Annotated in this window: 55 protein-coding genes and 1 pseudogene (1 of these 56 cut by a window edge); 32 read left to right on the forward strand and 24 right to left on the reverse strand. The window is 66.4% G+C overall.

The window, feature by feature from the left end; translation table 11 throughout:
• Nucleotides 1-78 precede the first annotated feature (78 nt).
• Nucleotides 79-426 carry a DUF1508 domain-containing protein gene (locus CXQ91_RS19450; RefSeq protein WP_104175537.1) on the reverse strand — a complete coding sequence of 116 codons (348 nt, stop codon included), beginning with the start codon at nt 424-426 and terminating at the stop codon, nt 79-81.
• A gap of 239 nt (nt 427-665) precedes the next feature.
• On the opposite strand from CXQ91_RS19450, the gene CXQ91_RS19455 reads away from it, so the two are divergent.
• From CXQ91_RS19455 to CXQ91_RS19470, 3 genes are all read left to right on the forward strand, one after another.
• Nucleotides 666-1,112: an isochorismatase family protein gene (locus CXQ91_RS19455; RefSeq protein WP_104175538.1), complete on the forward strand. Its 447-nt coding sequence runs from the start codon at nt 666-668 to the stop codon at nt 1,110-1,112.
• Nucleotides 1,113-1,220: 108 nt separating this feature from the next.
• Nucleotides 1,221-2,324, forward strand: a complete 1,104-nt coding sequence (locus CXQ91_RS19460) for an FAD-dependent oxidoreductase (RefSeq protein WP_104175620.1) — start codon at nt 1,221-1,223, stop codon at nt 2,322-2,324.
• Nucleotides 2,325-2,894: 570 nt separating this feature from the next.
• The gene (locus CXQ91_RS19470) at nt 2,895-3,059 is read left to right on the forward strand and encodes a hypothetical protein (RefSeq protein ID WP_181038960.1); all 165 of its coding nucleotides are present in this window, start codon (nt 2,895-2,897) and stop codon (nt 3,057-3,059) included.
• On the opposite strand, the gene CXQ91_RS19475 is transcribed toward CXQ91_RS19470, so the two are convergent.
• On the reverse strand, nt 3,056-4,033 hold the full coding sequence (locus tag CXQ91_RS19475) for a LacI family DNA-binding transcriptional regulator (RefSeq protein WP_104175540.1): 978 nt from the start codon (nt 4,031-4,033) through the stop codon (nt 3,056-3,058). The genes CXQ91_RS19470 and CXQ91_RS19475 overlap by 4 nt on opposite strands.
• A gap of 247 nt (nt 4,034-4,280) precedes the next feature.
• Between CXQ91_RS19475 and CXQ91_RS19480 the strand changes: the two genes are divergently transcribed.
• The 3 genes from CXQ91_RS19480 to CXQ91_RS19490 are packed head-to-tail and all read left to right on the forward strand — an operon-like array spanning nt 4,281 to nt 7,726.
• The gene (locus CXQ91_RS19480) at nt 4,281-5,324 is read left to right on the forward strand and encodes a nucleoside hydrolase (protein WP_104175541.1); all 1,044 of its coding nucleotides are present in this window, start codon (nt 4,281-4,283) and stop codon (nt 5,322-5,324) included.
• Nucleotides 5,325-6,749 carry an MFS transporter gene (locus CXQ91_RS19485; protein WP_104175542.1) on the forward strand — a complete coding sequence of 475 codons (1,425 nt, stop codon included), beginning with the start codon at nt 5,325-5,327 and terminating at the stop codon, nt 6,747-6,749.
• On the forward strand, nt 6,746-7,726 hold the full coding sequence (locus tag CXQ91_RS19490; protein ID WP_104175543.1) for a ribokinase: 981 nt from the start codon (nt 6,746-6,748) through the stop codon (nt 7,724-7,726). Before CXQ91_RS19485 ends, CXQ91_RS19490 begins: the two co-directional genes overlap by 4 nt.
• Nucleotides 7,727-8,247: 521 nt before the next feature.
• Here the strand turns inward: CXQ91_RS19490 and CXQ91_RS19495 are convergent.
• Nucleotides 8,248-8,937, reverse strand: a complete 690-nt coding sequence (locus CXQ91_RS19495; protein ID WP_104175544.1) for a GntR family transcriptional regulator — start codon at nt 8,935-8,937, stop codon at nt 8,248-8,250.
• A 106-nt stretch (nt 8,938-9,043) separates the two neighbouring features.
• Between CXQ91_RS19495 and CXQ91_RS19500 the strand changes: the two genes are divergently transcribed.
• From CXQ91_RS19500 to CXQ91_RS19520, 5 genes are all read left to right on the forward strand, one after another.
• Nucleotides 9,044-9,802 (forward strand): LamB/YcsF family protein, encoded by a 759-nt coding sequence (locus CXQ91_RS19500; RefSeq protein WP_104175545.1) that lies wholly within the window; start codon nt 9,044-9,046, stop codon nt 9,800-9,802.
• 135 nt (nt 9,803-9,937) lie between these two features.
• Entirely contained in the window at nt 9,938-11,269 is a 1,332-nt protein-coding gene (locus tag CXQ91_RS19505) for an MFS transporter (RefSeq protein ID WP_104175546.1), read from the forward strand.
• Between the two features lie 49 nt (nt 11,270-11,318).
• The gene (locus CXQ91_RS19510; RefSeq protein ID WP_104175547.1) at nt 11,319-13,004 is read left to right on the forward strand and encodes a 5-oxoprolinase/urea amidolyase family protein; all 1,686 of its coding nucleotides are present in this window, start codon (nt 11,319-11,321) and stop codon (nt 13,002-13,004) included.
• A gap of 7 nt (nt 13,005-13,011) precedes the next feature.
• Nucleotides 13,012-14,760, forward strand: coding sequence for a biotin carboxylase N-terminal domain-containing protein (locus tag CXQ91_RS19515; protein ID WP_104175548.1), 1,749 nt, complete (start codon nt 13,012-13,014; stop codon nt 14,758-14,760).
• 100 nt (nt 14,761-14,860) lie between these two features.
• Nucleotides 14,861-15,241 carry a nuclear transport factor 2 family protein gene (locus CXQ91_RS19520; protein WP_104175549.1) on the forward strand — a complete coding sequence of 127 codons (381 nt, stop codon included), beginning with the start codon at nt 14,861-14,863 and terminating at the stop codon, nt 15,239-15,241.
• A 60-nt stretch (nt 15,242-15,301) separates the two neighbouring features.
• Here CXQ91_RS19520 and CXQ91_RS19525 read toward each other — a convergent pair whose 3' ends face one another.
• The 5 genes from CXQ91_RS19525 to CXQ91_RS19545 all read right to left on the reverse strand — a co-directional run bounded on the left by CXQ91_RS19525 (nt 15,302) and on the right by CXQ91_RS19545 (nt 20,145).
• Complete coding sequence (locus tag CXQ91_RS19525; RefSeq protein ID WP_104175550.1) at nt 15,302-15,805, reverse strand: hypothetical protein; 504 nt, start codon at nt 15,803-15,805, stop codon at nt 15,302-15,304.
• On the reverse strand, nt 15,805-16,821 hold the full coding sequence (locus CXQ91_RS19530; RefSeq protein ID WP_104175551.1) for a LacI family DNA-binding transcriptional regulator: 1,017 nt from the start codon (nt 16,819-16,821) through the stop codon (nt 15,805-15,807). Before CXQ91_RS19530 ends, CXQ91_RS19525 begins: the two co-directional genes overlap by 1 nt.
• A 19-nt stretch (nt 16,822-16,840) precedes the next feature.
• Nucleotides 16,841-17,719, reverse strand: a complete 879-nt coding sequence (locus tag CXQ91_RS19535; protein ID WP_104175621.1) for a carbohydrate ABC transporter permease — start codon at nt 17,717-17,719, stop codon at nt 16,841-16,843.
• A 17-nt stretch (nt 17,720-17,736) separates the two neighbouring features.
• Entirely contained in the window at nt 17,737-18,705 is a 969-nt protein-coding gene (locus CXQ91_RS19540; protein WP_104175552.1) for a carbohydrate ABC transporter permease, read from the reverse strand.
• 111 nt (nt 18,706-18,816) lie between these two features.
• Nucleotides 18,817-20,145, reverse strand: a complete 1,329-nt coding sequence (locus tag CXQ91_RS19545) for an ABC transporter substrate-binding protein (protein ID WP_104175553.1) — start codon at nt 20,143-20,145, stop codon at nt 18,817-18,819.
• 194 nt (nt 20,146-20,339) lie between these two features.
• Here CXQ91_RS19545 and CXQ91_RS19550 point away from each other — a divergent pair, with 194 nt between their 5' ends.
• Both CXQ91_RS19550 and CXQ91_RS19555 read left to right on the forward strand, forming a co-directional pair.
• Nucleotides 20,340-22,388, forward strand: coding sequence for a beta-galactosidase (locus CXQ91_RS19550; RefSeq protein ID WP_104175554.1), 2,049 nt, complete (start codon nt 20,340-20,342; stop codon nt 22,386-22,388).
• A complete protein-coding gene (locus CXQ91_RS19555; RefSeq protein WP_104175555.1) occupies nt 22,385-22,597 on the forward strand; it encodes a hypothetical protein in 213 nt (70 codons plus the stop codon). Before CXQ91_RS19550 ends, CXQ91_RS19555 begins: the two co-directional genes overlap by 4 nt.
• Before the next feature lie 65 nt (nt 22,598-22,662).
• Here CXQ91_RS19555 and CXQ91_RS19560 read toward each other — a convergent pair whose 3' ends face one another.
• Complete coding sequence (locus CXQ91_RS19560; protein ID WP_104175556.1) at nt 22,663-23,028, reverse strand: helix-turn-helix transcriptional regulator; 366 nt, start codon at nt 23,026-23,028, stop codon at nt 22,663-22,665.
• A 330-nt stretch (nt 23,029-23,358) separates the two neighbouring features.
• Between CXQ91_RS19560 and CXQ91_RS25645 the strand changes: the two genes are divergently transcribed.
• The 3 genes from CXQ91_RS25645 to CXQ91_RS19575 all read left to right on the forward strand — a co-directional run bounded on the left by CXQ91_RS25645 (nt 23,359) and on the right by CXQ91_RS19575 (nt 25,225).
• Nucleotides 23,359-23,805 (forward strand): DUF1508 domain-containing protein, encoded by a 447-nt coding sequence (locus CXQ91_RS25645; protein WP_308471421.1) that lies wholly within the window; start codon nt 23,359-23,361, stop codon nt 23,803-23,805.
• A 5-nt stretch (nt 23,806-23,810) separates the two neighbouring features.
• A complete protein-coding gene (locus tag CXQ91_RS19570; protein WP_104175622.1) occupies nt 23,811-24,518 on the forward strand; it encodes a PAS and ANTAR domain-containing protein in 708 nt (235 codons plus the stop codon).
• Nucleotides 24,519-24,610: 92 nt separating this feature from the next.
• Nucleotides 24,611-25,225 carry a TetR/AcrR family transcriptional regulator gene (locus CXQ91_RS19575; RefSeq protein WP_374953683.1) on the forward strand — a complete coding sequence of 205 codons (615 nt, stop codon included), beginning with the start codon at nt 24,611-24,613 and terminating at the stop codon, nt 25,223-25,225.
• Nucleotides 25,226-25,318: 93 nt separating this feature from the next.
• Here the strand turns inward: CXQ91_RS19575 and CXQ91_RS19580 are convergent, their stop codons facing one another.
• From CXQ91_RS19580 to CXQ91_RS19595, 4 genes are all read right to left on the reverse strand, one after another.
• A complete protein-coding gene (locus CXQ91_RS19580) occupies nt 25,319-26,359 on the reverse strand; it encodes a bile acid:sodium symporter family protein (protein WP_104175558.1) in 1,041 nt (346 codons plus the stop codon).
• A 103-nt stretch (nt 26,360-26,462) separates the two neighbouring features.
• Complete coding sequence (locus tag CXQ91_RS19585; protein WP_104175559.1) at nt 26,463-26,657, reverse strand: YegP family protein; 195 nt, start codon at nt 26,655-26,657, stop codon at nt 26,463-26,465.
• Nucleotides 26,658-26,806: 149 nt separating this feature from the next.
• The gene (locus CXQ91_RS19590; protein ID WP_104175560.1) at nt 26,807-28,309 is read right to left on the reverse strand and encodes a SulP family inorganic anion transporter; all 1,503 of its coding nucleotides are present in this window, start codon (nt 28,307-28,309) and stop codon (nt 26,807-26,809) included.
• 6 nt (nt 28,310-28,315) lie between these two features.
• The gene (locus tag CXQ91_RS19595; RefSeq protein ID WP_104175561.1) at nt 28,316-29,422 is read right to left on the reverse strand and encodes a GTP pyrophosphokinase family protein; all 1,107 of its coding nucleotides are present in this window, start codon (nt 29,420-29,422) and stop codon (nt 28,316-28,318) included.
• A 258-nt stretch (nt 29,423-29,680) separates the two neighbouring features.
• Here CXQ91_RS19595 and CXQ91_RS19600 point away from each other — a divergent pair, with 258 nt between their 5' ends.
• From CXQ91_RS19600 to CXQ91_RS19630, 7 genes are all read left to right on the forward strand, one after another.
• Complete coding sequence (locus CXQ91_RS19600) at nt 29,681-30,478, forward strand: alpha/beta hydrolase (protein ID WP_104175562.1); 798 nt, start codon at nt 29,681-29,683, stop codon at nt 30,476-30,478.
• Between the two features lie 82 nt (nt 30,479-30,560).
• Nucleotides 30,561-31,913 (forward strand): Na+/H+ antiporter NhaA, encoded by a 1,353-nt coding sequence (gene nhaA / locus CXQ91_RS19605; RefSeq protein ID WP_104175563.1) that lies wholly within the window; start codon nt 30,561-30,563, stop codon nt 31,911-31,913.
• Nucleotides 31,914-32,003: 90 nt separating this feature from the next.
• Nucleotides 32,004-33,428 (forward strand): rhodanese-like domain-containing protein, encoded by a 1,425-nt coding sequence (locus tag CXQ91_RS19610; RefSeq protein ID WP_104175623.1) that lies wholly within the window; start codon nt 32,004-32,006, stop codon nt 33,426-33,428.
• 2 nt (nt 33,429-33,430) lie between these two features.
• A complete protein-coding gene (locus tag CXQ91_RS19615; protein ID WP_258074141.1) occupies nt 33,431-34,450 on the forward strand; it encodes a carbohydrate kinase in 1,020 nt (339 codons plus the stop codon).
• Between the two features lie 10 nt (nt 34,451-34,460).
• Nucleotides 34,461-34,970 (forward strand): YbhB/YbcL family Raf kinase inhibitor-like protein, encoded by a 510-nt coding sequence (locus tag CXQ91_RS19620; RefSeq protein ID WP_104175565.1) that lies wholly within the window; start codon nt 34,461-34,463, stop codon nt 34,968-34,970.
• 73 nt (nt 34,971-35,043) lie between these two features.
• Nucleotides 35,044-35,862 (forward strand): HAD family hydrolase, encoded by an 819-nt coding sequence (locus tag CXQ91_RS19625; protein WP_104175566.1) that lies wholly within the window; start codon nt 35,044-35,046, stop codon nt 35,860-35,862.
• A 68-nt stretch (nt 35,863-35,930) separates the two neighbouring features.
• Nucleotides 35,931-36,659: a glycerophosphodiester phosphodiesterase gene (locus tag CXQ91_RS19630; RefSeq protein ID WP_104175567.1), complete on the forward strand. Its 729-nt coding sequence runs from the start codon at nt 35,931-35,933 to the stop codon at nt 36,657-36,659.
• Here CXQ91_RS19630 and CXQ91_RS19635 read toward each other — a convergent pair.
• The 5 genes from CXQ91_RS19635 to CXQ91_RS19655 all read right to left on the reverse strand — a co-directional run bounded on the left by CXQ91_RS19635 (nt 36,656) and on the right by CXQ91_RS19655 (nt 41,682).
• Complete coding sequence (locus CXQ91_RS19635) at nt 36,656-38,203, reverse strand: bifunctional diguanylate cyclase/phosphodiesterase (RefSeq protein WP_104175568.1); 1,548 nt, start codon at nt 38,201-38,203, stop codon at nt 36,656-36,658. The genes CXQ91_RS19630 and CXQ91_RS19635 overlap by 4 nt on opposite strands.
• Nucleotides 38,193-38,531, reverse strand: coding sequence for an STAS/SEC14 domain-containing protein (locus CXQ91_RS19640; protein ID WP_104175569.1), 339 nt, complete (start codon nt 38,529-38,531; stop codon nt 38,193-38,195). Before CXQ91_RS19640 ends, CXQ91_RS19635 begins: the two co-directional genes overlap by 11 nt.
• 128 nt (nt 38,532-38,659) lie before the next feature.
• Nucleotides 38,660-39,688: a hypothetical protein gene (locus CXQ91_RS19645; protein ID WP_104175570.1), complete on the reverse strand. Its 1,029-nt coding sequence runs from the start codon at nt 39,686-39,688 to the stop codon at nt 38,660-38,662.
• Nucleotides 39,689-39,749: 61 nt separating this feature from the next.
• Nucleotides 39,750-39,971: a hypothetical protein gene (locus tag CXQ91_RS25040; protein ID WP_104175571.1), complete on the reverse strand. Its 222-nt coding sequence runs from the start codon at nt 39,969-39,971 to the stop codon at nt 39,750-39,752.
• Between the two features lie 67 nt (nt 39,972-40,038).
• A complete protein-coding gene (locus CXQ91_RS19655; RefSeq protein WP_258074143.1) occupies nt 40,039-41,682 on the reverse strand; it encodes an ATP-binding protein in 1,644 nt (547 codons plus the stop codon).
• Nucleotides 41,683-41,775: 93 nt separating this feature from the next.
• Between CXQ91_RS19655 and CXQ91_RS19660 the strand changes: the two genes are divergently transcribed.
• Together CXQ91_RS19660 and CXQ91_RS19665 are read left to right on the forward strand one after the other, a co-directional pair.
• A complete protein-coding gene (locus tag CXQ91_RS19660) occupies nt 41,776-42,147 on the forward strand; it encodes an STAS/SEC14 domain-containing protein (RefSeq protein ID WP_104175573.1) in 372 nt (123 codons plus the stop codon).
• Between the two features lie 70 nt (nt 42,148-42,217).
• The gene (locus CXQ91_RS19665; RefSeq protein ID WP_104175574.1) at nt 42,218-43,027 is read left to right on the forward strand and encodes a class I SAM-dependent methyltransferase; all 810 of its coding nucleotides are present in this window, start codon (nt 42,218-42,220) and stop codon (nt 43,025-43,027) included.
• Between the two features lie 254 nt (nt 43,028-43,281).
• Here the strand turns inward: CXQ91_RS19665 and CXQ91_RS19670 are convergent, their stop codons facing one another.
• Nucleotides 43,282-44,259 (reverse strand): ADP/ATP-dependent (S)-NAD(P)H-hydrate dehydratase, encoded by a 978-nt coding sequence (locus CXQ91_RS19670; protein ID WP_104175575.1) that lies wholly within the window; start codon nt 44,257-44,259, stop codon nt 43,282-43,284.
• Nucleotides 44,243-45,016 carry a histidine phosphatase family protein gene (locus CXQ91_RS19675; RefSeq protein WP_104175576.1) on the reverse strand — a complete coding sequence of 258 codons (774 nt, stop codon included), beginning with the start codon at nt 45,014-45,016 and terminating at the stop codon, nt 44,243-44,245. Before CXQ91_RS19675 ends, CXQ91_RS19670 begins: the two co-directional genes overlap by 17 nt.
• Nucleotides 45,017-45,161: 145 nt before the next feature.
• Between CXQ91_RS19675 and CXQ91_RS25045 the strand changes: the two are divergent.
• From CXQ91_RS25045 to CXQ91_RS19685, 3 genes and pseudogenes are all read left to right on the forward strand, one after another.
• Nucleotides 45,162-45,275: pseudogene (locus tag CXQ91_RS25045) on the forward strand (DUF6480 family protein); the annotation flags it as partial.
• A 28-nt stretch (nt 45,276-45,303) separates the two neighbouring features.
• Entirely contained in the window at nt 45,304-46,116 is an 813-nt protein-coding gene (locus CXQ91_RS19680; RefSeq protein ID WP_104175577.1) for an alpha/beta fold hydrolase, read from the forward strand.
• A gap of 80 nt (nt 46,117-46,196) precedes the next feature.
• A complete protein-coding gene (locus CXQ91_RS19685; protein ID WP_104175578.1) occupies nt 46,197-47,321 on the forward strand; it encodes a glycerate kinase in 1,125 nt (374 codons plus the stop codon).
• A gap of 13 nt (nt 47,322-47,334) precedes the next feature.
• Here CXQ91_RS19685 and CXQ91_RS19690 read toward each other — a convergent pair whose 3' ends face one another.
• Both CXQ91_RS19690 and CXQ91_RS19695 read right to left on the reverse strand, forming a co-directional pair.
• Nucleotides 47,335-47,997, reverse strand: coding sequence for a DUF6766 family protein (locus tag CXQ91_RS19690; protein ID WP_104175579.1), 663 nt, complete (start codon nt 47,995-47,997; stop codon nt 47,335-47,337).
• 55 nt (nt 47,998-48,052) lie between these two features.
• Nucleotides 48,053-48,544 (reverse strand): DUF6328 family protein, encoded by a 492-nt coding sequence (locus CXQ91_RS19695; protein WP_104175580.1) that lies wholly within the window; start codon nt 48,542-48,544, stop codon nt 48,053-48,055.
• A gap of 200 nt (nt 48,545-48,744) precedes the next feature.
• Here CXQ91_RS19695 and CXQ91_RS19700 point away from each other — a divergent pair, with 200 nt between their 5' ends.
• Both CXQ91_RS19700 and CXQ91_RS19705 read left to right on the forward strand, forming a co-directional pair.
• Complete coding sequence (locus CXQ91_RS19700; protein WP_104175581.1) at nt 48,745-49,644, forward strand: SDR family oxidoreductase; 900 nt, start codon at nt 48,745-48,747, stop codon at nt 49,642-49,644.
• An 80-nt stretch (nt 49,645-49,724) separates the two neighbouring features.
• A complete protein-coding gene (locus tag CXQ91_RS19705; protein ID WP_104175582.1) occupies nt 49,725-50,240 on the forward strand; it encodes a hypothetical protein in 516 nt (171 codons plus the stop codon).
• Between the two features lie 189 nt (nt 50,241-50,429).
• Here the strand turns inward: CXQ91_RS19705 and CXQ91_RS19710 are convergent, their stop codons facing one another.
• Nucleotides 50,430-51,785: a uracil-xanthine permease family protein gene (locus CXQ91_RS19710; protein WP_104175583.1), complete on the reverse strand. Its 1,356-nt coding sequence runs from the start codon at nt 51,783-51,785 to the stop codon at nt 50,430-50,432.
• A gap of 204 nt (nt 51,786-51,989) precedes the next feature.
• Between CXQ91_RS19710 and CXQ91_RS19715 the strand changes: the two genes are divergently transcribed.
• Together CXQ91_RS19715 and CXQ91_RS19720 are read left to right on the forward strand one after the other, a co-directional pair.
• Nucleotides 51,990-52,595, forward strand: coding sequence for a malonic semialdehyde reductase (locus CXQ91_RS19715; RefSeq protein WP_104175624.1), 606 nt, complete (start codon nt 51,990-51,992; stop codon nt 52,593-52,595).
• A 199-nt stretch (nt 52,596-52,794) separates the two neighbouring features.
• Nucleotides 52,795-53,370 (forward strand): hypothetical protein, encoded by a 576-nt coding sequence (locus CXQ91_RS19720; RefSeq protein WP_104175584.1) that lies wholly within the window; start codon nt 52,795-52,797, stop codon nt 53,368-53,370.
• Here the strand turns inward: CXQ91_RS19720 and pgm are convergent.
• Nucleotides 53,360-54,913: the 3' portion of a phosphoglucomutase (alpha-D-glucose-1,6-bisphosphate-dependent) gene (gene pgm / locus CXQ91_RS19725; RefSeq protein WP_104175585.1), read on the reverse strand. It continues 96 nt past the right edge of the window; the window shows 1,554 of its 1,650 coding nt (coding positions 97-1,650); the start codon falls outside the window, past its right edge — the gene reads right to left on this strand; the stop codon is at nt 53,360-53,362. The two genes, CXQ91_RS19720 and pgm, sit on opposite strands and share 11 nt — an antisense overlap.

Raw genomic sequence — 54,913 nt, forward strand, 5'->3', positions numbered from 1 at the left:
CAAGCCCCACTCCACTCGGAGGTCTTCTTTTTGTCACCTAACCACGCCGCACGTTCCTAACGTCCGTGGACAATACACCTAGGCTGCGCCGGACCAGTGCAGCGCAGCCGCGGCCCGCCGTGCCGTCGCATGGATGCGGAAGGCATCCACTGTTGTCCGCTGCGGTTCGCAGGCCGGAAGGACAGGGACTGCCAGCGCGGCAGCTGGTACCGGTACCGGAATGCCGGCCGGAGCCGACCCGCCGGCCGGGCAAAGGTCGCTGATCAGCCCCATGCCCGCACATTCGCGGACCGCCTCGATGCCCGCCACTGCCGCCGCTTTGTCGCTGAACGCAGCCGACACAGCCAGTTCTGTTCCGTCAGGGGCGGTGAGCCTGAACCGGTACTGGGCCTCTGCGTCAACGAAAACTTCAAATTTGCCGGCCATAACTAATCCTTCCGGTGGGCGGAGCCTGTCCCCCAGCGGCTTCGCCGCGCACAGGCCGAACGCATCTCTGCGAACAAATCCGCTGGTCTGGTCGAACGATCAGAATTGATCGGTTCATCAAGTGCTTCAAGTCTGTCGTGGTCCCTTGTACCCTCACAAGACCGATCGAGTTAAGCCCACGTAAAATGCATGCGACGGATGCCAAACCGGGATCCGTCCACTGCGCAGAGGAGCTCGTCATGACCAAACTGTCAGATCGACCCAACACCGCCTTGATGGTGATCGACGTGCAGAACGGCGTTGTGGCCGACGTGCACCAGCACGATGAGGTGGTGGCCAACATCGCCAGGCTCGTCGAAAAGGCCCGCGACGAAGGAGTGCCGATCGTCTGGGTCCAGCACTCGGACGAGCAGCTGAAGAAGGGGAGCGAAGCCTGGGCGTTCGTCCCGGAACTGAAACGCCGGGAACCGGAACCGCTGGTGCACAAGTCGTTCGCGGACTCCTTCGAGGACACCGACCTGGAAGAGGTGCTGGCCGGGGCCGGGATCGGACGCCTGGTTGTGGCCGGCGCGCAGACGGACGAATGCATCCGGGCCACGCATACGAACCTCTACTGGAAGTACCACACGGCTCCGGGGCGGACGGCTGCGGTTGAGGACACAAAGGATGTGACTTTCGCGGGCTGAGGCGGGCAACCTGGCCCCGCGGACCCGGACCACCGGCCGGATTGGCAGAATAGGAACCGGCAACAGGCCTCAAGAGGAGGCTTCGGGACTGGGTTGGGTGGAGCTGTGGTGGAAGTTGATGTCGTTGTGGTCGGCGGAGGGGCGATGGGATCTGCGGCCGCGTGGCAGCTTTCCCGCCGTGGCCGGTCTGTTGTCCTTCTGGAGCAGTTCGAGCAAGGGCACCACATCGGCGCTTCCCATGGTGCGACCCGCAATTTCAACATGGCGTACGCGGAGGCCGACTACCTCGACCTGGTTGCCGAGGCCAAGGATCTCTGGGACGAGCTCGCCGTCGAAGCGGGCGGGCAGCTCCTGGACCTCGTGGGCCTGGTGAATCACGGCAACGTCAGCCGGCTGCAGGCCGTCCGCTCGGCGCACGCCGAGCGGGGCATCGAAAGCCACTTCATTCCGGCGTCGGAGGCGGCCACCCGCTGGCAGGGCATGAACTTCCGGGGCGACGTCCTGGTGGTTCCCGGCTCGGGGCGTGTCCGCGCCGCCGAGGCCCTGGCGGCGCTGCGCCAGGCCGCGGAGGCAGACGGTGCGCGCTTCGAGTATTCGACGCCGGTCCGTGACATCCGCGTCGCCGGCGACGACCGTGCCGTCGTCGTGACGGACTCAGCCGAGATCACCGCGCGCCGCGTTGTGGTCACCGCCGGTGCCTGGACCGACAAGCTTGTAGGAAACCTGGTCAGTCTTCCAAGGCTCGTGGTGACCCAGGAGCAACCCGCGCATTTCACGCCGCTGGATGACTCGCTGGTCTGGCCCAGCTTCAACCACAACCCCGCCCCGGACGATCCCCGGGACTCCTACTGGTACAGCCCGGTTTACGGAATGCTCACTCCGGGTGAGGGGATCAAGGCCGGCTGGCACGGCGTGGGGCCGGTGACCGACCCCGACGCCCGCAGCTTTATCCCCGAACCAGTCCAGCTGGAGGCGCTGGCGCGGTACGTCCGTGAGTGGCTCCCGGGCCTTGATCCGGCATCGGCTGTTCCGATCAGCTGCACGTACACCAGCACCGCCAACGAGGACTTTGTGCTGGACCGCTTTGGCCCGGTCGTCGTCGGAGCCGGCTTCTCCGGGCACGGTTTCAAGTTCACTCCGGCAGTGGGCCGGGTGCTTGCGGACCTGGCCGACGGCGGTGCTGCACCGGCCCGCTTCACAGCCCGCCGTTAAGGCCTGGCCGGCGGTCAGCAGGCCGGAATCCGCTGTAGAGGGTACCGTTGGATGACATGTGCAACGGTCGACTGGTTCTCTGCGTCCTCGCGGTGCTGTCCGTCGTCGCCGCCGGTATTCTGGCCTTGGCGGTGCCCGCAAGCGCTGAGCCGTGTCCTGACAAACAGGTTCCGGCTGCCGCTGGAGGGTTCTGCGTGAAAGGCGGCCCGCCTTCCCCGGCTGAACCGGACAGCCCCGGACCCGGGCAGGGCGGAGCACGTCCCGCCGAAACTAGGCCCTTTGTCACCGGTTCCGACGTGGAAAGCGTGTCGTCCCAGGGAGCTGTGACCGGCCAGGGATCGTCGCCGACGCCAGCAACATCCGCCGGAGCGCAGCCAGCCGCAGCCTTGGCTACCCCTCCGGCGGTGACGCCTTCGCCGCTGTCCCGGTCCGCCCGGACGTTGGCCGCGGCACCGCCGGGTTCCAGCAGGGCTGAGCAGGGGACCGTCCCCGTGGCCGGATACCTGATTGCCGTCGGCGGCGGGATGCTGCTGCTCTCCTCAGTTTTCGGTTTCATGAGGATCCGCCCCGGTGCCCAGGCCCGGTCGTGATGTCCGCAAGTTCTTCCCGGGGGTTGAGGAGTACTCCAAATACCTCAACTACGCCGTCTATGCCGCGATTGCGGCCACCGTTGCGTGGTTGTCGGTCAGGGCGTACCGGCGGCAGCGGGAGCGCGTCGGCCAGAACGGGCGCTAGGCTGTGGAGCCGCGGACAACCAGCGAACTCTCCAGCGTCACCTGCGGCTGCTCCAAGGGGCGGCCCTCCATGAGGAAGCGCAGTTGCTCGCCGGCCTTCAGCCCCAGGGGAGTGGCCGGGAGGTGCACGCTGGTCAGGCTGGGATTGCTGGTCGCTGAATACGGCAGGTCGTCGAAGCCCGCCACCGCCAGTTCTTCGGGGATCCGGACTCCCGCGACTCGGGCTTCCTGAAGCACGCCATAGGCGTGCGTGTCGGTGCCGCACACGACGGCGGTGACACCGTGCCGCTGCCACTGCGGCCAGGCGAGGGCGAATGCCGCGGCGGCTGCCCCGACGTCGATCGTGGTGCTGATGATGCATCCGGGCGGTACTGAAATCCCGCGCACCGAGGCCTCCTCAAGGAACGCGCTGCGCCTCACCTCGAAGGTGGCCGTTCCGGTCACGCTGTCCACGTAGGCAACACGCTTGTGCCCCGATGCGGCCAGGTGCGCCGCCAGCTCCCGTGCGCCATGCGCCACATCGAGGTTCACTGACGGGGCGTAGCCCTCCAGCCCCGGGGCGTCGAGCAGCACCAGCGGCCCGGCCGCGGACAGCTCTTCCAGGAACTCGGCGTTGGGGGCGTCCACCAGCAGGCCGGCGGGCCGGAGAGCCATCAGCCTCCTGACGTCGTCGGCCTGGGGGAACTCGCCGGCGTCGGTGACGGACAGCAGCAGCTGATAGTCGGAACCAAGGGATTCCCGCACGCCGGCGATCACTTTGGCAAAGAACGGGTTGGAAATATCCGGCGCCACCAGGATGACAATCGAGCTCACGCCCTTGGCCAGGGAGCTGCCAATGCCGTCCACCACGTAGCCCAGCTCGGCGATGGCTTCGCGCACGCGCGAGATGTTGTCCTCGGACACGCGGCCGCGGGTCTTGCCGTTGGCCACCAGGGAAACGGTGGCCGTTGACACGCCGGCACGGGCGGCAACCATTGCCGCGGTAACCCTCGGCGCCGTAGCCCTCGGTCCGCCCGGTGGCTGCTGAACGTGTTGCGCGGATTCCATACCTCGATCGTAGTCGGCGCAAGTCGCCGTCGTGTCTGTCCATGCCCCGCTTGGCATCAAGCGCTTAACGTAAATCACGTTAAGCGCTTGACGTAAACCTTCGGAAGTGCCATGATCACCCTGATTGCTTTAGCGCCCTGCTGAACGCCCGGCCCTTCGGGCAAGCCCCAATGACGTGGAGATAGACGTGGACCCCAACCCCGTGAACCCTGACCGCAAGAAGATCATCCTGGACTGCGATCCCGGCCATGACGACGCCGTGGCGCTGCTGCTTGCGCACGGCAACCCTGACATCGAGCTGCTTGCCGTTACCACTGTCGTGGGCAACCAGACCCTCGAAAAGGTCACCCGAAACGCCCTCTCGGTAGGCACTATCGCCGGCATCACGGGCGTCCCGTTTGCCGCCGGCTGCGACCGTCCGCTGGTGCGCACCATCGAAACCGCGCCGGACATCCACGGCGAAACCGGCATGGACGGCCCCGCCCAGCCGGAGTCCGCCATCGAGCTGGACCCGCGCCACGCCGTCGACCTCATCATCGACACGATCATGGCGCACGAACCGGGCACCGTGACCCTGGTCCCCACCGCCGGACTCACCAACATCGCCATGGCCGCCCGCAAGGAGCCCCGGATTGTTGAACGCGTCAAGGAAGTCGTCCTTATGGGCGGCGGCTACCACGTGGGCAACTGGAGCGCCGTGGCCGAGTTCAACATCATCATCGACCCCGAAGCCGCGCACATCGTGTTCAACGAGAAGTGGCCCGTGGTGATGGTGGGCCTGGACCTCACGCACCAGGCCCTGGCCACCCCGGCGGTTGTCGAGAAGATCGCCGCTGTGGGTACCAAGCCGGCCAGGTTCGTGATGGAACTGATGGAGTTCTTCACCAAGACCTACAAGGACGCCCAGGGGTTCGACTACCCGCCCGTCCACGACCCGTGCGCCGTCGCCTATGTGATCGATCCGAACATCGTCACCACGCGGAAGGTCCCGGTGGACATCGAACTGCAGGGCAAGCTGACCCTCGGGATGACCGTGGCGGATTTCCGGGCCCCCGCGCCCGCTGACTGCCACACCTCGGTCGCCGTCGACCTGGACCACGGACGGTTCTGGGACCTCGTCACCGACGCGCTCATCCGGATCGGTGAACCGGATCTCCAACCTGCCGGCGGACCCCGGCAGTCCGAACGTGCCGGCGCAGCAGCCGGAGGGGTCAAGTAAATGGCCACCGTCACTGAAACCAAGACCACCCGCGGCAACGTGACCGCTTTGATGGTCGCCCTGCTGGCCGCCTGCGTGGCCTTCCAGCTCAACGCCTCCATGCTCAGCCCGGCCCTGGTGACCATGGGCAATGAACTCAACACCGACCAGGCCGTCATTGGCCTGTCCCAGACGTGGTTCTTCACCGCAGCCGCACTGTTCTCCCTTTTCCTGCCGCGCCTGAGCGACATCATCGGCCGGAAGAAGATCCTGATCGGCATGATGCTGCTGATGGCCGTCGGTTCGGTCATCGCCGCGCTGGCCCCGGACGTCACCTGGCTCTTTGTGGGCCGCATCATCCAGGGCGTCAGCGGGCCCACCGTGCCCCTGTGCCTGATCATGCTGCGCTCCGCCGTCAGCAACCCGCGAAAATACGGCACGCTCATGGGCCTCATCACGGCCGTCAACGGCGGCGTGGCCGGCGTGGACTCCTTCGTGGGCGGCTACTTCGCCGAGCACTTCGGCTTCCGCAGCATCTTCTGGCTCATGGTGGTCCTTGCGCTCGTGGCCACGGCCCTGGTGGCGCTCCTGGCCGGCGAAAGCAAGCCTGCGGCCGGCACCACCATGGACTGGCTCGGCGTGTTCTTCATCGTGGTCGCCGTCGGCGCACTGCTCACCGCCCTCAACGAGGGCTCCAAACTTGTCGGCGGCTTCTCCGCGGGCACCCTGATGCTGGCCGTCGCGCTGGTGGCGGTGGCCGCCGTGGCCTTCTTCGCTTTCTGGACCGTGGAGAAGCGCTCCAAGCAGCCCATGGTGGAAACAGTCCACCTGCGCCAGCGCTCCACCTGGGCTCCCTTGCTGACCACCACGCTGACCATGACCGGAATCTTCGCCGTCATCAACGGCATCGTTCCCGCCTACGTGCAGGCGGCCGCTCCCGGGTTCGGCGTAGGGCCCACCGAGATGTCGCTAATCATCCTGACCCCCTACGCGCTGCTCGGCTGGCTGGTTGGTCCCATCAGCGGAAAGCTGGCGCCGGTCCTGGGCTACACGAAGGTGCTGCGCATCGGACTGCTGGGCAGCATCGCCGCTCTAGCCCTGATCGCATTCTTCGGCCTGGGCAGCCTGCCGATGATGATTGCCGGAACGGTATTGCTGGGCATCATGTACGCCGGTACGGTCAACATCATGCTGAACGGACTCGGAGTTGTGCTCTCTCCCGCCGGAAACCCGGGATTCCTGCCCGGAATGAACGCGGGCGCCTTCAACCTCGGCGCCGGCCTGAGCTTCCTGGTGCTGCCCGCCGTGCTGGTGGCAACGTCGGCCCTCGGCGACGCGAAGGCGTCCTACCTGACCGTCGTGGTTGTCGGCCTGGTCATCACCGTTGCGGCTTTCGGTGCCTCGCTCCTGATCCCCAAGCCGGTTGAGGCTGAGGTGGCCGAGTGAGTGCCGGGACAGCCGGAACGCGCGGCCGGATCGTCGTCGTCGGGTCTCTCAACGCCGACCTGACCATCTACTGCGAACGCCTCCCGCTGCCGGGGGAGACGGTCCACGGCACCGGGTTCGCCGTCAACCCCGGCGGCAAGAGCGCCAACCAGGCCGTCGCGGCCAGCCTGCTGGGCGGGGCTGTCAGCCTTATCGGCGCAGTGGGGGACGACGCCAACGGCGAGATGCTCCAGGCCTCCACCGCAGGAGCCGGGGTGGACATCTCGCACGTGCGCACCTCCCAGTCCGCCGCCACGGGAGTCGCCGTGATCGCGGTGGACGCGCACGGCGAGAACAACATTATTATCTCGGCGGGAGCCAACGGAACCCTTGCTCCCGCCGACGTCGCGGCGTCGGCGGACGCGTTCGACGGCGCCTCCGTGGTGTGCCTCTGCCTGGAGGTCAGTCTCGAAACCGTGGAAGCCGCCGCACGGACGGGGCACGACGCCGGCGCAACAGTCCTGCTGAACCTCTCGCCGTTCGGCGAGATCCCGCAGAGTCTTGCGGACCTAACCGACGTCCTGCTGGTCAACGCCCATGAGGCGTCGCTGTTCCTCGGATCCGAGGGCGCGGGTTCAGGGGGGATGCCGGGCGCCGAAGCGGACGACGTCGACTGGGACCACGTGCGGCAGCGGTTCGCCGAGCGCGGGCTGCAGCGCGTCCTGGTCACCCTGGGGTCCAACGGGTCCGTTGTCCTGGATTCGCTGGCCGCCGGGGCTGAACGGGTCACCCGGATCGCGCCAGTCAGGGTCAACGCCATGGACACCACGGGAGCGGGCGACGCCTTCACCGGAGCCGTGGCCGCACGGATTGCCGCCGGTGATCCGCTGGCCGAGGCTGCAGCCTTTGCCTCCGTGGCGGCGGCAATCGCTGCCACCAGAAAGGGCACCCAGGCCGCCTACGCCGGAATCGTTGACGTGGAGCGGATGCGGGGTTAGGCAAGTCGCAGCATTGAGGGTTCCTGTGACCCCGGTGGCTGTGACCTGTGATGCCGGCGACGCACAGCCCAGCAGGGCTGGTCGACGCTGAACTGGAGCAGTTTAGGCCAAGCGGGGGTCTCAGGAGGGCTGTTCCGCCTGTCCTCCGGGGCGGATCCAGGGGCGAAATCGTCTTGCAAGCAGAGGGGCGAAACGCGTGTCGAGGGTTTCTCTCCTCTGTTTGAACCGCTCCTAGTTAAACGCCGATAGCCGACGTTACGTCAAGCTTTGGCGCTCAGAAGGGGCTGAACTTCCGTTGGAGGTGGCTACGTATCCATCACCCCTCCCTGTCGGGTCCGACGAAAGGATCTGTTATCGGCGTTCCCCATCCGGCAGATAGTCGGGCCCGCCCCATTCAAGCAACGGGCCATTGAGGCCAATTCCTTTAGTCACCAGTCTCGGGTACCCGCTAGCGTCATGAGAAGCCGCGTAACCCTGGACTAGGCCGCCGGCCATTTTCGCATGAATGAAACCGCGCCGCCCTACTCCCCGTGAACCTCCGCCTGCTTCTCCTCGGACCGGTCCAGGTACGCCAGCAGCAGCTCGGCGGCGCGCTCGAGTTCGCCTGCCTCCAACGCGGCGCAGATCTCCTCGTTGTCCTTGAGGTACCCGCTGTAGAAGTGCGCATCCATCGTGGCCTTGTGGAAGAACAGGCGCATCTCGGCCAGGACCTGGGCCATGATGGTGTTCAGCCGGCGGCTCCCCGCCAGGGCCACGATCGCCTTGTGGAAGTGCTGGTTTGCCGTGCCCAGCCCTTCGTCGTCGTTCGCGGCGGCCGCGAGCCTGCCTTCCTCCACCGCCGCCCGGACGGCGGCCACAGCCTCGGGGCTGCCCCCGCCGCGGATGGCGCTGACTTCGATCACCCGGCGAACAGTGTAGACATCGTGGATATCGCCGGGTTCCAGGCTCGCCACAAAAACACCGCGGTTGGGGTGCCGGACCACCAGGCGTTCACTGGCGAGCTCGGCAAAGGCCTCACGGACGGTGTTCCGTGAAACGCCAAGGTCCTCCGCAATCGTGGATTCGGTCAGCCTTGCTCTCGGGAGAAGGATCCCTTCAGCCAGTTGCAGCCGGAGCTCATCAGCCACCCGGTCGGCCACTGACGGCACGGCTACGCGCAGCCTCGCTGCTGCGGGGGAGGTGCCTCGGACTGCTGTTTCTGAAGTGGCCATACTCCAGAATTTACACGATCGTCACATCGTTGAATCGAAGGATTGTTGAACAATCGCTAAATTTGGTGCATCCTAGTAGGAGTACATCAATGAGACGAGGATCACAATGGTTAGCATGGACCTGAATAGCGACGTAGGAGAATCCTTCGGTCGCTGGAGTCTGGGCGACGACACGGCGATGTTCAAGTCCGTGTCCAGCGCCAACGTGGCCTGCGGTTTCCACGCCGGCGACCCCACGGTCATCCGCCGCACCTGCCGCGAAGCAGTGCAAGCCGGCGTGATGATCGGAGCCCACGTGGGCTACCGCGACCTCTCCGGCTTCGGCCGCCGTTTCGTGGACGTGGATCCGAACGAACTGGCGGACGAGGTGGTCTACCAGATCGGCGCCCTGCAGGCACTGGCCGCCGCCGAAGGCGGCCGCGTCCGCTACGTCAAGCCGCACGGCGGCCTGTACAACGCGATTGTTTCCCACACCGCCCAGGCGCGCGCCGTCGTCGACGCCGTCAGGTCGGTCGATCCCGGACTGCCCATCCTTGGCCTGCCCGGCTCTGAGGTGCTGCGCCTCGCTGAAGCCGCTGGACTCCGCGGCGTGTCAGAAGCCTTCGCGGACCGCGCCTACAACCCCGACGGCACCCTCGTCTCCCGCTCGCTCCCCGGAGCCGTCCTGCATGACCCGGCCGAAGTGGCCGAACACGTCCTGCGCATGGCCACCGACTCCGCCATCCGCGCCGTGGACGGTTCCATCCTGAGAATCAATGCAGACAGCATCTGCGTCCATGGCGATTCCCCCGGGGCCGTTGCCATGGCTGTGGCAGTCAACGCTGCGCTTTCCGACGCCGGCATCACTATCAAAGCGTTCGTTTAAACAGCGTCGTCTAAACCGCGTTCGTCCAACCCCGTTAGCGCTCCGCGGAGTAAACAGCTCCGCCGAATAGCCGCTCCAGCAACGGCACCCCCACTCAGCACGCAGGCAGCACCACCGCACACCTGAAGGAAGACCATGACTACACACCACACGGCCGCCCGCACCGGCCGGAAAATCCCACCCGGAGCCCTGAAGGCGTATGTCGCCAGCCTCACCGGCACCTCGCTGGAGTACTACGACTTCGCCATCTACTCCGTGGCTTCGGCCCTCGTCTTCCCCAAGATCTTCTTCCCGGGCAATGACGAATTCGTCGGCCTCCTGCTCTCCTTCTCCGCCTTCGCGGTGGGTTACCTCGCACGTCCCATCGGCGGCGTGATCTTCGGCCGCCTGGGCGACAAGATCGGCCGCAAGCACGTCCTGGTGGTTACGCTCTTGCTGATCGGCATCGCCACCGTGCTCATCGGCCTGCTGCCCGACTACTCCGTGATCGGCGTCGCGGCCCCCACCATCCTGGTGCTCCTGCGCCTGGCCCAGGGCATCGGCGTCGGCGGCGAATGGGGCGGTGCCGTCCTGCTTTCCAGCGAATTCGGTGACGCCAACAAGCGCGGCTTCTGGTCCTCCGCCGCCCAGATCGGCCCGCCCGCCGGCAACCTGATGGCCAACGGAGTCCTGGCCCTCCTGGCCGCAACGCTCAGCACCGAAGCCTTCCTCTCCTGGGGCTGGCGCGTGGCCTTCCTCGCCTCCGCGCTGCTGGTTGTCTTCGGCCTGATCATCCGCCTCAAGCTTGAGGAAACCCCGGTGTTCAAGGCGATCCAGGCCCACGGTGAACAGCCCAAGGCCCCCATCACCGAGGTGTTCCGCAAGGAACCCCGCGCCCTTGTGGCCGCCGCCCTCTCCCGCGTCTGCCCCGACATCCTCTACGCCCTGTTCACCGTCTTCGTGGCCGTCTACGCCACCAAGGAACTCGGCATGACCACGGGCAACGTCCTCACGGCCATCCTCATCGGCTCGGCGTTCCAGCTGTTCCTGATCCCGCTGGCCGGCGCCCTCACGGACCGCTTCAACCGCCGCATGGTCTACGGCATCGCGGCTGTGGGCACCGCCCTCTACATCCCGCTGTTCTTCCTCATGATCGAGGGCAAGTCGGTGCTGATGCTGACCATCGGCGTTGTGATCGGCCTGGCCTTCCACGCCTTCATGTACGGCCCCCAGGCCGCCTACATCACCGAGCAGTTCCCGGCCCGGCTGCGCTACGCTGGCAGCTCGCTGGCCTACACCCTGGCCGGCGTGATCGGCGGCGCCGTGGCGCCGCTCATCTTCACCGCGCTCTACGCAGCCTCCGGTGACTGGTACCTGATCGCGGCGTACCTCCTGGTGGCCTCCGCCGTGACGGTTGTGGGACTGGCCCTCGGCCGGAACCCGCAGACCGCTGAAGAAGAGCGCCTCCTGGCGGACTCCCACGCCTAAGCGGCGCGGAAACCTGTTCGGTGCAAACCCAGTTCAAGCACTGCCAACGATGGAAGCGGTAGCAATGGAAACCCTGACCGTGCACAAGGTCCTCTCGGTGCGGGCCGTGGGAACGCGGGCGGTGCTCGCGGAGCTTTCCGGAACCCAGGACGTCCTCGCCCTGCAGACCCTGCTCCTCGAATCGCCGCTGCCGGGCCAGCAGGACGTGCTGGCGGCAGCGCAGACCGTTATGGTCCGTGCGGATTCGCCGGCGGCGGCCCGCCGCATGGGCGCACTCCTCATGGAGTTGGACCTCACGGCTCCGGTCCGGCAGGACGGTGGCCTGGTGTACATCGATACCGTGTACGACGGCGAGGATCTCGCCGAAGTGGGACGGCTCACCGGCCTGGGAACTGAGGGTGTCATTGAAGCCCATACCGGCCAGGTCTGGACGGTGGCTTTCGCCGGTTTCGCGCCGGGGTTCGGCTACATGGTGGGGGAGAACCAGGTGCTCGAAGTGCCGCGCCGGAGCTCACCGCGGACCGCTGTGCCCGCCGGATCGGTGGCGCTGGCGGGCAACTATTCGGCGGTGTACCCGCGCAAGTCCCCGGGCGGCTGGCAGCTGATCGGCCGGACCGGGGCCCGCATGTGGGATCTCGACCGGGACGAGCCGGCGCTGGCAAGTCCTGGCCACCGGGTCCAGTTCCGTGCCGTCCGCGATGTTGTGACCATGGCGCCGGAGTCCGCGGCATCCGGGGCGGCGCCTGCCTCCACGGTGCCAGCCCAGGAACCTGCCTCCGGGCTGCGGATTGTTTCACCCGGACTGCAGAGCCTCATCGAGGACCTCGGCCGGCACGGCCACTCCGCGCTGGGTGTCTCCGCGGCCGGTGCGCTGGACCGGGCCTCGCTGCGCCGGGCCAACCGGCTGGTGGGCAACGCCGCCTCGGCCGCAGCCATCGAAAGCGTCGCGGGCGGGCTCAGGGTCCAGGCCGTCGGGGACCAGGTCGTGGCCGTTGCAGGGGCGCCGTCGGCGCTGACCGTCGACTCGCCGTCGGACGCTGGATCAGACTCAGACCCGGACGAGCCCGCACGCCAGCGCACCGTTCCCATGGCCACCCCGTTCGCCCTGCACGACGGCGAAATCCTGACCCTCGGCGCACCGGAGGCCGGCTTCCGCAGCTACCTTGCGGTCCGCGGCGGTGTGGACGCCGCCCCGGTACTGGGCAGCCGCTCCACGGATACCATGTCCGGCATCGGGCCGGCGCCGCTTGCCGCCGGCCAGGTCCTGGCATCCGGCGACGTCACCGAATCCGGCGTTGTGGGCCATCCCGAACTCCAGCCGGACCTTCCCGGGGACGGCGTTACGGTGCTGGACATTGTGCTGGGTCCGCGGGCCGACTGGTTCGACGAGGCCGCCCTTGAGTCCCTCTGCGGGCAGGACTGGGTAGTGAAGCCCCAGTCCAACCGTGTCGGCATGCGGCTGGACGGCACGCCGCTGGAACGCAGCCGGGAAGGCGAACTGCCCAGCGAAGGCACCGTGGCCGGAGCCATCCAGGTCCCGCCCGAAGGCCTGCCTGTGCTCTTCCTGGCCGACCATCCGATCACGGGCGGCTACCCGGTGATCGGCGTGGTGGTGGACCACCAGCTTGATCTGGCCGCCCAGGTGCCGATCGGCGGCAGCATCCGCTTCCGCCGTGTCCCCGAACAGACCTCCCCTGAACAGACTGCCCCCGAACAGACTTCCCAAGAAAAGTGAGTAACTGATGCGCAAGGTCCTGATCGCCAACCGTGGTGAAATCGCCGTCCGGATTGCCCGAGCCTGCGAGGACGCCCAGCTGGAATCCGTCGCCGTCTATGCGGACATCGACGCCGATGCCATGCACGTCGGTGCCGCCAGCGAAGCCTTCAGCCTGGGCGGGAACTCCCCGGCTGACACCTACCTGAACATCCCCAAACTGCTGGACGTCGCGGCAAGGGCCGGAGCGGACGCCGTCCATCCCGGCTACGGCTTCCTGTCCGAGAACGCCGATTTCGCCCAGGCTGTACTTGATGCGGGACTTGCCTGGATCGGCCCCACTCCGGAAGCCATCAGGCAGCTCGGCAACAAGATCACCGCCCGCGAGATCGCCGTCCGCGCCGGAGCCCCGCTCGTCGCCGGCAGCGACGGGCCCGTGGATACCGCCGCGGAGGCCCGCGCCTTCGCCGAACAGCACGGCCTCCCCATCGCCATCAAGGCGGCCTTCGGCGGCGGCGGCCGCGGGCTGAAGGTGGTCCGGAACATGGACGAGATCGAGGAAGCCTTCGACTCCGCCGTCCGGGAGGCCGTGGCGGCCTTCGGGCGCGGCGAATGCTTCGTGGAGCGCTACCTGGACCGTCCGCGCCACGTCGAGGCCCAGGTCCTGGCGGACACCCACGGCAACGTCGTCGTCGTCGGAACCCGCGACTGCTCCCTCCAGCGCCGTCACCAGAAGCTCGTCGAGGAGGCACCCGCACCGTTCCTCAGCGACGACCAGCGGCAGCAGATCTACGACGCCGCCAAGGCAGTCTGCCGGGAAGCCGGCTATTCCGGCGCCGGCACCGTGGAATTCCTGGTCGCTGCCGACGGTACCGTGGCGTTCCTCGAGGTGAACACCCGGCTGCAGGTGGAGCACCCCATCACCGAGGAAACCACCGGGATCGACCTGGTCCAGGAGCAGTTCCGCATCGCCGCCGGGGAACGCCTGCGCATCACGGCGGACCCCGAACCCCGCGGCCACTCCTTCGAGTTCCGGCTCAACGCCGAGGATGTGGGGCGCGGCTTCCTGCCCTCACCCGGCACCATCGCAGAATTCCGCGGCCCCACCGGCCCGGGCATCCGCCTGGACACCGGCGTCCGCTCCGGCTCCTTCGTGGCGCCGCAGTTCGACTCCCTCCTCGCCAAGCTGATCGTCACCGGCGCGGACCGCCAGCAGGCCCTGCGCCGGGCACGCCGCGCCCTGGCGGAAATCGAGATCACCGGGGTGGCCACCGTGCTGCCGTTCCACCGCGCCGTGCTCGAATCCCCGGACTTCACCTCCGAGACCGGGCTGGGCATCCACACGCGCTGGATCGAAACCGACTTCGCGGACCGGATCCCGGCGGATCCCGGCTACAGCACCGACGTGCCCGACGGCGAACGCCGCACCATCACCGTTGACGTGGACGGCCGCCGCCTGGCCGTCGGCCTTCCCGCGGACCTGCTGGCTGGCTGGGCAAGCTCCGGCGGGGCCCTCCCCGCCGGGGTCTCGGTGGATTCCGACGGCGACGCTGCCGCCGCTGATCCGGGCGAGCTGCGCGCCGACATGGCCGGAACCGTGGTGAAGTGGCTCGTGGAGCCGGGCGCCGAAGTGTCGGCGGGGGACGCCGTCGTCGTGCTTGAAGCGATGAAGATGGAAACCCAGGTCGCGGCGCACCGCGACGGCACGGTGAGCGGCATCCGCACCAAAGCCGGCGGCGTGGTGGCTTCCGGAGCGGTGCTGGCGCTGATCGGATAGGCGCACCAGGGGACCAAATACCGTGGCGCCGGCCAAAGTTCAGGAGGAAAATGCGAAACGTTAGCCAAACGTCGAGCGCTCCAGGAATCGGGTCCGAACCGTGGATGAACCAAGTGCAAACGAGAAAGTAGTCAACCGGCTGATCGCCTGCATCAATGACCGGCACGTTGAAATCATGGACGAGCTCTTTCATGACGACGCCGTGATGCACTGGCCGCAATCCGGAGAACTTGTGCGCGGCGCCGAAAACCGCCGGGGAATCTATAACGCCTTCCCGCAGCTGCCCACCATCACGCCGCGTCGGCTGACCAGTGGCGGGAACCTGGTGGTTGCCGAGGCCCTGCTGGATTACGGCGGACCGCAGTATGAAACGGTGTTCATCTTCGAATTCCGGGACGGCAGGATCGCCAGGGAAACGGCCTACTGGAGCGAGGCGTTCGACGCGCCGGAATGGCGCGCCCAGTGGGTTGAAAAAACCTAGCGTAAACTCCGCCGCGCCGTACAGTAACATTTCCTGCCCGTCACGGCAGGACGGTTCTGATCACGGCCGGTGGACGTCGACGCCGGCAGCCGCCAGGGCAGCGAGGAACCGCTCCTGCCGTTCGGCGGTGCCCAGGCTCAGGAGATATCCGCGCCCGGAATCGAGCTGGACGGCCGGCCCCGTGTCCTGGATGAGTCCCAGCCCGAAGCCGCCGAACCGCAGCCCGAATCCGTAGCGCAGGCCGTGGATAGCTGCCGGAGCGGCCGAGCGGACGGCCGCAATGGGAATCCTGCGGCGATAGAAGGGGAACCAGCGCAGCCGGACCTCGTTCTCCAGAACCTGGACCCTGGCGAAACCAAAGGCGAGAAGCCCAACTGCAACTGCGGCGCCAGCCAGCAGGGCGACGACCGACGGGTCCGTACGCAAAGCGCCGGTTGTAACGGCTGCGGACAGGATTCCGATCAGCAGGACGACGGCGCCGCCGATGATTGCGCGTGGCAGGCGGCCGTAGTACATCCTGCCGGAGTCGAACACGATGACCGGGTCCCCCGAACTTGTCCTCATCAGGCCGATTCGCGGATCACCAGTTCGGTGGGGATGGTGATGGCTGCCGGCCGCTCACCGTCGATGACGGCCAGGAGCAGCCGCACCATCTCCGCGCTGATCCGCTCGAACGGCTGCCGGACCGTGGTCAGCGTCGGCACCGTGGAAGCGGAAACCTTGATGTCGTCGAACCCGGCAACGGCCACGTCTTCCGGAACGCGGCGGCCTGATTCCTTGAGCACTTCGAGCGCGCCGAGCGCCATGAGGTCGTTCGCCGCGAAGACGGCGTCGACGTCGGGGGCGCGGTTGAGGATGTCCCGCATGCCTTTCGCGCCGCTTTCCCTGCTGTAGTCGCCGAAGGCAATCAGGTTTTCGTCGGCGTCGGCGCCCTGGTGGTTCCGGTACGCCTCCAGGCGGCGGATGCCGCCGGAAGTGTCCTGCGGGCCGGCGATAGTGGCGATCCGCTTGCGGCCGCCGTCGCCCAGATGGCGGAGAACGTCCAGGGCGCCTTCGTAATCGTCGGCGGCGACATAACCCATCTTCTTTTCGAAGCCGAGCGGCACACCACACGCAATCGCGGGGATGTTGGCGGCGACGATCTCGGAGATGATGCCCTTCCGGGTGGCGTGGGCGGACACCAGCAGGACGCCGTCCACGTGCCCCGCGGTGAGGAACTCGGTGGCCCGGCGCTGTTCGTCGTCGGTCCCGGCCATGATCAGCACCAGCGGGATGTCGTGCACGGCCAGGGCATCGGCCGCACCGCGCATCAGGACGGCGAAGTTCGGATCCTCGAACAGGCGGTCGTGCGACTCGGTGAGCAGGAACGCCACCGAGTTTGCCCGGTTGGTGGCGAGGCTCCTGGCGTGCGGGTTGACCCGGTACCCGGTCTTCTTGATGGCGGCATTCACGGCTGCCAAAGCGGGTGGACTGACCCAGTGCCCGCCGTTGAGGACCCGGGAAACCGTGCCACGTGAGACGCCCGCTTCCCTGGCGACGTCGTCGATCTTGGGGCGGTTCTTGGAGGGAGGCTGAGACATGGCTAAAGCCTATCCGGGGCTAAGCCTTCACCGCACCGGCGGCCAGGTCGACCCGCCAGTAGCGCTGAAGGAGAAGGAACATGATGACGAGCGGGACGATGGACAGCAGGGCACCCGCGAGGACCAGTGTGTACAGGGCGGGGGCGGAGGCGCCCTGGTTGAGCAGGCCGTTCAGGCCCACCGTGATGGGGAACAGGTGGTCGTCGCCGAGCATGATGTACGGCAGCATGAAGTTGTTCCAGATGGCCACGAACTGGAACAGGAAGATGGTCACCAGGCCCGGCAGCATCATGGGCATCGCGATGCGGTTGAAGATGTACATTTCCCTGGCGCCCTCGGTGCGGGCCGCCTCAATTACATCGCCCGGCACCGAGGCGGCGGCGTAGATCCGGGCCAGGTAGATGCCGTACGGGCTGATGATCTGCGGGAGCAGCACGGACCAGTAGGTGTTGGTCAGTCCGGCCTGGGCGAGCATCAGGTACTGCGGGATAGCCAGGATGACGCCCGGCACCAGCACGCCCATGAGCAGGACCTTGAAGATTCCGGCCTTGCCGGGGAAGTCGAACTTGGCCAGCACGTAGCCGGACAGGGCCGACATCCAGGTGGAGACGACGGCGCCGACGCCGGCGTAGAGGGCCGTGTTGAGCATCCAGCGCCAGAACAGGCCGTCGCGGTACGCGGTGAGTTCCACGATGTTGTCCCACAGGTGCGTGCTGGGCGCGAGGGTGAACGTGGAGAACAGTTCCGTGCCGCTCTTGCTGGCCGCGGCAAGGACCCACAGCACAGGGAACAGGCAGTACAGGGCGCCGAGGATAAGGATGCCGGTGGAGAGGAAGCTCGGCCTTTCACGTAGCTCGGTGGCGCGGGCGGCCGTCGTGGGGGTGGGCTTGGGGCGAATGGCGGTGGTGGTCACGGTCAGTTCTCCTGTCCGAAGGCCCGCTTCTGCACCACGCGCAGGAACAGGAAGGAAATGATGAAGGTGGCGGCGGCGATCACGATGCTGGTCGCGGCTGCCGAGAAGACGTCGTTGCGGGTGAACGCGTCACGGTACACGAGCATGAGCGGTGACCAGCTCGTGGAGAGGCTGTTCGCCAGCGGGCGCAGCGTGGTGGGTTCGGCGAAGACCTGAAGGGTGGCGATCATCGAGAACAGGGCGGTCATCACGAGGGCCGGGGCGATGATCGGGATCTTGATCCGCAGGGCCGTCTGCACCTCGGAGCAGCCGTCCAGCTTGGCCGCCTCATAGATCTCGGTGGGAACGGCCTTGAGCGACGTGTACATCACGATCATGTTGAAGCCGACACCACCCCAGAGCGCGATGTTGCAGATGGCGAAGGTCACCAGGTTGGGGTCCAGCAGGGACGGGAGCTCCACGCCCAGCTGGCGTGCCACGAAGTGGAACGGGCTGACGCCGGGCAGGTAGAGGAAGCCCCAGAGCAGTGAGCTGATCACAGCGGGCACTGCGTAGGGCAGGAAGATGGCGGTCCGGGAGAAGTTCCCGGCCCGGGTGCGCCGGGAGTCCAGCAGCAAAGCGAACAGCAGGGCGAAGCCGAGCATGAGGGGGATGAGGATGACGCCGTACAGCAGCACGCGCAGGACGCTGGCGGTGAATTCGGGGTCGGTGAGCGCGCTGATGTAGTTGTCCAGGCCGGCGAACACCTGGCTCTGCGAGTTCTTGCCCAGGCCCAGCCCGCTGACCTTCTTCTTCTGGAAGCTCAGGAACAGCGTGTAGACGATCGGTGCCGCCATGAAGAGGAGGAAAAGGATGATGCCCGGGGCAAGCATCGCGTAGGGGACGAGCACCCGGGACTTGAAGTTTTTCGCCCGCCGGGGGGATCCTGGCGCTGCGGTCTTCGCCGCCGGGCCGGTCCTGGTCACAGTCATTGCCACGGGTGCACTTCCTTGCGTAGTTTTCGGTGAGGCTGGTTGGAGCTCTGGGAGGATTTTGGGAGGGCGCCGGGGTGCGCCCTCCCAAAAGAGTGACTGCTTGACTGACTACTTGACGGTGAAGCCGGTCTTCTTCAGGTCATCGACCGTCACCTGCTGCATGCTCTTCACGGCATCCAGGAAGGCGCTCTTCTGCTTCGACTGCGCCGCCTTGGCGAACTGGTCGTTGTACGCGTTGAACGTGACGTTGACGTTGGGGCCGTAGGTGAAGGATCCGACGTTCTGGGCTGCCTCGCCGACTACCTTGTAGAAGTCAGGCTGGTTGCTGAAGAACTCCGGGGCCGTGGTCAGGGCGGATTCCGCGCCTGCGGAGTCTGCCGGGTAGATCCCGGTCTCGGTCACGAGGGCCTTGACGGCCTCCGCGTCCGTGTTCAGCCAGGTGGCGAACTTCGCTGCGGCGTCCACGTTCTTGGACTGCGAGGTCACGGCGGTGGAGGAACCGCCCCAGTTGCCGGTGGCGGGGTTGGCGGCATCCCACTGCGGCATGGGGGCGGCCTTCCACTGGCCTGCCGTCGCTCCGGCGTTGCCGGCCAGTACGCCCGGACCCCAGGCGGCGCTGAGCCAGCCGACCTGTTTGCCGGTGTTCAGTGCGGTGTTCCACTCGGGCGTGTACATCGGCTTGTTATCGATGACGCCGTCCTGGACCAGGCCGCCCCAGTAACCGGCGACCTTTTGGGTGGGATCTTCGTCCACCTTGACGCTCCAGGCGTCACCGTCGATGCCCCACCAGGAGGCTCCGGCCTGCTGGGCCATGCCGGTGAACCAGCCGGCGTCGTTGGAGGAGAACGTCCCCAGGTACGCTTCGGGGTCGGTGGCGTGGACAGCCTTGGCTGTTTCCGCGTATTCGTCCCAGGTCTTAGGAACGGAGAGGCCGAGCTTGTCGAACACGTCAGCGCGGTAGTAGAACACCATGGGGCCGGTGTCCTGAGGTACGGAGTACAGCGCCTCGCCGCCCAGGGTTACGGAGTTCCACACGCCGTCGGGGAAGTGGCTCTTTGTGTCGTTCGCAGAGGTCTTGGACAGGTCCGCCAGGGCATCTGCCGCCACCAGGGTGGGGATCTTCTGGTATTCGGCCTGGATCAGGTCGGGGGCGCCGCTGCCGGCCTTCACTGCGGTGAGTAGCTTGGTGACAGCGGGATCACCGCCGTCCTGCTTGTTGACAGTGACATGGATGTTCGGGTTTTTCTGGTTCCAAAGGTCCACCACCTTGTCCAGGTTCGGCGCCCAGGCCCAGTAAGTGAGTTCCACTTTCTGGTTGGGATCGCTTGCTGCTGACTCTGCCGCGGAACCTGTTCCCGCTCCGCCCGAACATCCTGCGGTGAGCATGGCGGCCGCGGCGAGCATGGCCACGGCGCCTGCACGAAATGACTTGCGCATTCCGTCCTCCTTGTCGAAAAGCTTGATGGGTCTGTCTGAATTATCACCACTCATCCGAACCGAGGCCGCATGACTGTGAGCGGTTCCAGTAATCCATACAACTGTGACGTGTGTCAATGCCGAATCAGCTCTAGCATCGAAACTTGCCGCTGTGATACAACTGGGACCGCACACAGTTCTAAGGAGACCAGGAAATGACAGACGTCCTTCAGCGCACCGCTCCCCGGAGCGCGCCGGCCCCGTGGCTGCAGCGCCCGGCCGGGCTCTGCTATGGCGGGGACTACAACCCCGAACAGTGGCCGCGGGAGGTCTGGGCCGAAGACATCGCACTGATGAAGGAGGCCGGGATCAACCTGGTCAGCGTCGGCATCTTCTCGTGGGTCCTGCTGGAGCCCCGCGAGGGCGAGTATGACTTCGATTGGCTCGATCACCTGATGGACCTGCTCGCCGACGCCGGAATTGACGTGGACCTGGGCACGCCCACAGCGGCACCGCCGGCCTGGTTCTGGAAGAAATACCCGCAGGCGCGCCCCGTCACCCGCGAGGGTGTCCCGCTGGGCAGCGGATCCCGCGGCATGGCCAGCCCCAGCTCGCCCGAATACCTGCGCGCGGCCACCAACATCACCGAGCAGCTCGCCCGGCGGTACGGATCCCACCCTGCCCTGGTCCTGTGGCACGTGCACAACGAATACGGCGCCCCGGTCAGCGACTCCTACGACGATTACTCCGTGGCGGCCTTCCGTGAATGGCTGCAGGCACGCTACGGCAGCCTGGACGCACTCAACCAGGCCTGGGGAACCTTGTTCTGGGGCCAGAAATACGGCGAATGGGACGAAATCGACGCGCCCCGGCTCGCCGCCAGTGTCAGCAACCAGGCCCAGCGGCTGGATTTCCGCCGGTTCACCTCGGACGCGCTGCTGAAGTGCTTCGTCGCCGAGCGGGACGTGATCCGCAAATACACGCCGGAGCTGCCGGTGACCACCAACTTCATGGCCACCAACTGCCTCGCCGCGGACTACTGGAAGTGGAGCCGCGAGGTGGACATCGTGTCCAACGACCACTACCTGGTGGCCGAACGCACCGACAACCACATCCTGCTGTCTATGGACGCCGACCTCACGCGGTCGCTGGCCGGCAACCGGCCCTGGATGCTCATGGAACACTCCACCGGAGCCGTGAACTGGCAGGGCCGCAACATTGCCAAACGCCCCGGCGAACTGGCCCGCAACAGTATTTCCCACCTGGCCCGCGGCGCGGACGCCGTGATGTTCTTCCAGTTCCGGGCCTCCCGGTTCGGGGCCGAGAAGTTCCACTCCGCCATGCTTCCCCATGCAGGAACCGGCACCCGGATTTGGCGCGAAGTCCTGGATCTCGGCGATGACCTGAAGAAGCTTTCGGCCGTGAAAGGGTCCACCGTCCAGGCCAGGGTCGCGATCCTCTGGGACGTGGAGTCGTTCTGGGCACAGGACCTGGAGTGGCGCCCCAGCAGCGACCTGAACCACCGCGAACGCATTGAGGCCTACTACTCGGTGCTGTGGGAGCACGGAATCACCACCGATTTCGCCCACCCCGAAGCCGACCTCTCCGGCTATGACCTGGTCCTCGCCCCGGCCCTCTATCTGGTCGGAGACGCAGCGGCGGCCAACCTGCGGGGATATGTCGACGGCGGCGGGCACCTGCTGGTCTCCTACTTCTCCGGCATCGTCGACTCCAACGACACCGTTCCCGCCGGCGCCTCGCCCGGAGGGCTCCGGGATGTCCTTGGCCTCGAAATCCACGAATTCCTGCCGCTCCGCGCCGGGGAAACAACGAACCTCAGCAACGGGAATGCGGGCGTCGTCTGGGCGGAAGACATCCACCCCGGCACGGCAACCGTGGTGGCCAGGTACCTTGACGGCCCGGCCGCCTCGGGCCCGGCCATCACCCGCAACGCCTTTGGCGGCGGCACCTCCTGGTACGTCTCCACGAAGCTCGACGGCGGCGACCTCACCACCGTCGTCCTCGACGCTGTCCGGACCGCCGGGCTGGAAGCTGCCCCCAAGCTGCCCGAGGGACTGGAAGTGATCACCCGCCGTAATTCCACGGACAAGTTCACGTTCCTCATCAACCACTCCGAGGCAGACGCCGAATACCCGGCAAGGGGACACGACCTGCTCACCGGAGAACCGTCAGCGCCCGTATCCGCCATCCCCGGCGGCACCGTGCGCGTCATCCACTTGCACGAAGGTGGGCCCGCCACATGAACACCACCACCGCTGACGTGCTTGAAGTGAAGGTCGATACCGCCCAGCAGCTCGAGGAACGGCTGAACGCCGCCGTCCGGAGCCTGCAGGACGTGGCCACCCGCACCCGCGCGCACGGGATCCTGGTGACCCGGCTCAACCCCGGCCACTACACGGTTTCGCTCAGCGACTCCGTGCCGTTCGGAGTGACGCGCGAACAGAGCCGCTAGCCGGGCCGGGGACAACAACGGGCGAAGGGCGGGCAGCGGCCCGCCCTTCGCCCGTTTGCGCCGGCTTAGCGGACTGCGGCTTCGCTGGCCGGTTCATCCAGCGGCATCAGAGTCAGGCGTGTTGATTGCTGGACAGTGCCCAGCAGCGAGCGGGCCGCCAGCAGCAGGCCGCTCACCTCGGGGCAGGATAGTTCATAGAACAGCCTGCCGTCCTGGCGCGAGGGGATGACCAGCCGCTGGCGGCGGAGAACACCAAGGTGCTGGGACAAATTTGACGGTTCCAGGCCGGTGCCGTCGCGCAAGCGGCTGACAGCGACGGGGCCGTCGGCGAGCATCTCCAGGAGCTGGACCCGGGCAGGGTGACCCATGGACTTAAAAAGTTCGGCCTTCACATCACTCAGGACCAGACCTACGGGCAGATCGTCCTTCATCGGGCCTCCCTCCTTACCTCCAACGCGCGGCACCAGGCCGGCGTTTCGACGATTAAAAGACTAGGGCAGACAGAAAGGTCTGTCTTGCTTGCGTCCCATTTAGCTCCATGTCCATGTACATCGTAGCCCCCGGACGTGTCCGGACAGCGGGGTGTTTTCAATCAGTGGCCACCCCTTGCGCGGACGGGTGGAGTAGTTCAGACTTTCATGAATTCATCAAATCGCACCGGCCGTCCACAGGCGGCCGGCAACACATGGATGGATTCAGGCTGCTTCCGCTGACAACGGCGTCACCGGGGGTGGCATGATCCCAAGTTTCAGGAGGGCTCAATGGCAGGCATGTTCGAACTATTCGCCGACTCGGATTCTTCCTTCAGGTTTCAACTGACAGCTCCGGACGGAACCGTCATGGCGCTCTCCAAGCCCTTCCCGGACAAGCGCGCCGCAGTTGCAGGCATTGCTGAGGTGCGCGAGTACGCGGGGATGGGCTTTGTCACCGAAATCCCGGCACCGGACACGGAAGGCACGTCGGAAGGCATCACGGACGCAACGTCCGCCGAATTAGCAGCTGACCCGCCGGCGGGAGGCGATTTCGCGGAAAAGCGGAAAGCCATTCCGGCCGGATCGTTTAATCCCGCCAGGCTCCCGCGGGCACGAGTCTCCTCTGCAGCGCGCGCCCTCGGCGGGCGGGCAGCCAGCCGGAAACAGCAGATTCTGGTTCGGTGGCGGCAAACGTTACGGTCGGGAGCCGCCGTCGCCGATCTCCGTGCGTGTTGACTTCCGTGGACGCGCCGAGAGTCCCGCAGGCGTACCCCAGTGCCCTTGCTGCGTCTGATTGCATCGTCGGGACGATCCGTTTCGACGTGGCCAGCGGAAAGCTGGACTGGTCCGAGGAGCTCTACCTGATTCACGGCTACAGCCGCGGGGAGATTGTTCCAACCCTCGATCTGTTCCTCTCACACAAGCATCCGGATGACCGGACACGCAGCCGTGAGACTTTAACCCAGGTGAGCAGCGCCGGAGGCAGTTTCTTCACGTACGACAGGCTCATCGACGCCCGCTTGCGGGAACACAGGATCCTGACCACAGGGGAGGGCGTGCTGGACGACTGCGGAAGGCCCAGCCACATTGATGCCTTCGTCGTTGACCTCACGAGGACCCTGCAGCGCGAGTCGGAACTGTTTGCCCGGGCGGCCGTCGCGGCGGCCAACGCCAGCCGCAGCACCATAGAGCAGGCCAAAGGCATCCTGATGGGCGCCCTGCATATCGGTTCGGAGGAGGCCTTCAAGCTGCTCGTGAGCAACAGCCAGCACTGCAATGTCAAGCTGGCGCGGACGGCTGCTGACCTGGTGGACCTGGCCAACAACTCCAAGGACTCCGCCGTGCTGGACGGTTTCATTCAGGCCCTCCACCGCGGCCCTGTCCGGCACCGGTCCAGAGTTATCGGCACGAACCGCCATCACGGGCGGCGCCCGCAGCGCTCCATGTAGCCCTGCGGAAAGCCGCCACAGCGAACAGGGGTTTCGTTTAGGGTGCAGTAACATCATGCGTCCCTCCCGCCGCATGTAAAATTTCTTCTACGATGACTGCCGAAGATGCCAACCGCTCGACGTTGTTGCCCGCCCAGGCAATGGCGGGTCGTGACGACCCAGTGGACCGCATTCTCGCCACCGCATATGAGCTGTTCTCCCGCCGCGGCATCCGCGATGTTGGGACCAACGAACTCATCAGTCGTTCCGGCGTGGCCAAAGCAACGTTCTACCGGCACTTCCCGTCCAAGGATGCGCTTGTCCTGGCCTTCCTGGCGCTCCGCGACCAGGTATGGACCGTGGACCTCATCGTCTCGGAAGCCCGCCGGCGCGGTAACACCCCAGAGGAACGGTTGCTGGCTGTCTTCGATGTGTTTGGCGACTGGTTCCACCGTGACGACTTCGAGGCCTGCACGTTCATCAACGTCCTGCTCGAAATGGGTCCCGAACATCCGCTGGGAAAGGCGAGCATCGGCTACCTGAGCAGGATCCGCGGCCACATCGAGGCGCTTGCGGAGGAGGCCGGGCTGAACCGCACCGAGGAATTCGCGCGCTCCTGGCACATCCTGATGAAGGGTTCCATCATCTCGGCCACCGAGGGGGATTTCCTCGCGTCAAAGCGGGCGCAGCAAATGGCCGGCTGGCTCATCGAGCACCACCGCAGCTGACGCACACCGCAGCTGACCAACACCGCTACTGAGGAACGCCAACGGGCGCCGGGAGGTCCCGGCGCCCGTTGGCGGTTTTGTTGTCCTGCGCAGCTAGGAGTCCTGGACTGCGGCGCTGCGAACTTCACTGTCGCGCAGCGGGCGCCGGGCCAGCCAGGCGGCAACGATTGCGCCTGAGATGTTGTGCCACAGCGAGAACACCGCCGAGGGCAGCGCGGCCAGCGGGCTGAAGTGCGCCGTTGCCAGCGTGGCGGCCAGTCCGGAGTTTTGCATGCCCACTTCGAAGGCCAGCGCCCGGCGCGCTTTGTCGTCCAGGCGGCCCAGCTTCCCGGCCAGGTAGCCGAGGCCGAGGCCAAAGCCGTTGTGCAGCACAACGGCGAGGAAGACGATGCCGCCGGCGGCCACAATCTTGCCGGCGCTGCCGGCCACCACGATCGCTACGATCAGGGAGATGACGACGGCGGACGCCCAGGGAAGCGCCGGAAGGAGCTTCGCGACGAGCTTCTTGAGGAAGAGTCGGGCAAGTAGGCCGGCAATCACCGGCAGGAGCACGGTCTTGACGATATCCAGGACCATGGCGCCGGCGTCGATCTGGAGGAAGGACCCTGCCAGGAAAAGGACCAGCAGGGGCGTGACGATGGGAGCGATCAGCGTGGAGACGGACGCCACCGCCACGGAGAGCGCTACGTCCCCCTTGGCCAGGAACGCCATCACGTTGGAGGCAGTTCCGGACGGTGCGCAGCCCACGAGGATGAGGCCCGCGGCCAGTTCCGGCGGCAGGTTGAGCGCCACGGCGATCAGCCAACCCGCGCCCGGCATGATCACGTAGTGGGCCACAATGCCCAGCACCACTGCCCAAGGCCGCTTGACCACGGACGCGAAATCCGGAGGGGTGAGCGTCAGGCCCATGCAGAACATGATGATGCCGAGCAGGTAGGGGACGCTGGGGCCCATGGGTTGGAAGGCGCCGGGCATCAGGAAGCCGGCGATGCCTGCCACCACCACCAGGATCGGGAAGACGGTCACCGCAATGCGGGCGATCTTCGCCTCCGCGGCCAGCGCAGGATTGAGCGGCGCGGCATCAGCCTCGGTGCCGGCCGCCGTGTTTTCGTGGGTTTTTGTTGCCTCGAGCATCCAATAATGCTCACACCCGGGCGGCTAGTCCGGCCAATTCATGAACAGACGTCTGACATTTATGTCGGACCCTGCTGTCGGATCCCAGTGTCTACTCCTTGGGCTATTCCCGCGGAGCTTTGCTGTGATCGGCTATATGCGCCGTGGCCGCGTGCTCGCGAATCTCGGTGACTCCCGACGCGGCTGCTGCGCTGTCACGATAGACGCCCGATTCGGCCAGGATGTTGCCTGCGCCGTTGATTAGCCGGATGCGTACGCCGCCTTTTTCAGCGGCGACAAGTTCGAATTTTCCTGCCATGCTGTTTCACTCCCCCAGGGTGGTGCGCCTGCAATATGGCCGCAGAACTGCTCCCGCAACAATTCTAGATGACAAAACCTGTCACATGAGTTACAAGACGCATTGTGTCGTTTGTGAGACGGCAGGGAGCATGCCGCCAAATGCTGCAGCTAGTGGCCGGCGTTGAGCTTCCCTGCCAGTTTTTCGCGCATCTGGACACTGGCGGAGTTCAGGCCGATCAGCTCCACTTCGCGGCCGTGCCTGCGGTATTTCTCGGTGACGGCGTCCAGGACGGCGATGGTGGAGGCGTCCCACAGGTGCGAGGCGTGGAGATCGATGATGACGCGGTCCACTGTGGGCGCGGAATCGCGGGCGTATTCGAACTGGGTGTAGAGGTCGTTGGAGGAGGCGAAGAACAGCTCCCCGTCCACCGTGTAGGTCGCGACTGTCTCGCCGTTGATCTCGATCTCCGTACGCTCCACAGTTGCGAAATGGGCAACCCGCCGGGCGAACATGGCCATGGCCGCCAGTACGCCGACCCCCACCCCGATCGCCAGGTTGTGGGTGGCCACCACGGTGCCCACGGTGATGACCATGACGGCGGTCTCCGACTTGGGCATCCGCTTGAGCGTCTTCGGGGCGACGGAGTGCCAGTCGAAGGTGATGGCGGAGACGAAAATCATCACGGCCACCAGCGCTGCCATAGGGATCAGGCCCACAATGTCACCCAGCGTCACCACCAGGACCAGCAGGAAGACGCCGGCGAGGAACGTGGAGACCCGGCTGCGGGCGCCGGATCCCTTGACGTTGATCATGGTCTGGCCGATCACTGCGCAGCCGCCCATGCCGCCCAGGAAGCCGGTGACGATGTTCGCCACGCCCTGGCCCCAGGACTCGCGGGTCTTGTTGGAGCGGGTGTCCGTGATGTCGTCAACGAGCTTGGCCGTCATGAGCGATTCAAGCAGGCCCACCAGCGCCATGGACAGTGCGAACGGGGCGATGGTCTGCAGCGTTTCCAACGTCAGGGGCACATTGGGAATGAAGAAGGTGGGCAGGCTTTCGGGGAGTGCGCCCTTGTCCTGGACGGCCGGAACGTCGATGTTGGCCAGCACCGCGAACAGCGTGAGAGCGACGATCGCGACGAGCGGGGACGGCACGGCCGACGTCAGCCGCGGGAGCGCAACGACGATCACCAGGCCAACCGCCACGAGCGGATACACCAGCCACGGAACGTTGATCAGCTCCGGCAGCTGCGCCATGAACACCAGGATGGCCAGCGCGTTCACGAACCCCACCATCACCGAGCGCGGAATGAAGCGCATCAGCCTGGTGACGCCCAGGAGCGCCAGCAGGATCTGGAAGACCCCCGCCAGGATCACCGCGGCGATCAGGTAGTCCAGGCCGTGGCTCCGCATCAGCGGGGCGATCACCAGGGCAACCGCGCCGGTGGCGGCGGAGATCATGGCGGGCCGGCCGCCCACGAAGGAGATGGTGACGGCCATGGTGAAGGACGCGAACAGCCCGATCCGGGGATCCACGCCGGCAATGACGGAGAACGCAATGGCCTCGGGGATCAGGGCCAGCGCTACCACCAGCCCGGCCAGGGCTTCAGTCTTGAGGCGGCGCGGGGAACGGAGCGTAGCCCGGACGGATTGGAGTTGTTCGGGCTTCATCTGTTCCTATGGCTTGGTCTGACGGTAGCGCTCGATCTGCTTCAGCCGCCGCAGGAGGCTGTCGCGCCGGGGGTGCGGAACGACGTCGGGCGCCTCCGCGGTGAGGTCAATGTGTTTGGTGCCGTACTGCCACAGCAGCAGGTCATCCAGCAGCCGGTCCGGGCCGGGGGAGTACCTGTGGTCCAGCGCCTTGCGGACTTCGGTGATCCGGTTGGCACTGAGCAGCCCTGCAAGCTGCACGGTCTGGTTGAGGCCGTGGGCCGCCATCAGCTCGGCTGCCCAGCCCCAGTCATCATCCACTTTACGGTCCACGTGCGGCAGGAGCGTGCGCCAGACGTCGCGGATCCGGTTCGGCGTCAGCTGCGCGGCGCCCTCTCCGTCCATGTCCCAGTAGCCGCGGACTTCCTCGTAGCGCTCGTGCAGGTCCGCGAACGCGCCCTCCACTGTTTCCAGCATGGCGGCTGTGGCGGTGAACTGCCGGTCGAAATGGGGAGTCCACGCGCGGGGGTCCTCGGCCTTGAAGCGGATATCGTGCTCGATCTCGCTCCAGGCGTGGGCAAAAACGGTACGGATCTGGCATTCGAAAAAGTAGCTGCCGTTGGGCTGGATGTCCGGGTTGAACACCTGCTGGTACTCCTTGACCGCCTCGTTCTGGAAGGTCCGCAGGATCAGGTGGCGGCTGGAGTAGCCGTAGGTGCCGGACTCGATGGAGCCGATGTCCTTTTCGCGGTCGCCGCGGCAGTCAAACAGCTGGCGCTGGCGCTTGATCAGGTTGGCTACCACCGCGTTCTCCGCCGGAAGCTTGGTGATGACGCGGACGCCCACCATGTCATTGAGGGTCCGGAACGGGTCCGGGAACTTCAGGACGGGCGGTCCGCCCGGTTCCAGCGGCTCTTCCGTCCGGGAGATCTTTTCCTTGAACGACTCCACGGATTTGGTGCGGCCGGTGACGAACAGGGGTGTCACCTCGGTGTCCTTGAGCATGCTCCGCAGCGTAAGCAGGACTTCGCGCGTGACCAGCTTGAGGGCAGGCCGGACCCGCTCGTAGAGCTCCACGTTTTGCTGCACGGACTCGCGCAGGCCTGCGTCCAGGCGGTCCCAGTTGGTAGCCATGTTTCCAGCTTACGGGTGGCGTATGACAGCCATGCGAGGTGACACTCCTGCGGACTGCCGTTGAACGGCCCGCGCTTGAACGATTGCAAGGCGCCGCCGCGACGGTGGCGGGCGCAAGGTGACAGGCCGCCAAGGTAGGCTCGGCACATGGCTGATCTGCGGCGTCGGACCCTGCTTTTACGGGGGTTGCCCGCCGCAGCAGCGGTGACACCGGGGGCACTGTCCGCTTCCTGTTCGTCGGGCCCGAAGGAGGACGCAGTGAAGCGGCACAAGTACCAGTACGGCGGTGACCCCAGCCAGTGGGGTGAGCTCTTCCTGCCGGAGGCCCTGGGAACCCGGGGCGTGGTGGTGGTGATCCACGGCGGGTACTGGCGCTCGCAGTACGGCGCGGAGCTGGGCGAGCCGCTGGCCCGGGACCTTGCCATGCACGGAATGCCGGCCTGGAACCTGGAGTACCGGCGCGCCGGCAACGGCGGCGGCTGGCCGCACACCTTCGAGGACGTACTGGCGGGGATCGACAAGCTCGGGGACGTCGCCGGGATCCACGGGCTCGGTCTGGACAAAGTGGTGGCCCTGGGCCACTCGGCCGGCGGGCATCTCGCCGTCTGGGCGGCCGGCCGGACCAGGCTCGGCCAGCTCGGCGCGCCCGACGCGGACCGCCAGCTGCAGCGGAAGAACGACGACGACGGCGCCGTGCAGCTCACCGGTGTGGTCAGCCAGGCCGGCCTGCTGAACCTGGCCGCCGCCGAAAAACTCAACCTCAGTAACGGTGCCGTCAGCAACCTGCTGGGCGGGTCGTCGGGAAAGTACCCGAAGCGCCACAAATTTTCCGACCCCATGAGCGCCATCCCGCTGCGGGTTCCCGTTTACGCCGTCCACGGCAGCGACGACGAAGATGTGCCCCCGAGCCAGTCCGAATCCTACGCCCGGGCGGCCAGGGCTGCGGGCGGACCCGTCCAGCTGCTGAAGGTGCCGGGCGACCACTTCTCCCTGATCGACCCCAAGGCGCCGGCCTACCGGAAGTGCCGGGATTTGGTCCAGGAACTCCTGGGCTGAGCCGGCGTTCCCTTAGACTGGACGAAGGTGCGCCGGGAAGTCTGGTCGGCATGACTTTGTCGACTCAACGTTTAGGACACTCATGAGCCACATGCCACCGCCCACGCCCGCCGCAAAACCCCGCTTCACCGTCCTCGGCTACGGCAGCTACGCGGAATCGCTGCGCATCGGCGAAATCCTGCGCAAGGAAACGGTGGGCGGCGCGTTACTGGTTGCGGCTGCCGTGATCGCCCTGGTCTGGGCGAATTCACCTCTCTCCGCCAGCTACTTCGCCTTGCGGGACTTCCGGATCGGCTACGAACCCTGGCACCTCGAACTCAGCCTGGGCGCCTGGGCCGCCGACGGCCTGCTGGCCATCTTCTTCTTCCTGGTGGGCCTGGAACTCAAGCGTGAGTTCGTGGCGGGCGACCTGCGGCAGCTCAGCAAATCGGTGGTGCCTGTGGCGGCCGCCGCCGGCGGCGTTCTGGTCCCGGCCCTGATCTATGCCGCAATGAACATATACAGCCCGGAAACCCTGCGCGGCTGGGCCATCCCCACGGCCACGGACATCGCGTTTGCCGTGGCTGTGCTGGCAATCATCGGCTCGCATCTGCCCAGTGCCCTGCGCATCTTCCTGCTCACCCTGGCCGTGGTGGACGATCTGATTGCCATCAGCATCATCGCGTTCTTCTACTCCAGCGACATCCAGCCCGCCCCGTTGCTGCTGGCCCTCATCCCGCTGGCGCTCTACACCTTCCTGGCGCAGAAGTACCGCCGCTTTTTCGGCACCCACTTCATGGCTGCCTGGGCCATCCTCCTGCCGCTCGGCATTGCCACCTGGGCACTGGTGCACGCGTCCGGCATCCATGCCACCGTGGCCGGCGTGCTGCTGGGATTCGCCGTGCCGGTGCTTCGGTCCAAGGCCAGCGGCGGCCCCGAGGCCGGGCCGGGCCTTGCCGAAATCTTCGAGCACCGCTTCCGGCCCATCTCCGCCGGAGTCGCCGTTCCCATCTTTGCCTTCTTCTCCGCCGGCGTGGCCGTCGGCGGCTGGGAAGGGCTGGGCTCCGCCTTGGCTGACCCCGTGGCCATCGGCATCATCATGGCCCTCGTTTTGGGCAAGCCCGTCGGCATTATGGGCACCACGTGGATCCTCACCAAAGCCACCAGGGCCCGGCTGGACGGATCCTTCAAGTGGATCGATGTCTTTGGAGTCTCGCTCCTGGCCGGAATCGGCTTCACCGTGTCGCTGCTGGTCGCGGAACTCAGTTTCGGCCACGGCAGCCTGCATGACGACCACGCGAAGGTGGGCATCCTGGCGGCGTCGCTTCTCGCAGCAATCCTGGCCACTGTGGTGCTGCGGGCCAGGAACCGCCAGTACCGCCTGGCCGAGGAGCGGGAGAAGGTTGACTCGGACCAGGACGGCATCCCGGACGTCTACGAACACGGAAGCCGCTGACGCTCCAAACATCCCTTGAAACAGCATACCCCTAGGGGTATGCTGTTCGGTGTGGCCGGGAAACCGCCGCGCCCCGCCGAGGAGGATGCCATGGACGTCATTGTCATCGATACCCCGCAGCTGGGGGACCGGAGCTACCTGGTGCACGACGGCACGGTGGGCCTTGTCATCGATCCGCAGCGGGACACGGACCGCGTGGAGGCTGCCGCCCGGGAAGCGGGCGTGACCATCACCCATGTCGCTGAAACCCACCTGCACAACGACTACATCACCGGCGGCCCGGAGCTCGCCAAGGCCCATGATGCGAAGTACCTGGTGAACGCCGCCGATGCGGTGCAGTTCGAGCGCGAGGCCATCACCGACGGCCAGGCTGTCCGGGTGGGATCCCTGACCGTAAAGGCCGTCGCCACGCCGGGGCACACCCACACGCACCTCTCGTTCATCGTGGACGACGGCGAACAGCAGGCGGTCTTCTCGGGCGGCAGCCTGCTCTACGGCTCGGTGGGCCGGACGGACCTCGTAGCCGAGGCGGACACGGTGGGCCTGACCCATGACCAGTACGCTTCCGTGCGCAGGCTCGTGGCCGAGGCCCGGCAGGACGCGGCGCTCTTCCCGACACACGGTTTCGGGTCCTTCTGTTCATCAGGCCCGGCCACCGGCGCCGCCTCCTCCACGGTGGGCGAGCAAGTTACCGCCAACCATGCCCTGGCCGACCCGGACGAGGACCACTTCGTCCAGGAACTCATCGCCAACCTCTCCGCGTATCCGTCCTACTACGCGCACATGGGCGCCCGCAACGCCAAGGGACCCGGTCCCGCCGACCTCGCCGTCCCGGAGTCCGTGGACCCCGCCGAGCTCACCCGCCGCCTTCACGACGGCGAATGGGTGGTTGACCTCCGCCGCCGCGTGGCCTTCGCCAGCAACCACCTCAAAGGCAGCGTCAGCTTCGAATACGGGCGCGGCTCCAACTTCACCACGTACGTGGGCTGGGTCCTGCCCTGGGAAAAGAAGCTCACCCTGGTGGGATCGCATAACGACGTCGAAAAAGCCATCCGCGACCTTTCCCGCATCGGCATCGATTCGCCGGATGCCGCCGTCGGAACCGAACCGCAGGCGCTGGCGCCGGATGCCGCCGTCGCCTCCTACCCGCGCGTGGGCTGGGACGGCCTGCTGGCGGGCCGCAGCGAAAGCGACACGGTCCTGGATGTCCGGCGCGCAGACGAGTTCGCGGCGTCGCACGTGGCCGGAGCAGTCAATGTCCCCGTGCACCAGCTCCTGGCCCGCATGGACGACGTGCCTGCCGGAAAGCTGTGGGTGCACTGCGGTTCCGGTTACCGGGCCGGAGTCGCCGCCAGCCTGCTGCAGCGTGCGGGCAGGGACGTGGTGCACCTGGACGCGAGGTTCGGCGACGCAGAGGCGGCCGGAGTCCAGCTGGCCGGTGTCCAGCGGGAGGCGGTCAAGCCGGAGAAGGCCAAAACGGGAGCGCGCGCGGCCCCGTTCTCTGGCAGAGTATGAGCATGCTCACAGTTATTGGCGAAGGCCTGGTCGACGTTGTCCAACGCTCCTCGGGAATCGAAGCCCACGTGGGCGGCAGCCCGCTCAACGTGGCGGTGGGACTGGCCCGGCTGGACCATCCCGTGCAGTTCATTGGCAGGTTCGGACGCGACGCCTACGGCGAGTCCGTGGCCGCCCACCTGAAATCCAGTTCGGTCATGGTGCCGCAGGGCCCGGATGCCCTGCCAACCAGCGTGGCCACCGCCCTGATCGACGACGACGGCGCTGCCACCTATACGTTCGACCTCGCCTGGGAGCTCCCCGGGCTCAGCGGCCGGCTGCCGTTCATGCTGCAGGGCACAACCCTGGTGCACACCGGTTCCATAGCCACCATGCTGGCACCGGGCGCCGCCGAGGTGCTTGCCGCCGTCGAGCACGCCCACCCGTCCGCCACCATCAGCTTCGACCCCAATTGCCGCCCCAGCATCATCACCGACGTGGACTATGCCCGCCGGCAGGCGGAAAAGTTCGTGTCGCTGGCCGATGTGGTGAAGGCCTCCGACGAGGACCTCGAATGGCTGTACCCCGGCGTGGACGTCCTTGATTCGGCCCGGCGGTGGCTCTCCCTGGGCGGTTCCGAAGGGCCCGCGCTGGTGGTGGTCACCCGCGGCGCGGCCGGCCCCTGGGGCATCACCGCAGCCGGTGAAGCCGAGTTCCCTGCCCCCAAGGTTGATGTGGCAGACACCGTCGGTGCGGGGGATTCCTTCATGGCCGCGTTGATTTCCGGGTTGGTGGACCGGGGCCTGGACGGTGCCCAGAACCGGAAGGAACTGCGTGAATTCCCCGCCGAATCGCTCCGCGAACTCCTGGCCCATGCCGCCTGGGCAGCCGCCGTAACGGTGTCCCGGCCAGGGGCCAACCCGCCCACCAGGGCCGAGCTCAACCACTTCGAGCTCGAGAGCCTGGAACGCGACGGCTTGGAACGCGATGCCGCGGAGCTCGCCGGAGCCGACCTGAGGAATGCCGACTCCACCAGCAACTGAAAGGCAGCAGATGTCTCCCCACGATTCCCCGTCCCTGCGGGTCAGCAGCGAGTCCTTCCACGACGGCCAAACGCTGCCGCCCGCCCAGCGCAGCGGCAAGATGCGCGCCGGCGGCAAGGACGAATCACCGCAGCTGAGCTGGAGCGGCGCTCCGGAGGGCACCAAGGGCTACGCGGTCACCATGTTCGATCCCGATGCCCCGGGCCGCGGCGGATTCTGGCACTGGGCCGTGCTGGACGTTCCAGCCGGCGTAACCTCGCTTCCCGCCGGAGCCGGGGCGGAGGGCGGTCGGCTGCTCCCAGCCGGTGCACTGCAGCTGAAGAACGACGGCGGTTTCCATGGCTACCTGGGGGCCGCGGCGCCGCCGGGCCACGGGCCGCACCGCTACGTCGTCACGGTGTACGCCCTGGACGTGGAGCACCTCGGGCTGGACGCCGGGTTCAGCCCGGCCAAGCTCGAGCCGAAGCTGGCGCCGCACATGCTGGGCCGCGGGACGATCACGGGCATCTTCGAACGCTGAGCCCGAATTCGCGCGTCTGGGCCGGACTTGGATCCAGGGCGGACCCGCCGCCGGCCCCACGTAGACTGGCACTATGCGGCTGGTAGCAAGTGACATTGACGGAACGATCCTCGGGCATGATGGCAAGATTAGCGACCGTACCATCCGCGCCTTCCACGCCTGCCGTGATGCCGGCGTCGAACTGGTATTCGTGACCGGACGGCCGCCCCGCTGGCTGCACCCCCTGGAGGACCAGCTGGGGCACGCCGGAACGGTGATCTGCTCCAACGGCGCCGTGGTGTGGGACCTTGAGGACGGCCGCCTGGTCTCGGCCCGCACCCTTGCCTTGGACGCGGTCTTCGAAACGCGCCGCATCATCAAGCAGCTGCGGCCCTCCGCGCTGTTCGCCGCGGAAACGCTCACCGGATTCCACCTCGAACCGGGTTTCATCGAAAATGACTCCAGCGAACTGCTGTCCGAGTTCACCCCTGCTCCGCTGGCCAGCACGCTTACAGCGGCCGACGCCGTGGTCAAGTTCCTGGCAATTGTCCGTGAAGGCACCGCCGACGAATTCCTCGCCGAGGTCTCACCTGCTGTCGCCCACCTCGCGTCGGCCACCCACTCGGCGCCCACCGTGGCAATGCTGGAGCTGGCAGTGCCGGGCATCAACAAGGCCGTGACGCTGGCCGAATATGCCGCCAGCCTGGGGATTGCCGCCGCTGACGTGGTGGCATTCGGGGACATGCCCAACGATATCGAGATGCTGCGCTGGGCAGGCGACGGCTACGCGATGGCCAGCGGCCACCCGGAGGCCATCCGCGCCGCGGGGCAGCAGGCACCTCATTTCGACGACGACGGCGTGGCCCAGATCCTCGAAGCCAAACTCGCCGAACTTGGTGTCAGGCCCCTCTAGGCGGGCGTCAGGCAGTGGCTGAGTCCCAACCCTTCTTTGCGGCCGGAAGCCCCTCGGCACGGATTGCCATGGCACACCGAGGATACTCGCCGGACGGACTGGAAAACTCGATGGCAGCGTTCCGCTCCGCCGTCGAACTTGGCTACCGTTATCTGGAAACGGATGTCCACACCACCGCCGACGGCGTGCTGCTGGTGTTCCATGACCCCTGGCTGGACCGTGTCACGGACGGGGCGGGACGCATCTCCCGGCTCCCGGCCGGGACGATTGCCCAGGCAAGGATCGGGGGAGTGGAGCCCATCCCGCTCTTCAAGGAGCTGGTGTCAGCCTTCCCCGGCGTGCGGCTGAACCTCGACGTCAAGGACTGGAGCTCCGTTGCCAGCCTCGCCGCGGCCATTGAGCAGTACGGCGTCCACGACCAGGTGCTGATCGCCAGCTTCTCCGACCGCCGGCGGCGGGCCGTTATCAGGCTCCTGAGCCGGCCGGTCGCCGGGTCGGCGGGGATTGTATCCAACGCGCTCTTCACGGTGCTGGGGCCGGTGCTCCCGGCCCGGGTCATACGGCAGGCACTGCGGGGCGTGCACGCGCTTCAGGTGCCGGTCAGATACGGTGCAGTCCGGGTGGTGACTCCGGGCTTCGTCCGCCGGGCCCACCGGCACGGACTGCAGGTCCACGTATGGACCATCAACGATCCGGCGGAAATGCGCCGGCTCCTTGACCTTGGCGTGGACGGAATCGTCACGGACCGCGCGGATCTCCTCAAGCAGGTGCTCCAGGACCGGGGGCAGTGGGACTAGCGGGACTGGCCGCCGTGGTGTGATGCCCGCTGTGCATCCAACACCCGTGCGAACTCGTCCGCAGGGACCGGCCGCCCGAAGTAATACCCCTGGGCGCTGACGCAGCCGATGCCGGCCAAGTGCTGTGCCTGTTCCGCGGTCTCCACCCCTTCCCAGACGGCCTCCAGGCCGCAGGCCCGGATCAGCTGGAGGATCGCGGCAATCAGGGCCGGCTGGGCCGGGTCAGTGCCGAGGTCCTTCAGGAGGGAGCGGTCCACCTTGACCTTGTCCACGGGCAGCCTGCGCAGGTAGCTGATGGAGGAATAGCCCGTGCCGAAGTCATCGATTTCAAGCCCCACGCCGAGCTTGCGCAGGCTGTTCAGGGAGTACCGGTCCAGTTCGTTGCCGCTGACAATGGCGCCCTCCGTCAGTTCGAGCACAAGCAGTTCCGGGCTGAGTTCCGCCCCGATGATGGCATCACGGACCTCTTCGATGAACTCGAGGCGCTGAAGGTCCGTGGGCGAGATGTTGATGCGCATGGAGAAGTCGTCACCCGCGTAGGACGCTGCGCGCCAGTCCCGGAGCTGTCCGACGGCGGCGCGGAGCACCCAGCCGCCCAGCTCGGAAATGAGTCCGGCGTCTTCCGCGAGCGGAATGAATTCATCCGGCATCACCATTCCACGGGACGGGTGGTTCCAGCGGACCAGGGCCTCCGCGCCCTCGATCCTGCCCGTGGCGAGCTCAACCACGGGCTGGTAGTAAAGCACCAGCTGGGATTCCGTAATTGCCGTTCGCAGGTCCTCAATCAGCTGGCTTCGCAACTGGCGCGCGTGCAGCATGGCCGGCGCGAAGACCTTGAGCCTGTTGCGGCCGTCAGCTTTGGACGCGTACATCGCCACGTCGGCTTCCATCAGCAGCTGTTCCGCGCTCTGGCCGGCCCCGCCGATGCACAGCCCCATGCTGGCACCGCAGTGGACGGCGTCGTTCTCGAGCTCCACCTGGTCCTCCAGGGCCGCGAGGATGCGGTTGCCCACACTCGCGGCCCGTGCCAGTGTGGTGGCCGGCATCAGCACGGCAAATTCATCGCCGCCCAGACGGGCCACGGTGTCCGTGTCGCGGACGGACTCTTTGATGCGCTCGCCGACTGCGGCCAGCACCTGGTCCCCGGCCGCGTGGCCGAGGGTGTCGTTAATGCCCTTGAAGGCGTCAAGGTCCAGCAGGAGGACGGCGGGGGGCAGGCCGCCCTGCTCAGTCTCCGTCAGGGCCTCGTTGAGGGCGCCGACGAGGGCCGCCCGGTTCGAGAGGCCCGTCAGGGAGTCGGTGAGCGCCATCTTCCGCATTTCCTGATGGGCTTCATTGAGGAGCCGGGTGCGCAGTTCTACCCGCTGTTCAAGCTCCTGGTACATGATCTGCAGATCCTCGGCGAGGAGGTTGGTGCCCATGATGACGGCATCCAGTTCGTCCCTGGCAGGGGATACTTCGATTCTGGAGTGGAGTTCGCCTGCGGCGAGGCGGACTATTCCGTCCAGCAGCTTGCCCAGGCGCGGATCGCCGTCAGTGAACATAGGCATGTTCCTTCAACCAATAGATCGCCTCGGCTTCGGACGTGAAATAGCCGGCAGGCCGCGACGTGAAGCCGCCGCCGAGGATGAAATGGGCCAGGATCCGGTCCACCGGTGTCTGGCCGAGCAAGGCCCAGGCCGCCACGGTGGTCAGGCTGCCGAAAACAGCCCTGGCCGCCCTGCTGACGGACGCCACATCCGTCACGTCCATCAGTACAGCCACCCGGGAACCGGCCGACGGGACCTGGAGTTTCGCGGCCAGCAAGCGGGCTGACGGCTCATCCAGGTGTTCGTCCCGGGGGAGCACGATCTTGATGATGTGATCGTGCATCAATCCAAGCGGCTGAGACATTCTTCCCCCGACTATGTGAGAGGAGGCTTTTGGCCTCTCTGGCACCACCAGGACTTCGATGATGCCGTGTGACTAAAAATACACTGTCAACCCGCGTCCGGAGTCCCCTAGCCGACGCCGGCCGCAAATGCCCGAACCTGGGCGCTCCGTTCCGAGGCCGCCGCATCGTCAAAGAGCGCCGCCGCGTCCTCCAGCCGCTGCAAGCCCTCGCCGTTTTCGCCGTTGGCAAGGAGGGCCTTTCCCAGGAGGAAGGAGGCCTCGCCGGCCGTTTGGGTGGCCAAAATACCGGATTCGGTGCAGAGCGGCCTCAGCATGTTGATTGCCGTGGCCATGTCGCCGGTAAGGAAGTGCCAGTGCGCCCGGGCGAAGGACATTTCCAGTAGGTCCCGGTCGCTGCCGCCCACCACCTCGGTGGCCAGTTCGGCCCGCTCGATGCACCGGAGCGTGGCTGGTTCGGTGAGCTCCGCCTCCAGCCGCATCACGGCTGAGGCGCGGTTGAACCTCGCCCAGAGGTCCACGTCCTTCGACGGCGAGAGGCTCTCGGCAGCCATATCGTGGTAGCGGCCGCCGTCCGCGAGCCTGCCGCTGAGGAACGCGACGTTGCCGATCACCCAGTAGGCTTTGCCGGCGGTGTCCTCGTCCACGAGGTCCGTCAGCAGGCCCTCAAGCAATAGGCACTGGTCCCACGCTTCATCGAGCCTGCGGCTTTCGGCGAGGGCGGCGATGAGGGCCCTTTGCGCTTCCACGTGGAGGTAGACGTATTCGGCGTTGCCGGCCACGAGGTTCGCGGCGGTGGCCGCGGCCGAGACAGCATCCGGGAGCCTCCCGAGGCCCTGCTGCGCGACCGCCAGCAGCGTGTAGGCGCGGGCGGCCAACAGGGGATGGTCCGAGGAAAGGGGAGACTCGGCAAGGGACTTGGCGACTTCCAGGCACTCGGGGATCGATCCCTCGTCGCGGAGGCATTCGGCTTTGAGGTAGATCATATTCCACCAGCCGGAATGGTCTCCGGTTTCGAGGGCCAGCGCCGCTGCTGCGGCGGCCTGGGCTTTTGCGCCGGCGTAATCGCGATTTCTTGCGCTTTCGCGTGCCTGCAGCTCGGCCACTACGTAGGGAGTCAATTTCCGGGGAGTCGGCATTTTCCAATTATCCACCCGGGTGGCCTCTCGGGCAGCCCGGAAGCCTACTATTCTCTTCGTATTACTTCGCTTTAATGTTGATGATTTGACCGTATAATGACGCACGTAATGCAAGTTCACGCTCAATTGTTTGAAAGGACCAACGGATGAAGAAGATTGCCGCAACATTCTTGCTCACCGGCGTTCTGGCTGTTGCAGGATTCGCCGCACCCGCCAACGCCGCTCCGAAGTCGGACACAACTGTCAGCACCTCCAGCAAGACTGTGACTACCCAGTCCTCCATCGGTTGGTGGCCTAACTAGTTCGGCGAGCACGCTGCCCCTGGATTTCATATCCGGGGGCAGTTCCTTTTAAGGGCCGGAAATAGGCAGCTGAACGGTGATCGTGGTGCCAGTGCCGAGTTCCGAACTGACCGCCAAATACCCCCGATGCGCCTTTACGATGTCGTAAGCAATGGCGAGTCCGAGTCCGCTGCCGGGGACGGCAGTGGACGTCGCGTTGGATGCCCGGAAAAAGCGTGTAAAGAGATGCGGGATTTCTTCGCTCGGGATTCCCACACCAGTGTCGCGTACGCGGATATTTACGCCGGGTTCTCCATCAGTCATTGGCTCAATGCGGCAGCTGACAAGAATCCGGCCCCCGCTCGGGGTGAATTTGATGGCATTTGAAACCAGGTTCGTAAAAACCTGCTCCAGTTGAACTTCATCGGCGATGATCGCGGGGTCGCCGTCGTCGAGTTCCAGCGAGATGGAGACGTCCCCCAGCTCCGCCAGCGGACGCAGTGCCACCGTCACGATCTGGAGGGTGTGCCCCAGCTGGACAGGCGCCAGATGAAGGTTGGCGCCCTCGTAATCCTGCCGGGAAACAGTGAGCATGTCCTCGATCAGCCGGCGGAGCCGCTCGGAGTTCCGGACGATGATGTCCAGCATCCGGTCCACTTCAGGGGGCACCGGCCCACCCACGCCGTCCTGGATCATGTCCAGGTAGGCGGAGATGGAGGTCAGCGGCGTCCGCAGTTCATGGTTGACGGTGGCCAGGAAATCGGTCTTCGCCTGGTCAAGCTGGCGCAACTGCTTGACCACCTGCTGCTGGGCGCTCATCAGGTGGCTCTGGATGAGCCCGTAGGCAACGTTGCCGGCGACGTGCTGTATCAGGGAGATCTCGGTGCGCGTCCAAACGCGGGGTTCGTCGAGCTGCGCAATCCAGATGGCGCCGAGCGACGATTTTCCTTCGCCCACGGGAACGAACGCGGAGGCCCACGGGCGCATGTGTTCGGTCCAGGCCGCCAGGCCCTGATCCTCGGGGGACCACTCATGGATGTGGTGGTCGTCCACAGCGAGCACCTCGGCCTCCGACCAGAGCCGGTCCGCAACGCGGTGGGCAGAGGATTCATGGATTCCCAGCCCGTCCACGATCGGGGCCAGGCCGGGACGGTGCCACTGCGCAGCTATCCGGGGCACACGGTCGTCGTCGAACGTCGTGAACAGAACACGGTCGGCGCCGAACGTCTCCCCGAATCCCTTCACCAGGAGGTCCGAAATCACGTGCGGATCTTGCGTCGCCCGCACGGCGGAGGACACTTTCCGGAGTTTCTCGCGCAGCCGTTCGGCGCTCTCCCGCGCCTCGGAGCGCAGCGCAGCACGGCTGATCAGGACATCCGCCCGGTGGACGAGCTCGGCTGGCGCGGCAGGCTTGGCAATGTAGTCCGCCATTCCCAGCGTCCGGACGCTTTCAGCCTCGGTTTCGTCGTCCAGGTCGATCAAAAGAAGCAGCGGGGCAGTCACGGGCAGGCCCGCAAAGGAATGATCCGCGACGACGATGCTGGGGTTGTGCCGTTCCAGCAGCCCGGCAAGACTTTCCTGGCTGGAGGCCTTGGCGACCTCGAAGCCCGCGGCGGACAGGACGGCCGCCGTTGCGGACAAGCGCCCGCTGTCCGGGTCCGCCACGATTGCCGTGCGTGGTACGAGTGATTTCTCCGCCGCCAGTATTACCACACTGCCCCCTTCGGTCCCGGTTGAGTACATTGTAGGGTGACATCAGCCGCACGCATCCCATGCGGGCGAACCCTGGCGGGAGGAAGGGTGAATATGTCCGGATATCGCGAGGAAGGCGCAGAGGCGGGTCTGACGCTGGGAGCCGATGGAATGCTCCGGCTGAAGTGGCCCAGGGGCGCAGTGATAACGACGACGGATGCGGAGCGCGCCATGCTCCGGGTGAACCAGTTGTGCGGCGACGACAGGCATCCCATGCTGGTGGACATGGCCACTACAGCGGAGGTGACCCGCGGCGCCCGCGCCGTGTTCGGCCGCCCGTGCCAGGCGTCCCGGATCGCATTGCTGGGGTCCTCGCCGGTTGACCGCGTGCTGGCCAATTTTTTCCTGGGCATCAACGCCGTGCCGTGCCCCACCAAGTTCTTCACGTCCGAGCGGGACGCCATCGAGTGGCTCGCTTTGACCTGATCCCCAGGTGGATTACGTCGCCGGCGCCTGATTTTCCTGGCACCAACGCCGGTGCACCTATATTGGTGCCATGCTGTCCGCCTTAAAAAAATATCTAATGATTCCCAAGCTCGTGCGGTTGTCCGCGGGGGCGCCCCGGGATCATCACGCCGCCTGGGATCTGTTTTGGTCCAACGTCAAGTCCACCGGTGCCGCGGGCGATGTACTTTGGGACGCCGGCACCGACCACGAAATGCTGGGCTACGTGGACATGCTGCGCCTCCACCTGGACACAAACCTGCCTGTGGTGGACATCGGCTGCGGCAACGGCAGCTTCACCCGCCGGCTGGCCGGGCACTTCCCGCACGCCATGGGTGTCGACGTCTCCGCCCATGCCGTCCGGCGTGCCCGTGCCGAGTCCGCGGGACTGCCGAACGTCTCCTACGCTGTCCGCGACATGACGGCGCCTGGCTCCGGAACCGGCTTGGGTGAAGAGCTGCACGTTCTTGGCGCGGACGGCGGGGCTAATGTCTTCATCCGCGGCGTCCTCCACGTCCTGCGCGAACGTGACCGGTTCGCCTTGGCCGAAAACGTTCGTGCCATCGCGGGAGCCCGGGGCCGGGTGTTCCTCGCCGAAACGGATTTTCAGGGGAACGCCGTCGACTATGTGTCGCATCTTGGCGCCACGCTCCGGTCCATTCCCGCGCCGCTCGAAGGCGCCATCCGCGGGCTGCCGATGCCCGGGCATTTTGGCCCGAAGGAGCGGAGCCTGGCCTTCCCGGCCGACCGCTGGGAACTGATCGAGGACGGTCCCACCACGATCGAGACGGTTCCCTTGTCCAGCCCCACGCAGGCGGACCTCATCCCCGGCTATTTTGCGGTCATGAAGGCCCGGGGCTAGGGAGCGCGGGCCCATGCCCCGCCCGTGAGTGCTAGCCGCGGCCCCTGCTCGTCGAAGGGTCGCCGTCCGCTTCGGAGGGATCGGCCCGCAGGTCGATGCCGTCTCCGATTCCCATCGACCTACTCCTCCCCTTTCGCCTCCGGCGCAAGCCTGAGGGCGCCAGTCATGCATCCAGATTAATCAGCATGCTTACGATTAGTCCAGAGTCCGACGGCGAGCCGGGACAGTGTTACCCGCCTGCCCGCGGCGCCCCCTCAGGTTCCGAGTTCCATCATCAGGGCCGGCAGTTCCTCGGCAAGTTCCCGGGCCAAGTACCCGAGACTCCCCAAGCGGCTCGCCAGCCGGTCACCGGCGGCAGCATGGAGGTGGGTGCCCCAGCAGGTGGCCTGTGCATCGGTGGTGCCCCTGGCGCGCAGTCCTGCGATGGCGCCGGCCAGGATGTCTCCGCTGCCGGAGGTGCCCAGGCCGCCGTAACCGGTGGTGATTTCCCAGAGGCCGCCGTTCGCCCGGCCACCCTCGTCCTTCGGGTTGCCCGTGGTGTACCCGGCCGGGGCGGCGATGACACCCTGGCAACTCACCACCGCACCGTAACGCCCGGCTATTTCCGCGACGTCCTGGTGCAGGTCGCCGACGTCCCGCCCCAGCAGGACTCCGGACTCGGTGATGTTCGGCGTCAGGATGAGCCGCCCTGCCCACGCGCCGAGCTCGTCGAGGAGTCCCGGAAGGCAACCTAAAGCGTAGGCATCGAGTACAACAGCCGGTCTGGCGCCGGAGGCGCCGCTGCCGTCCCTTCCCCTTCCGTCTTCGACAGGGTTCCCGGAATCCAGTTTCAGCAGCTCCCTGAGGAGGGACTCAGCTTCGTCCGTGTCGTCCAGGCCCGGTCCCACCAGGACTGCCGCTGCCTGCTTCAGTTCCTCTGCCAAGGTGATTACCCCAGTGCCCCGGACAGTGCCGCCGTCTGTTTCAGCGAGGCCCACCACGCCCGCTTCCGGCAGCGCTACCGCAACCTGCACCGCCGTCGAGCCCGCCACTGCCAGCGTCAGGCGGCCCGCCCCCGCACGCAGCGCCGCCGTGCCGGCCAGGAGTGTGGCTCCCGGCGTCTTCCGGGCGCCCCCGATCACCAGCACCGATCCGCGGTCGTCCTTGCCGGACCCGCCGCCTGGGAGTGGCCAGTCCCGCAGGAGAGTGGGGGTGACGGGTATGGCTGCGTCGGCCCTACCTCGGGTGGACATTGGCGTCCCCCGCGTGTTCGGTCACCGGTACGCCCTCGCTCACCAGATGGTCGGCCATGTTGAAGCTCTCCAGGATCCACGGCCCTGCTCCGTCCGGCCGGACGAACCGCGTGAGCGAGGCGTTGAGGACGGTGGATGTGGCGGCAATATCCAGGATTTCCGGTTCGGTGAGCCCTTCGAGGATGTAGCGGAACAGCAGGATCAGGGCGTCGTGGCACACCAGCACGACGCGCCCGCCGCCCGGTTGCCTTTCGAGGTCGGCCAGCAGGGAGCGAAGCCGAAGCACGACGTCGGCCCAGGACTCACCGCCAGGCGGCCGGTAGTAGAACTTCCCCAGCCAGCGACGTCGGGCCGCTTCCTCCGGAAGCCGGGCTTCCACGCCCGCGGAGGTCAGCATGTCCAGGATGCCCAGTTCCCTGTCCCGGAGCCGTTCGTCGATGAGGATTCCTGCGGGCCAGCCTCCGGTTTTCACGGCGAGCTCGGCCGTCTGGCGGGCGCGGACGTACGGCGACGACCATACTGCCGCGGCCCGCTGCTCCTCGGGAAAATCAGCGAACAGCTGGCCAAGGGCCAGGGCCTGTTCGCGTCCGGTAGCGGACAGTTCCACATCGGCATCCCGGGCGGGGACCTCGATGACGTGTGCTCCGGCCTGTCTGGCGAGAGTGGCGGCCACGTTGCCCTGGCTCTCGCCATGGCGCACCAGCAGAAGCTCGGTCAATCCCGTACTCACAGGACTTCGGTCATCGGATTGCGGCATTGCTACCCCCTTGGTCCGGGTCCGTTCCCCTCACGTTCTTTTGCGCACTCGTCGGCTGCCGATAGCTCGGGAAGGCCCACGTTACTACTGCGCGTGCGTCCTTGTCGCGGCAATGAGGGAACGCTGGGCTGGCCACCCATCAGCCCCGTTGGAAGGCAACGTCACCGGGTTGGAGCCCGGCGGCGGTGTCCCGCCCGGCGAAACGCCTCCGGCTGAAGACTCGATGAGCGGGGATCAGGGCCACGAGGAATGGCTGAATCAGCGCCGGGGAGGGCTATCCTCGACGGATGAAGGGTGCCGTAGCAACAGACGTCGAGACCGGAGGCCTCCGTGGACGAATGTATGCCTCGCGGGCCAGCGCAGCTGTCCAACCGGAGGGCCTTGCAGAGACCCCTACGATTGTCCTCATCCATGGGATTGGCGTTTCCCACCGGTACCTTGTCCGGCTGCACCAGGTCCTGGCCAGGACCGCGGATACGATTTCGCTCGACCTGCCCGGCTTTGGAGCCACCCCGCATCCCGAGCGCCAGCTCACTGTGGCCGACCACGCGGCGTTTATCCATGACGTACTGGACCGGGCCGGGGTGGGGCCGCGTGTCCTGGTTGGGCATTCCATGGGGGCGCAATTCGTCCTGGAGGCAGCACTTCAGCGGCCGGACCAGGTGCCGCACGTGGTGCTGATGGGACCCGTCGTGGACGTCCGACGCCGGACGCTGTTCCGCCAGATGCTTGCGCTGACCAGGGATGCACTGCTATACGAAACGCCACGGTCCAACGCGGTGGTGTTCAGCGATTACCTGCGCTGCGGCCCGCGCTGGTACCTCAAGCAGTTGCGGGTCATGATGAATTACCGGACCGAGGACCGGATCCGCAGTCTGAACACTCCCGTCATGATCCTCCGCGGCGCTTCGGACCCCATCGCATCAGGTGAGTGGTGCCGGATCCTTGCCCGCCGGGCACCGGCAGGCAAGCTGGTGGAGGTCCCGGGCTGCGGGCACGTGGTCCAGTACACCGGAACATCGCAGGTGGCCGACGAAATCAGCGCTTTCACGGGGCTGCCCGGTTCCGGTACCGCGCAGCAGGCCCTGAACCGTCACTAGTCGTGGCCTGTCTGGGCAGCTCCGTCACTGGGCCGTCATGCAGGCAAACGCTTTCCGACGGATGCTGGCAGGATGGACCCATGCGCATTCTTATCGCTCCGGACAAGTTCAAAGGGTCACTGACCGCGGCCCAGGCCGCAAGCGCCATCGCAGAGGGGGCGCTGCGCGTCTATCCGGACGCCGTCGCAACCCAGTTTCCCGTGGCCGACGGCGGGGAAGGCACCCTCGAAGCCGCCGTTGCCGCCGGTTACGAGGAGCGGCTGAACGCCGTCGTCGGTCCCATCCTGGCCCCAATCGGTGCAGCCTGGGCCATCCGCAAGGATGCCTTCGGCGGTGCAACCGCCGTCATCGAAACTGCCCAGGCCTCCGGTCTGGCGCACATGGAACCGACGCCCGCTAACGCGCTGCGTGCCCACAGTTACGGCTGTGGCCAGCTGATCGCCGCCGCCCTGGACGCCGGGGCTACGGAGATCGTGCTGGGCGTCGGAGGATCGGCAATGACCGACGGCGGCAGCGGCGCGTTGCGTGCACTGGGCCTGAAGCCGTTGGACGCCGCCGGAAACGTGGTTCCCCTGGGCGGTGGTTCGCTGGCGGACGTTGTGCGCGTTGACGTGTCAGGAGTCGATCCGCGGCTCGCCGCGGTAAAGATCCGGATCGCCGTGGACGTTCAGAACCCGCTGTTCGGCAACGACGGCGCAGCGCACGTCTTTGGCCCCCAGAAAGGGGCTGATGCGGACGCCGTGGAACTTCTGGACGCGGGTCTCCGCAACTGGGCCTCCGTGCTCCGACAGGCCACGGGACGCGATGTCAACGTTCCCGGAGCCGGCGCGGCCGGCGGGTTCCCGGCGTCGTTCCTTGCTTTCAGCGGTGCCACGCTGGAAGGCGGCTTTGCCCTGGTGGCGGACCTGACGGGTCTGGCCGGTCAGTTGGCCGAGGCTGATCTGGTGATCACGGGCGAGGGTTCCATGGATTCGCAGTCGCTGACGGGGAAGGCTCCGATTGCCCTTGCGGATGCGGCGCGCGAACGGGGCATCCCGGTGATTGTGGTGGCGGGGCGGATCCTGGTCACCCCGGAGGACCTCGCCAGGCACGGAGTGGTGGCCGCGGCGCAGCTACTGGACGTCGCAGCCAGCCCCGAAGACGCCATCGCCAATGCCGCCAAGTACCTCGCCCGGGCTACCAGCCAGGTCCTCGAAGGCGCCTGACGGTGCGAGGCCGCTACGCCCCGGTTTCGTAGTGCGGTTCAGCCACGGGCTTGGACTCGGGCGAACCTCGTTCGCGCAGATAGACGGACGCGCCAACCAGGACGGCAACGGCCAGGAATTCGCTCTGCCAGTTCTGGAACGACTCGAACCAGAAGCGGCTGGTCGCGAGGTATCCGAGCAGCGTGACCCCGGGCTGGCCGTGGCTTTGCTGTTCCTCGCTGTACTCCTCACTGCCGCCAACGGCGTGGAGGGCGAAGGAGGCGAGGAACAGCAGCAGGAACAGGATGGATAGCGAGTGCTCGTAGAGCTTGAGCACCAGGCCCCCGCGGCGCACCGGCCAGGGAGTGGCGGCTTTCACCGTGGCGTCCCGCGGATCCTGGTCCTGCGGCGCCGTGCGGCCCATCGGTTTGGATTCGGAGGAGCCCTTTTGGAAGAGGAACACAGTCAACACGACATACATGCCCATCTGCAGGAATTCCGATTCCCAGTTCTCGAACGTGGCTTCGAGGAAGGCCCCGGTGGCCAGGTAGCCCGCGATTCCCACCGCAGGCTGGCCGTGGGCCATCTGGTCTTCGCTGTAGTCGCTGGCACCGCTGATAATCATGCCGCCGAAAAACACGGCGAAAAGCCCGATGTTGGCCAGCAGCAGCCCGTGTTCCTTAGCCCACTTCTTCATGATGCCTCCCGGTGGGATGAATAACTTGGGTGGAGTTCGGGCTTCGGCATACCGGCTACTTCTTCGTTGCCCGCTTGTGGAGCCAGATCGGAACTAAAACGAGTAGCAGGATCATCACCGCGAGGAGTCCTCCGCCTGCGAGGAGCCCGGCATTCCGTCCGGCGGTTACATCGAAGACTAGTGACGCCGTCCCTGCGCTGAGGAGCGCGACACCGCCCAGTGCAACCTTCGCAATCCGGTCCGCGCTTGCCACGAGCGTTGACTTCAGCTGCTTCCGGAAGAGCCTGCGGTGCACGCTGACCGGGAGGAGGATGACAGCGGTGACGAGCGCGGCGAGCAGCACGTTGGTCAGGTACAGTCCCACCTGGTAGTCATCCAGTGACTCGAACCGTTCCTGGAAAGGAATGGTCAGGAGGAACCCCGCAAGGATCTGCACACCTGTCTGCAGTACCCGGAGTTCCTGGAGTAGCTCTCCCCAGTTGCGGTCCATCTGCTGATTGACGGACTCGTTCCTGCCGTCCCCGGCTACTGCGTCACCGTCTGACATGGGCTCACCTCCGGGCCTCGCACGCAACGGCGCGCAAACTAACTCTCAACCTAGGCTTGAAGCCTGACAATTACAAGCAATGCTAAGTTTACTGACTAATTTTTCCAAAACGGTGGACTTGCCCATTCCGCTGGGATAGTTTCGAAGGGCCGGTTGCGCACCGGAACCGATGGAAAACCGACACGCAAGCGAGGTGGACTATGACTGATCCCGGTAAGAAGCAAGACCAGCCGAAGGACCCCCGAAACGGATACCATTCAGGCCCTTTCCCGGAGCAGGTGCAGGAGCAGCCGGGACTCACGGCGCCCATGGAACCCCGGCCGGACCATGGCGAAGAAAGCTATGAGGGGAGCAACGCGCTCGCAGGCAAGGCGGCGCTGATAACCGGCGGCGACTCCGGCATCGGCAAGGCCGTGGCCATCGCCTTCGCCCGTGAAGGCGCCGACGTCGCCATCTCCTACCTCCCCGAAGAGGAAGCCGACGCGCAGGACACTGCCGCATGGATCCGCAAAGCCGGACAGCGCCCGTTGCTGCTGCCCGGGGACGGCCGCTCCGAGGAGTTCAGCACCAGAATCGTCGAGGACGCGCTGCAGGAGTTTGGCCGGCTGGACGTTGTGGTGCTCAATGCGGCCTACCAGAAGAACCGGGACAGCTTCGAGACGCTTCCCACCGAGGAATTCGACCGGGTTTTCAAGACCAACCTCTACTCCCTGCTGTGGACGGCCAGGGCCGCTGTGCCGCACCTGAAGGCGGGCGCTTCCGTTATCACCACCGCGTCCATCCAGGCTTTCAACCCGTCGCCGGGACTCATCGACTATGCCATGACCAAGGGCGCCCAGGTTGCCTTCACCAAGGCCTTGGCCCAGGAACTGGGGCCCAAGGGCATCCGGGTCAACGCCGTTGCCCCCGGCCCCATCTGGACGCCGCTGATCCCCGCCACGGAATGGCCGGAGAAGCTGCCGAAGTTCGGTCAGGACACCCCGCTGGGACGGGCGGGACAGCCCGCTGAGCTCGCGGCGGCCTACGTCCTGCTCGCCTCAGACCACGGCTCCTACATTTCCGGGGCGGTGCTTCCGGTGACGGGCGGTAAAGGCCTCTGACACGTTGCGGTGCGTCGGGGCAACCCGGCACCAAGCGCTACCGAGTTTCCATTCAGACCCGACCAGCCAGGAGGAATGAGATGACCAACGACAGCCAGGGAACCCCCATCGAGGAGGAAGGCGGTTACGGCACGCCAACAGTCGAGCAGGAAACGGGCGGCGCGGACACTAAGAAGTTCGCCCAGCCCCGCGAGGAAGAGGCCTTCGACGCGGCTGGCCTGAGCCAGGACAGCCCGGACGGCGAAACCTATCCGGCCGGAGCGCCGGACCTCAGCCAGTTCGGCGCCGAGGACCAGGACAGTGCAGGCGAACCCGGAGCAGGACGCTTCGGAGGTACGGAGGATCAGTTGAAGGCAGAGAACGAAAGCACCGACCCCGGCTTCGAGGACAGTGCCGAAGCAGATGCGGGCGACGCGGCAGTGCCCTCCGCGGAAGCGGAAATGGACGAGTCCAACACCGAGGATCCGGACGCGGGGCGTCCGTTCTCTTCGGAACCCAACCAGGACGCGGCAGGAATCCCGGACGGCAGCGGCACTGATCTGCCGGATAGCAAGGCCCCCAAGGACCGCGACGACGACACGTTCGACGCCGGCTAAACGTCCGCCGTCGTCCGCCCATCCAAGGGGCGTGTGCCCCGCGGCGCTGCTGCAGCCGGCGCTGCTGCAGCGCCGCCGTCGTGGGGCACTATGGCCGGGGTGTGCCGCGGAAACGGGTTCAGCCGGCGGCGTGTCCGTGTCGAAGTGCCCCGGGTTGACCGCGTGCAGTCACTGTTCCGGTGATTATTCCTACGGACGCTTTTTCGGGGTCCGCTTAGCGGCGGCGTTGATCGCGGCCTTGACGGCGGGCGGCAGCCCGGCCTGCTCGGTCTCCGGTTCAGCAACGCTGCCGCGGGCCTTGGCGATCGCCTTCATGCCGTGGTAGATCACCAGTGCGGCGGCGGATCCCAGGGCGATGCCGGTGAACGTCAGTTCGCCGATGGTCCAGGTGTAGTCGGCGATGCCGATGATCAGGGCAACCGCGGCCGTGGTCAGGTTGACCGGGTTGGAGAAATTCACCTTGTTCTGGACCCAGATCTTCACGCCCAGGATGCCGATCATGCCGTACAGCATGGTGGCGGCACCGCCCAGCACCCCTGCGGGAACCGTAGCTATGAGTTCGCCGAACTTCGGGGAGAAGCTCAGGATGATGGCGAAGGCGCCGGCCACCCAGTAGGCCGCCGTCGAGTACACCTTGGTGGCCGCCATGACGCCAATGTTTTCGGCATAGGTGGTGGTTCCCGAACCGCCCCCGAAGCCGGCCAGCACGGTTGCGGCGCCGTCGGCCATCAGGGCCCGGCCGGAGACGCCGTCGAGGTTCTGGCCGGTCATCGCGGACACTGATTTCACGTGGCCGATGTTCTCTGCGACCAGCACCAGCACCACGGGAACAAAGAGGCCAACCACGCCGAGGTGGAACTCCGGGGTCTGGAAGTGCGGGAGGCCCACCCACGCGGCCGCGTCCATCTTTGCGTAATCCACCTCACCGCGGACCATGGCAACGAGGTAGCCCACCACCACGCCCACCAGAATGCTCAAACGGCCAAGGATGCCCTTGAAAAGCACGCTGACCAGGATGATGGTGGCCAGGGTGATCACCGCAGTAACGGGAGCTGCGTCGAAGTTGTTCTTTGCGGCCGGCGCCAGGTTCAGCCCGATCAGCGCCACGATGGCACCGGTGACGATGGGTGGCATGAGCCGGTTGATCCAGCCGGCTCCGAACTTCTGCACCACGGCGCCGATAATGGCCAGCCCGACGCCGGCGAGCACCACACCGCCCAGGGCGCCGGGAACCCCGAACTGCTGTTGGGACGCCATGATCGGGGCTATGAACGCAAAACTTGAGCCGAGGTAGCTGGGCACCCTGCCCTGCGTAATGACCAGGAACAGCAGGGTTCCGATGCCGGAGAAGAACAGCGTGGTGGCCGGCGGCATGCCGGTGATGATGGGCACCAGGAACGTGGCACCGAACATGGCCACCACGTGCTGCATTCCCACTCCGATGGTCAGCGGCCAGGTGAGCCGTTCGCCGGGGGCCACCACCTCGCCGGGGCGAACCGACTTTCCATTGCCGTGGAGCTTCCATTTGGTGCCGAGCATGCTCATGGCCGGGAGCCTTTCAAGAGAAGGTATCGCGGGAGGGGGGAAGGAATCTTCCGGAGCAACATTACCGCGCAGGACGCCCCGGACGCCGCTGTGCCGAAGGTCACGCGCGGTCACGGGAAGAGGAAAGCTTCGCTTGAAGTTGCAACTATGGATAGCAGAACCGCCGGCCACCCCGGGTGGGCGGGTCCAGCGAAAGGTATGCAGATGACAATCGCACATGAAGAAGCAGTGATCGATGCGGCGGCCGTGGACGCGATTTTCGCCGAAGCCCGTACGGCCAACGCTTTTACCGGCGAGGTCACGGATGAGCAGGCCCGCGCCATTTACGAACTCACCAAGTTCGGCCCCACAGCCTTCAACTCCCAGCCGCTGCGCGTGACCTACGTCCGCTCCGAACAGGCGCGCGACCAGCTCGTGGAGACCCTCTCGGCGGGCAACCGGGCCAAGACGGCATCGGCCCCGCTGGTTGCCGTGCTCAGCTACGACACCGCCTGGCAGGAGCAGTGGGACAACTTCCTGCCCGGCTACAACGCACCCAAGGCCATGTACGATTCCGCGCCCGAGCTCGCGGCGACCACGGGCAACAACAACGCCCACCTGCAGGCCGGGTACTTCATCCTGGCAGTCCGCTCGCTGGGCTTCGCAGCGGGTCCCATGACGGGTGCGGACTTCTCCGCCATCGATGCGGCGTTCTTCCCCGCGGGGGACCAGAAGAGCTTCCTGGTGGTGAACATCGGCCAGCCCGGCCCTGACGCCTGGGGCGAAGCAAAGCCGAAGTTCGCCTACGACGACGTGGTCCGCACCGTCTAGTAACCGGTCTAGTAACCCGCGCGGTTACACAGAGAGGCCCCCGGCACGATGGGGGACACGCCGGAGGCACTCTGGGCAACATTTCTGCAGGTATCTGCACGGCATGTGTCCGGGGCCACTTTCCATTTTAGTCGAAATTGCCACGCTGGCTACTGTGCCCGGCCGCCCGCGCGGACGGGCGCAGTGGCACACTGGCCCTATGCGGAACCTGATTCTGGTGGCCTTTATCGAGCCCGTCACCGACGGGCTCGTGTTCCCCCGCGACGACTGGCCCCTGCACATCACCCTCGTGAGATTCGATGTGGATGCGAAGTCCGGCGTTGACCTGGAGTCCGACGACGACGCTGTTAAGACCGACGCTGTTAAGACCGACGCTGTTAAGACCGACGGCGGCGGCCAGGCGTCCGGCCTCGCCGACCGGATTGCCGGACTCATCGACCTGCCCGTGCGGGCGGCCCTCGGCACCAGGCTCACCATCGGTGACGACGCCGGCTTCGGCCGGCTGGGATCCGTTCCGGTCAGCCTGGTCGAGCCGAGCCAGCCCCTGCAGGAGCTTCACGAGTCACTGATGGGAACCGTTGCGGGGCTGCCGGGGCGCGTACCCACGCCGCATTACACTCTGGACAACTACCGTCCCCATGTGTCGCACCACGGCGACAAGCGCACCCTGCCGGGCGACGTCGTCGTGCTGGACCGCGTGGCGCTGGTGGATATGGCGCCGGACGGAAACCATTCCGTCCGGCGCATCCTCCGTCTGTGGGAACTTACGAAATAACCCCGTCCACCAAGGCCTTGGCTTCTGCCTGGACCTGCTTGAGGTGATCGGCGCCCTTGAACGACTCGGCGTAGATCTTGTAGACGTCCTCGGTGCCGGACGGGCGGGCGGCGAACCAGGCATTCTCCGTGACCACTTTCAGGCCGCCGATGGACGCGCCGTTGCCGGGAGCCTCGGTGAGCTTGGCCGTGATCGTCTCACCGGCGAGCTCGGTGGCCGTGACGTCGGACGGGGAAAGCTTGCCGAGCGCCGCTTTCTGCTCGCGCGTGGCTGCGGCGTCGATGCGGGCGTAGACGGGATCGCCGAACTGGTCCGTGAGGCCCTTGTACAGCTGTGACGGCGACTTGCCCGTGACGGCCGTGATTTCCGAGGCCAGCAGCGCCAGCAGGATGCCGTCCTTGTCGGTGGTCCACACGCTGCCGTCCATCTTGTTGAACGAAGCGCCTGCGGATTCCTCGCCGCCGAATGCGCCTTCGCCGGACAGCAGTCCGGGGACAAACCATTTGAAGCCCACGGGGACCTCCACCAGCTTGCGGCCCAGGCTTTCGGCCACCCGATCGATGATCGAGGAGGAGACGAGCGTCTTGCCGATCACGGACTGCGGGTTCCAGCCGGTGCGGTGGCGGTAGAGGTAGTCGATGGCCACGGCGAGGTAGTGGTTCGGGTTCATCAGCCCGCCGTCCGGGGTGACGATGCCGTGGCGGTCGGCGTCAGCGTCGTTGCCCGTGGCGATGTCATAGCTGGCCCCGCTGGACATCCTGTTGATCAGCGAGGCCATGGCGGACGGCGAGGAGCAGTCCATCCGGATCTTCTCGTCCCAGTCCAGCGTCATGAAGGCCCACTGCGGGTCAACGGTGGGGTTGACCACGGTGAGGTTCAGGTGGTGCCGTTCGCCGATCTCGCCCCAGTAGTCAACGGACGCGCCGCCCATGGGGTCGGCGCCGATCCGGACGCCGGCTTCACGGATGGCGTTCAGGTCCAGAACGGACGGGAGATCGTCCACGTAGCTGCTGAGGAAGTCGAATTTGCCGGTGGTGTCCGCGGCCAGGGCGTCCGCCACAGGGATGCGCTTGACGCCGCGGAGCCCGTTCTCGAGGAGCTCGTTGGCGCGGTTGGCGATCCATCCGGTGGCATCGGTGTCTGCGGGTCCGCCGTGCGGCGGGTTGTACTTGAAGCCGCCGTCGCCGGGCGGATTGTGGCTGGGCGTGACCACAATGCCGTCAGCCTGCGGGGCGCCGGCCGGGGCATTGTTGTTGTGCGTGAGGATGGCGTGGCTCAGGGCCGGGGTGGGCGTGTAACCGTGGCGGGCGTCGATGAGGACGTTCACGCCGTTGGCTGCCAGCACCTCCAGTGCGGAGTTCTGCGCCGGTTCGCTGAGGGCGTGCGTGTCCTTTGCCATGTACAGCGGGCCGGTGATGCCCTGGCCGGCACGGTATTCCACGATGGCCTGGGTGATGGCCACAATGTGGGGCTCATTGAACGAAGCCTTCAGGCTGGACCCCCGGTGCCCGGACGTGCCGAACGCAACGCGCTGGCCCGGATC

The sequence above is a fragment of the Arthrobacter sp. Y81 genome (assembly GCF_002929335.1).
In the GTDB taxonomy this organism is placed as follows: Bacteria; Actinomycetota; Actinomycetes; order Actinomycetales; family Micrococcaceae; genus Arthrobacter.

Excerpts from the sequence above, each read along its gene's own strand:
- CXQ91_RS19450 (WP_104175537.1), bottom strand. The coding sequence starts at position 426 with ATGGCCGGCAAATTTGAAGTTTTCGTTGACGCAGAGGCCCAGTACCGG.
- CXQ91_RS19455 (WP_104175538.1), top strand. The coding sequence starts at position 666 with ATGACCAAACTGTCAGATCGACCCAACACCGCCTTGATGGTGATCGAC.
- CXQ91_RS19475 (WP_104175540.1), bottom strand. The coding sequence starts at position 4,033 with ATGGTTGCCGCCCGTGCCGGCGTGTCAACGGCCACCGTTTCCCTGGTG.
- CXQ91_RS19485 (WP_104175542.1), top strand. The coding sequence starts at position 5,325 with ATGGCCACCGTCACTGAAACCAAGACCACCCGCGGCAACGTGACCGCT.
- CXQ91_RS19495 (WP_104175544.1), bottom strand. The coding sequence starts at position 8,937 with ATGGCCACTTCAGAAACAGCAGTCCGAGGCACCTCCCCCGCAGCAGCG.
- CXQ91_RS19500 (WP_104175545.1), top strand. The coding sequence starts at position 9,044 with ATGGTTAGCATGGACCTGAATAGCGACGTAGGAGAATCCTTCGGTCGC.
- CXQ91_RS19505 (WP_104175546.1), top strand. The coding sequence starts at position 9,938 with ATGACTACACACCACACGGCCGCCCGCACCGGCCGGAAAATCCCACCC.
- CXQ91_RS19510 (WP_104175547.1), top strand. The coding sequence starts at position 11,319 with ATGGAAGCGGTAGCAATGGAAACCCTGACCGTGCACAAGGTCCTCTCG.
- CXQ91_RS19515 (WP_104175548.1), top strand. The coding sequence starts at position 13,012 with ATGCGCAAGGTCCTGATCGCCAACCGTGGTGAAATCGCCGTCCGGATT.
- CXQ91_RS19525 (WP_104175550.1), bottom strand. The coding sequence starts at position 15,805 with ATGAGGACAAGTTCGGGGGACCCGGTCATCGTGTTCGACTCCGGCAGG.
- CXQ91_RS19530 (WP_104175551.1), bottom strand. The coding sequence starts at position 16,821 with ATGTCTCAGCCTCCCTCCAAGAACCGCCCCAAGATCGACGACGTCGCC.
- CXQ91_RS19540 (WP_104175552.1), bottom strand. The coding sequence starts at position 18,705 with ATGACTGTGACCAGGACCGGCCCGGCGGCGAAGACCGCAGCGCCAGGA.
- CXQ91_RS19545 (WP_104175553.1), bottom strand. The coding sequence starts at position 20,145 with ATGCGCAAGTCATTTCGTGCAGGCGCCGTGGCCATGCTCGCCGCGGCC.
- CXQ91_RS19550 (WP_104175554.1), top strand. The coding sequence starts at position 20,340 with ATGACAGACGTCCTTCAGCGCACCGCTCCCCGGAGCGCGCCGGCCCCG.
- CXQ91_RS19555 (WP_104175555.1), top strand. The coding sequence starts at position 22,385 with ATGAACACCACCACCGCTGACGTGCTTGAAGTGAAGGTCGATACCGCC.
- CXQ91_RS19560 (WP_104175556.1), bottom strand. The coding sequence starts at position 23,028 with ATGAAGGACGATCTGCCCGTAGGTCTGGTCCTGAGTGATGTGAAGGCC.
- CXQ91_RS25645 (WP_308471421.1), top strand. The coding sequence starts at position 23,359 with ATGGCAGGCATGTTCGAACTATTCGCCGACTCGGATTCTTCCTTCAGG.
- CXQ91_RS19575 (WP_374953683.1), top strand. The coding sequence starts at position 24,611 with ATGACTGCCGAAGATGCCAACCGCTCGACGTTGTTGCCCGCCCAGGCA.
- CXQ91_RS19580 (WP_104175558.1), bottom strand. The coding sequence starts at position 26,359 with ATGCTCGAGGCAACAAAAACCCACGAAAACACGGCGGCCGGCACCGAG.
- CXQ91_RS19585 (WP_104175559.1), bottom strand. The coding sequence starts at position 26,657 with ATGGCAGGAAAATTCGAACTTGTCGCCGCTGAAAAAGGCGGCGTACGC.
- CXQ91_RS19590 (WP_104175560.1), bottom strand. The coding sequence starts at position 28,309 with ATGAAGCCCGAACAACTCCAATCCGTCCGGGCTACGCTCCGTTCCCCG.
- CXQ91_RS19595 (WP_104175561.1), bottom strand. The coding sequence starts at position 29,422 with ATGGCTACCAACTGGGACCGCCTGGACGCAGGCCTGCGCGAGTCCGTG.
- nhaA (WP_104175563.1), top strand. The coding sequence starts at position 30,561 with ATGAGCCACATGCCACCGCCCACGCCCGCCGCAAAACCCCGCTTCACC.
- CXQ91_RS19610 (WP_104175623.1), top strand. The coding sequence starts at position 32,004 with ATGGACGTCATTGTCATCGATACCCCGCAGCTGGGGGACCGGAGCTAC.
- CXQ91_RS19615 (WP_258074141.1), top strand. The coding sequence starts at position 33,431 with ATGCTCACAGTTATTGGCGAAGGCCTGGTCGACGTTGTCCAACGCTCC.
- CXQ91_RS19620 (WP_104175565.1), top strand. The coding sequence starts at position 34,461 with ATGTCTCCCCACGATTCCCCGTCCCTGCGGGTCAGCAGCGAGTCCTTC.
- CXQ91_RS19625 (WP_104175566.1), top strand. The coding sequence starts at position 35,044 with ATGCGGCTGGTAGCAAGTGACATTGACGGAACGATCCTCGGGCATGAT.
- CXQ91_RS19630 (WP_104175567.1), top strand. The coding sequence starts at position 35,931 with ATGGCACACCGAGGATACTCGCCGGACGGACTGGAAAACTCGATGGCA.
- CXQ91_RS19635 (WP_104175568.1), bottom strand. The coding sequence starts at position 38,203 with ATGTTCACTGACGGCGATCCGCGCCTGGGCAAGCTGCTGGACGGAATA.
- CXQ91_RS19640 (WP_104175569.1), bottom strand. The coding sequence starts at position 38,531 with ATGCACGATCACATCATCAAGATCGTGCTCCCCCGGGACGAACACCTG.
- CXQ91_RS19645 (WP_104175570.1), bottom strand. The coding sequence starts at position 39,688 with ATGCCGACTCCCCGGAAATTGACTCCCTACGTAGTGGCCGAGCTGCAG.
- CXQ91_RS25040 (WP_104175571.1), bottom strand. The coding sequence starts at position 39,971 with ATGGAGGACTGGGTAGTCACAGTCTTGCTGGAGGTGCTGACAGTTGTG.
- CXQ91_RS19660 (WP_104175573.1), top strand. The coding sequence starts at position 41,776 with ATGTCCGGATATCGCGAGGAAGGCGCAGAGGCGGGTCTGACGCTGGGA.
- CXQ91_RS19665 (WP_104175574.1), top strand. The coding sequence starts at position 42,218 with ATGCTGTCCGCCTTAAAAAAATATCTAATGATTCCCAAGCTCGTGCGG.
- CXQ91_RS19670 (WP_104175575.1), bottom strand. The coding sequence starts at position 44,259 with ATGTCCACCCGAGGTAGGGCCGACGCAGCCATACCCGTCACCCCCACT.
- CXQ91_RS19675 (WP_104175576.1), bottom strand. The coding sequence starts at position 45,016 with ATGCCGCAATCCGATGACCGAAGTCCTGTGAGTACGGGATTGACCGAG.
- CXQ91_RS19680 (WP_104175577.1), top strand. The coding sequence starts at position 45,304 with ATGAAGGGTGCCGTAGCAACAGACGTCGAGACCGGAGGCCTCCGTGGA.
- CXQ91_RS19685 (WP_104175578.1), top strand. The coding sequence starts at position 46,197 with ATGCGCATTCTTATCGCTCCGGACAAGTTCAAAGGGTCACTGACCGCG.
- CXQ91_RS19690 (WP_104175579.1), bottom strand. The coding sequence starts at position 47,997 with ATGAAGAAGTGGGCTAAGGAACACGGGCTGCTGCTGGCCAACATCGGG.
- CXQ91_RS19695 (WP_104175580.1), bottom strand. The coding sequence starts at position 48,544 with ATGTCAGACGGTGACGCAGTAGCCGGGGACGGCAGGAACGAGTCCGTC.
- CXQ91_RS19700 (WP_104175581.1), top strand. The coding sequence starts at position 48,745 with ATGACTGATCCCGGTAAGAAGCAAGACCAGCCGAAGGACCCCCGAAAC.
- CXQ91_RS19705 (WP_104175582.1), top strand. The coding sequence starts at position 49,725 with ATGACCAACGACAGCCAGGGAACCCCCATCGAGGAGGAAGGCGGTTAC.
- CXQ91_RS19710 (WP_104175583.1), bottom strand. The coding sequence starts at position 51,785 with ATGAGCATGCTCGGCACCAAATGGAAGCTCCACGGCAATGGAAAGTCG.
- CXQ91_RS19715 (WP_104175624.1), top strand. The coding sequence starts at position 51,990 with ATGACAATCGCACATGAAGAAGCAGTGATCGATGCGGCGGCCGTGGAC.
- CXQ91_RS19720 (WP_104175584.1), top strand. The coding sequence starts at position 52,795 with ATGCGGAACCTGATTCTGGTGGCCTTTATCGAGCCCGTCACCGACGGG.